The following is a 54,931-nucleotide window of genomic DNA, read 5'->3' as shown; positions in this document are numbered from 1 at the left end:
GCCCATCAAGCCCGCGGAGGCCGTCACGGCGGTCGCGGCCGTCGGCACCTCGGCGGAGGAGGTGAACTCGAGCCTGGCGGTATAGGTGATGGACAGGATGCCTGATCTCCGCAACTCACTGACGAGTACGTCGTCATCGAGGTCGACGCCGAACACCGTCTCGACCGACGATCGCAACTCGACCTGGCATTCGGACTCGACGGAGGCGTAACCGCACGTCTTGACCTGCCCGTCGAGAGTCGGGTAGGTGCCCTGGAATGATCCGATACCGAACCCGATCACCGCGATCACCGCGGCGACACCGGCCACGAGCATCGCGAGCGTGGTTGCGAACCGGCGAGCAGCCTGCCTGAACGGAGTCCTCGGATACTCCCGCTCGTGGAAGAACCCATCAGCCAAGGGCACGACCGCACCCGGCGCGGTTTCTTCCGTCGGCGGCTCGGTCGATGACCCGGTCATACTTCCCCCAACGCGGCGGTCCACCCCCGGACCGCCGCTCGCTCACCCTACCCGCACCGAATTCGAGGCGGCCGGTCAGCCCCGCGTCGACCGCTCGCGCTCGAACTCGTCCCGCCAGGAGTGCTCGGGCTCGAAACCGAGGCGCGCGCGGGCCTTGTCGATGGACATGAGCGTCTCGAACTCGCCGAGCCCCGCCCGCAGCGGGACGCCGGGGAAGTGCGTCAATGCGAGCTCAGCCGACGGCACGGTCGTCCCGTTGTCGGAGGCGCACACGTCGTAGACCTCGAAGCCGGGCTCCGCCCGCGCCAGCGCCAGCGCGACCGCCTGCGCACCGTCACGTACGTCGACGTAGCTGAACAGGAGGTCGCGCCGGTACCCGGGCTCCGACGCCCGCGCGAACGTGCCGTACTCCCCCGGCGCCACGACGTTCGTGAACCGCAACGCGGTGATCGACGTCCCGTCGGCCCACCGCACCAACTGTGCGGCCATCGCCTCCTCGGCGACCTTCCCGAGCGCGTAGGTGTTGTTCGCGCGACTGACGGTCTCGTCGATCGGCAGGAACTCGGGCGCCTCCTCGAACGGGAATCCCATGGCCGTGATGCTCGACGCCGTCACGATCGTCGGGATCCCAGCCCGCAGCGCCGCGTGCAGCACGTTGAACGACACGGTCAGGTTGTTGTGGAACGTCGCCGCATCCGGCACGAGCCCGTTCACCGGGATCGCGGCCAGGTGCACCACGGCGTCGAGACCTGCGAACCTCGCCGTCACCCCGAGCAGGCTGTCGATCGTCTGCCCGTAATCGGCCAGGTCCACGCGGGTGAACCCCGGCCCGGCCGTGCCCGCGACATCGAGCCCGTGCACGTCGTGGCCGTCCCGCCGCAGTCGTTCGACGGTGGCGGAACCGAGCTTGCCCGAACTCCCGGTGACGGCGATGCGCATACCGACGATCCTAGGCTCGGGCCGGGAAGTCGGCAGGCAGCGGGAGCGCGGTCACCACGTGCCCGGCGGCGTCGTCGTCGTTCGCATGCAGATGACCGACGCGCCCACCGGCCGGGAGTCCCGTCTCCGTGAAGAAGCCGCGGATCGTCTCGTACACTTCGACGATGTCGTGGGTGTCGCCGGCCTGCGTCAGCACGATGTCGCCCGACTGCACGTAGCGCTCACCACCGTCGACGAGCACCTTCCCCTTGCCCTCGGTGATGAACCAGATCTCGTGGTCGTCGTGGTGGTGCCGGTCGAACCGTCCACCGTCGACCGACACCGCGAAGCGCCCGATCGTGCCGATCTCGCTCCAGTCCGGCTTCGAACCCGGATGCACCCAGGAGCCCGGTTCGATCACCGGCATCAGCGGTCCTGCTTCCAGCTCGGGGCCGTTCCGGCGTCGAGGATGCGCGCGTCGGGCAGGCCGTCGAGCCCCGTCTCCGCGCCACCCGGCGTGTACACGACCGACAGCCGTAGCGGGCGCCACGTCGTGTTGTAGGTGGAGTGCACGGTGTCCTTCGGGATGTACACGGCGTCGCCCTCGCGGATCGGGAACGCCGGACCGTCGCCGACCGTCTGGACCCCCTCGCCGGAGATCACCGTGATGACCTCCTCCTCGCCCGGGTGCTGGTGGGGTGCGTGGCCCTGCCCGGGGTAGACGATGACCTCGCCGACCGTGAGCCCGGCGCCCTCGTCGAGATGCGGGGTGACGAGCCACTTGATGGTGCCCCAGTCGAAAACCCGGGTGGGGACCTCGTCGGGGCGACGGCCGGCGGTGGCAGGGGTGATGGCGTGTTCGGTCATGTGAGGCTCCTCATCGAGTGGTCGTGCGGTGGGCGGTGCGGGCGGTCAGCGGGTCTGGATCGCTTTGAAGTCCTCGATCTGGCGCTTGATGGCGCGCTCGGTCGGGAGACGCTCGACGGATGATGCGCCGAAGAACCCGGAGACACCCGTCGTGTTGGCGAGGATGTAGGCGGCGTCCTCGGGTTCGGCGATCGGACCGCCGTGGCACAGCACGATGACGTCGGGGTTGATCGCGACGGCCGCGTCCCGCATCTCCTGTACCCGGTGCGCCGACTCCTCCAGCGAGAGCGCCGTGGTCGCGCCGATCGTGCCGGCGGTCGTGAGGCCCATGTGCGGGACGAGGACGTCGGCACCCGCCTCGGTCATCGCGACCGTCGACTGGACGTCGAAGACGTACGGCGCCGTGAGGAGGTCGCGCTCGGCGGCGAGGCGGATCATGTCGACCTCGAGGTCGTAGCCCATGCCCGTCTCCTCGAGGTTCTGGCGGAAGACGCCGTCGAAGAGCCCGACGGTCGGGAAGTTCTGCACGCCGGTGAACCCCATCGTCTTGAGTTCGTCGAGGAAGCGCTCCATGATCCGGAACGGGTCCGTACCGTTGACGCCGGCGAGCACCGGGGTGTCGCGGACGATCGGCAGCACCTCCCGGCTCATCTCCACGACGACCTGGTTCGCGTCCCCGTAGGCGAGCAGGCCCGACAGCGAGCCGCGACCGGCCATCCGATACCGGCCGGAGTTGTAGATGATGATGAGGTCGACGCCGCCCGCCTCCGCGGACTTCGCCGAGATGCCGGTGCCCGCCCCGGCGCCGATGACGGCCTCACCACGCGCGACGGTGGCGCGGAGACGTTCGAGTGCGATGGTCCTGTCCATGGTCAGTCCTCTTCCGTTGTGCTGTGCTGGCCGGTGCTGTTCCGCTCGATCAGGGCGTGCAGGGTGTCGGCTGCGATCCTCGCGAACACCGGATCGTTGAGGTGTTCCGGACGGTCGACGACGGTGACCGCGCTGCCCGCCACGCCCGCGAGCACCGCATCGATGAGCGCCGCGTCCGCCGCCGCGTCGCGGAACGGCAAGCCCTCGGCATCGAGCGCCGAGACACCGCCGCGCGGGATCAGCAGGACGGTGGGGGCCCCGGCTCCTGCGAGCTTCACCCCGATCCGCTCGCCCAGCTCGCGGTTCTCGTCGACCGTGGTGCGCATGAGCGTCACCGTCGCGTTGTGGACGAAGAAGTGGCGATCGGCGAACCGCTCCGGCACGGTGTCGCGAGGGCCGAAGTTCACCATGTCGAGCGCACCGAGGCTGACGAGCTGCGGGACGCCTGCCACGCCGGCCGCGGTGAGTCGGTCGGGGCCCGCCGTCAGCACGCCACCGACGAGGTCGTCCGCGAGTTCGGTGGTGGTGAGGTCGAGGACCCCCGCGAGCATGCCGCTGCGGGCGAGTGACTCCAGCGCCTGCCCACCCGAGCCGGTGGCGTGGAAGACGAGGACCTCGTAGCCGAGTTCGTCGAGGCGCTCGCGAGCCACGTCGACCGCGGGCGTCGTGACCCCGAACATCGACGCCCCGATGAGGGGGCGGTCCGTCCGCTCGGCGGACGAAGCCAGACCGCGCGCCTGCGCAGCCGCCGCCATGCCGGCGATGGCCGCCACCGCGTTCCCGAGGACGGCTCGGGAGATCTGGTTGATCCCGGCGATGTCGACCACGCTGTACATGAGCGTCACATCGTTCGCGCCGACGTACGGCGCGACGTCCCCGGACGCCATCGTCGACACGAGGAGCTTCGGCGCCCCGATCGGCAGTTCGCGGAAGACCCGGGCGGCGATGGCCGACCCACCGCTGCCGCCGAGGGCGAGGACGGCGTCGACCCGCCCGGAGGCGTGCAGCCGGCCGATCACGGTCGCGGCACCCTCGGCCATCGCACTCACGGCGGCGCCACGGTCCTCCGCGGTGAGGAGCGTCTCGAGATCGGTCCCGGCAGTGGCCGCCACCTCGTGGTTCGGGTGGTCCACGGCAGCGTCGTACCCGTGGGGCTCACGCGTTCCGGCGTCGACGACCACGACGTCCGCGCCCAGTTCGCCGAGACGCTCGGCGACCCACCGGTACTCGGCACCCTTCGTATCGAGGGTGCCGACGAGGGCGACGGTCGGTCGGACTCCTGCTTCGGGTGCTGTCATCGTCGCTCTCCATCGTCGTCGTCGTGAGCGCAGGACGGCCGCGTATCGGCGCGCCCCACCTGGCGGATCCGCTTCGACCCCGCCAGCGCCTCCATCCTGGTCCAGGTTTTGAAACGTGTCAAGAAGTGTCGCACCATCCTCGCTTTCTCGTATACCAACGCTGTAGCATCGGGTTTTGAAACGTGTCAGAGTTGATCGCCGAGCGAGCTGCGACGCGCCCTGCCTGACGAAAGGACCAGCAGCCACGATGGTGACCACGAGCGCCCCCAGATTCGAGCACCTCCGCGAGGCCCGAGGGATCGGCGTCGCCACCCCGAGGCTGAGCTGGACGAATCTGGCGCCCGCCGGCTGGGAGCAGCACGCCGCCGAGATCGAGATCACCCGCGACGGACGGGTCACGACCACGGGCCGGGTCGCCACCGGTGAATCCGTCCTCGTCGCCTGGCCCGCCGCTCCCCTGCGGTCACGAGAGGTGGCATCGGTGCGCGTGCGGGTGTGGGGCACCGACGGCGGCCCTGGCCAGGCGGTCGAGGTGGCCGACTGGAGCCCGGTGGCGACGGTCGAGGCCGGCCTGCTCGCACCGGGCGACTGGGTCGCGGTGCCGGTCGCAGCCGACTGGGATGAGGAGCCGGAGAGCGACACGCGTCGGCCACCGCTGCTGCGGCGGGACTTCACCGTCGGTGCCGACCTCGTGTCGGCGCGGTTGTACCTCACGGCGCACGGCGTCTACGAGGCGGAGATCAACGGTCGTCGCGTCGGGGACGAGGCGCTCGCGCCGGGCTGGACCAGCTACGCGAGCCGGCTGCGCACGGCGACGCACGATGTCACCGAGCTCCTGCACCCCGGCGACAACGCCATCGGCTCCTGGATGGGCGACGGCTGGTACCGGGGCCGCTTGGGGTGGCGCGGTGGCTTCCGCAATCTGTTCGGCTCGGACCTCTCGCTCATCGCCCAGCTCGAACTCCGCTATGAGGACGGTCGCGTCGAGACCATCGCGACCGACGAGCACTGGCGCGCCTCGTTCGGCCCCATCATCAGCTCCGGCAACTACGACGGTGAGCACTACGACGCCCGCGAGGAGCTCCCCGGATGGTCGGAGCCCGGCTTCGACGACAGCGGGTGGGCCGGCGTACGGATCGGCACACGCGACCCCGCCACCTTCATCGCACCGCAGGGACCCCCGGTGCGCGCGACGCAGGAGGTCGCGCCGATCGCGGTCCTCACGAGCCCGAGCGGCAAGCGGATCCTCGACCTCGGCCAGAACCTCGTCGGTCGACTGCGGATCCGGGTGACCGGCCCGGCGGGCGAGACGGTCGTGATCCGGACCGCGGAGGTCATGCAGAAGGGCGAGATCTACACCCGTCCACTCCGCGAGGCGAAGGCGACCGACAGCTACACCCTCGCCGGCCGCCCGGCCCCAGCGGACGGCGGTGCCGCGGAGGAGTGGGAACCGCGGTTCACGATCCACGGCTTCCGGTACGCGGAGATCACCGGATGGCCGGGCGATCTCGACGAGGCGGTCGCGAACGGCGACGTCGTGGCGCGGGTCTACCACTCCGACCTCGAGCGGACGGGCTGGTTCGAGAGCTCCGACGAGCGGGTGGACCGCCTGCACGAGAACGTGCTGTGGAGCATGCGTGGGAACTTCGTCGATCTCCCCACCGACTGCCCGCAGCGGGACGAGCGCGTGGGCTGGACCGGCGACCTGCAGGTCTTCGCACGCACCGCCTCGTTCCTGTACGACGTGTCGGGCATGCTCGGCTCCTGGTTGCGCGACGTCGCGGTCGAGCAGCACGAGGACGGCACCGTGCCCTGGTACGTCCCGTTCATCCCCGACGACGGCCAGTGGACGCCGAACCGACCCGGCGCCGTGTGGGGCGACGTCGCCGTCCTCACCCCGTGGGTGCTCTACGAGCGCTTCGGGGACATCGGCGTCCTGGCGGCCCAGTACGACAGCGCGAAGCGGTGGGTCGACCTCGTCCACCGGCTCTCCGGTCCCGACCACCTGTGGAACGAGGGGTTCCAGCTGGGCGACTGGCTCGACCCGGCCGCACCACCGGATCGGCCGGCGGAGTCGCTCACCGACCGCCACCTCGTCGCCACCGCCTACTCGGCCTGGTCCACGGCGCACCTCGCCAAGACCGCCGCCGTGCTCGGTCGCGTCGACGACGCCGAGCACTACGCCGAGCTCGCTGAGGCGACCCGCCGGGCGTTCCTCGCGGAGTATGTCGGCGAGGACGGGCTGATGACGAGTGACGCGCAGACCGCCTACTCGCTCGCGATCGCGTTCGAGCTCCTGCCGGACCCGGCGGCCATCGACCGCGCCGGCGAGCGGCTGAGTGCCCTCGTCGTCGCCGCCGGCAACCGCATCGCGACGGGCTTCGTCGGGACGCCGATCGTGAGCGACGCACTGACGACGTCGGGCCATCTCGATCGCGCCTACGACCTCCTGCTCGAGGACGAGTGCCCGTCCTGGCTGTACGCGGTGGGACAGGGGGCGACCACGATCTGGGAGCGCTGGGACAGCATGCTGCCCGACGGGACCGTGAACCCGGGGCAGATGACCTCGTTCAACCACTACGCGCTCGGCGCGGTGGCGGACTGGCTGCACCGGGTCGTCGCCGGCATCGCTCCAGCCGCACCCGGCTACCGCTCGATCCTGTTCCGGCCCCGACCCGGCGGCGGGCTCACCCACGCCTCGGCCGTGCACCTGACACCCTACGGGCGGGCCTCGATCGCCTGGCGGATCGAGGCGGGCGTGCTGCACGTCGACATCGAGGTCCCCACCGGCACGACGGCGATGATCGACCTCCCCGGCCACCCACCGTTCCCCGTCCGCTCCGGCCTCCACACCGTTGCTCGCGAACTGTCACTTCCGGCTAGTGTGCAGGCCTCGCACTAGCCGCAGGCGACAGTTCGCGGGCGGAATAGGGGGGAACTGGGGCCGGTTGAATCAACCGTGAAGAAGATCGGGTTCCTGTCCTTCGGACACTGGCAAGACGTTCCGGGCTCCAGCGTGCGCACCGGGCGTGACGCACTGCTGCAGAGCATCGACCTCGCGGTCGCGGCGGAGGAGGTCGGTGTCGACGGCGCGTACGTGCGCGTGCACCACTTCGCTCGGCAGCTCGCGTCGCCGTTCCCGCTCCTGGCGGCGATGGCGGCGAAGACCTCGACGATCGAACTCGGCACCGGTGTCATCGACATGCGCTACGAGAACCCCCTCTACATGGCCGAGGAGGCGGCGGCCACCGACCTCATCAGCGACGGCCGACTGCAGCTCGGTGTGAGCCGGGGATCACCCGAGACGGCGCTCCGCGGGTCGGAGTCGTTCGGCTACGTGCCGGGCGACGATGAGACCGACGCGGACATCGCCCGCTCGCACACCGAGGTGTTCCGCGCGGCCATCGCCGGTGCGGGCGTGGCGCGTGCCAACCCGCAGATGACGGGGACCAACGGCCTGCTCGCGATCCAGCCGCAGTCGCCGGAGCTCGGCGAGCGCATCTGGTGGGGCGCCGGCTCACGGTCCACGGCGGTGTGGACGGCGGAGCAGGGCATGAACCTCATGTCGTCGACGCTCCTCACCGAGGACACCGGGGTGCCGTTCGACGAACTGCAGGCGGAGCAGATCCAGATGTTCCGCGACGCCTGGTCCGAGGCCGGTCACGAGTGGCAGCCGCGGGTCTCCGTGAGCCGCAGCATCCTGCCGCTCATCGACGACGAGACGCGCCGCTACTTCGGACTGCGCGCCCAGGCCGACTCGAAGGACCAGGTCGGACACCTCGACGGCGGACTCGCGCGCTTCGGCCGCAGCTTCATCGGCGAGCCCGACGTCATCGCCGCAGAGCTCGCGGCCGACGCCGCCGTGCAGGCCGCCGACACCGTCCTCGTCACCGTCCCGAACCAGCTCGGCGTCGAGTTCAACGCGCGCATCCTGGAGTCGATCGTCAAGGACATCAAGCCGGCGCTGGGGTAACCCCGGGGATCACAACTCCTGCTGATCGCCCGTCTGCAGGTTGACATGCGCACCAGGCGCTGCCCTCACGGTCGACGGCGAACCGTCCGCAGGAGTTGTGGTCGCCGGACTCAGCCCAGCAGCTCGGCGAGCGCCGCGGGCACCTGCCACGCGCCGGCCGCATCGCGCTCGAGCGGGAGCTCGGCGGTGATCGCCGGGCCGGCGGTCGGGAGCGGGGCGATGACGCGCGGCGTCGGAGCCCAGGTGACCTGGAGGCCCGCTGCATGGAGCTCCTCCACGTCGAGCACGATGAGCACGAGCGGCAGCTGGAGCGACCCATAGACCCGCTCGAGCACCTCGGGCAGTCGGTCGGCGGTCGTCGCGTGGACGAAGCCGGCGTCGACGAACGGCACGGCTCTCGTCGACACCTCGTACTCGCCGAACGGCCGACTGGCCTCCCAGTCGTCGACGATCGCGACATGCAGGATCTTCGTCATCTCCACCCTCTCCGTTTAATGAGACGTTACCGTATCATTAGAGCATGGAATCGAGACGTGGTCGCCCGACGGCAGCCGAACGTGACCGACGGCGCGACGCGATCCTCGACGCCGCCATCCGCCGGTTCACCGAGCACGGGTACGGCGGGACGACGATCGAGGCGGTCGCCACCGACGCGGGCGTGACGAAGCGGACGATCTACACCTGGTTCGGTGATCTCGCCAGCGTGCTGACAGCGGCGGTCGAACGGCAGCACGCGTACCTCCTCGCAGCCGACGAGGCAAGGTCCGAGGCGGAGCCCCTCGAGGACGCGGCGACACGACTCGTGATCGCGCTGCACTCGGACGTCTCGGTCGCCCTGCACCGACTCGTGATCGCGGAGTCTCCACGCTTTCCCGAGGTCGCCGCCGGCTTCTACGTGGCCGGCCCGGCCCGCTCGATCGCGTTCCTCGCCGGCCACGTCGGCGAGCGGGCGGAACAGCTCTACAGCCTGCTCCTCGGCGAACCGCATCGACGCAGGCTGCTCGGCTTGTCCGCTGCGCCGACGCCGGATGCAGCACGGGCGCACGCCCGCGCGTGCTTGGCGCTTGTCGTCGACGAGTAGTCAGGTGGCCAGCGCCACGCTCAGCGGTCGAGCGTGACCACGTCGCTCAGGCCCGCGGTCGCGTCGGCGGCCAGGACCCCGTCACGCGCGAAGTCGGCCCACATCTGCCGCAGGAAGCGGCCACGACGGTCGACCTCGGCCCACGTGGCCGAGCCGATGAGCGCCGTCCGGCTCCACGACCGTTCGGTGCCGAGGAGCAGGGGCAGGTCCGTCACGTGCGACGCCCCGTAGGGGCTGCCGGGCGGCGCCCAGCTGAGCTCGTACCGCGTGGCCCGACCGCCCGACGCCCGATGCCGCTCGACGAACTTCCGGGCGTCGCGCGTGTAGGTCACGTGCGTGGTCGCGCCGACGAGCGCCCGCCGGATGGGGTCACCGACGAGCGGCATCGAGGTCATACGGGCGAAGGCCGGGATGAGCGGCACGTACAGCCGGGTCTCCTCCGTCGTCGAGCCGATCAGGACATCGATGCGCGAGGCGGCCTCACGCCAGGCGGCGTCGCGGTCGGCCTCCGCCGGGAGCGGCGCGTGACCGTACTGGGTGCCGAACGCCATGCCACCACGCAGTCCGAACCGTCGCGCCGCCCGCTCCACCTGCTCTTCGAGCGCGAGCAACTCGACCACCGGGGTGTCCCGCGTCGGGCTGCCGGCCGCCCGCATCATCGCACTCGCCATCTTCGCCCGACCACTGCTGATGCCGAGCGGCGCGCTCTGGACGATGGCGCGCTGGAAGAGCCCCGCGGTACCGTCGCTGATCATGAGGTGCGCGATCGCATCGCCGCCCGCCGACTGCCCGAAGAGCGTGACCGACCCCGGGTCGCCGCCGAACGCAACGATGTGCTCGTGGACCCACCGGAGCGCGAGGACGAGGTCCAGCAGGCCGAGGTTCGCCGGCAGCGTCTCACCGTCACCGAGGAAGCCGAGGATCCCGAGCCGGTACGTGACCGACACCACGATGACCCGCTGCTCGACGACCAGGCTGATCGGATCGTAGACATCGAGGTCGCCGGCACCCGTGACGTAGGCCCCGCCGTGGATCCACACCATCACCGGCAGCGACTCGTCCGGGCGCATGTCGGCAGGGACCGTGATCGAGAGCGCCTGACAGTCCTCCGAGTCGACCATCCCTTCACCGGCACCCTCGAGGACGGCCTCGAGCACCCGGGAGGAACGCTGCGGTGAGGCCGGCGCCCGCTCGAAGGCCCGGAACGGCACCGGATCGCCGTCGGCGCCGACGGGAAGACCGGTCGGCACCGGCACCTCGAAGCGTCCCGCGCGGGCGTACGGGATGCCGCGAGCCCGGACCACCGCGCCGTCGACCCGACCGAGGATCGTGCCGAGGGAGGTCTCGAAGGCACGTGCGTCCGCCGGCGGTGGGGTCGCAGAGGACTCCGCACCTGGCGCGTCGGAGGTCGGGCTCGCGTGCAACTCGGTCATCTGTCCACGCTATCCCCGAGCGGCCTGCGCACAACTCCTGCCCGACGGGCTCACACCGAAGACACGGCAGCCCGAACCGGGCCGAGCTGCCGACCGAGGGCCGGTCGAGCAGGAGTTGTGGACGGGGAAACCGTCTACGGGATGCGGATGTAGACCGGGTCGCCCCAGATCGACAGCCGGTGCTGGACGTAGCGCCCCCAGTCGGGAGAGTCGTACATGCCGCCCGCGCCGTCGTAGATCGCGATGTGACCTTCCGGCCAGTAGAGCAGGTCACCGGCGACGGCCTCCGACGCCGAGATCTGCACGCCCGACGCGGCCTGCGCACCGGCGCCGCGAGGCAGGGACACACCGAACGCCGCGAAGACGTACTGCACGTAGCCGTCGCAGGCGAAGCTGTCGGACGGGTCGTTGCCGTTGCCGTAGGGGACGACGCCGACGAACTGCGCCGCGTAGGCGAGGATCGCCTCGCCGGATCGGGCGACGGCTGGAGCCGCGTAGGTTCGTCCCGCCGCAGCCGACGCGGACGACGAGGAGGCGGCGGATGCACTCGCGGCCGCCTCGGCAGCAGCAGCTGCAGCGGCGGCCGAGGCGGCGTCGACCTCCTCCTGGCTGGTTGCGCCGTAGCCGTCGCGCACGAAGGGCACATCGGCTGCGGTCGACGGCACGGAGTACGACACCGACTGCATCGTCGCTGCAGACGGGATCGCGCCACCGGTCGCCGCATCGACGTCGACGCCCGCAGCGGCCGCCGGCAGCGACACCGACACGAAGAGCCCGGTGGCGAGCGTCATCACGCCGAACGTGGCGAACGGCTTGGCGCGCTTCGCGAACGAGCTCTTGGCGCGTGGGGCCGAGGGCCGCTTGGTGGGCACGAGGTCGACGTGACGTCGCTCCTCCTCGGCGGAGGCGGTCCAGCTGGCGTCCTCGAGTCGAGCCGCGCGACGGGCGGCTCGTGGGCTGAGGGCCACGTGGCGGCCGCCGGTCCGGGCGGGGGTCACGGGGGTTACGGCGGGAGTGTTCGGGTCGCGGCGCTCGAGGGCGCGCGCAGGGGTGGTGCTGGTCATGTACGGGGTACCGTCCTGGGTCTCGGTCGCGTCGGGGGCGCGCTCGGTTCATGCTCGGTGGGTGCAGCATCGCCTCGGCAGAGCCGCCCCTCGATGACCGCGGTCGACCGGTTGCCCGATCCGAGGGAGGCGAAACGGCCACCCTACGTGGACGTCCCTGAGAGGATCCTCCGCTTGGCGCGGCCTGTGGAGGAACGATGAAGCACGAATCACCAATTTGCTAGCATCGTGCTAGCACTCCATTCCCACGAGAGGTGACGACATGCCCACGGTGACCGTCCGGAATCTCGACGAGGACACGAAACGCGGTCTGCAACAGCTCGGCGCCTTGCACGGACGATCGATGGAGGCGGAGATCCGGGCGATCCTCGCCGCGGCCGTCAGGACGACGACGGCTGAGGATCTCCGCGCCACCTCGGCCGCCGACAGCAACCGACCAGGCCTGGCGGAGCGTATCCATCAGCGCTTCGTCGACCTCCACCTCGACGGTGAACTCGTCATCGAACTGCCCGACCGCACCACGACCACCCGACCGAATCCGTTCGACGATGCCGCGAGCGCCGACGCGGACGACCCGGCCCCGAGGTGATCATCCTCGACACGAACGTCGTCTCCGAACTGTTCAGGCCACGGCCCGACCCCACGGTTGCCCGGTGGCTCGACCGGCAGGACGAGGCCGACCTCCACCTCACCGCGATGACCGCTGCCGAGCTCCTCGAAGGAACCCTGCGCCTCCCTGCAGGCGCTCGCCGATCGGCGCTCGTCGGGGCCGTGGCGACCGTGCTCGATGCCGACTTCGCAGGACGCGTCCTCCCCTTCTCTGCGGAAGCCGCGCTCGACTACGCGGAGCTCATGACGACGCGACGCCGCTCCGGCAACCCCATCGGACCTCAGGATGCGATCATCGCGGCCATCGCGAGATCCTCCGACGCCGCTCTCGCGACGCGGAACACGCGCGACTTCGCCGGTGTCGGCCTCCACCTCATCGACCCGTGGGTCCCCGACCACCTGGCATGACGCAGGGCGGCACCCGCCTCAGGACGGGTCGACGCCGACCGTCGACTGCCGGACGACGAGTTCCGGCTGGAAGACGATCTGCTCGGGCACGCGTCGAGCGCCCGCGTCCGCCTCACGGAGCAGGAGCTCGACGGCGGTGTGGCCGATGAGTGCGCTCGGCTGACGGATCGACGACAGCGGGACGACCGCCGCCGACGCGAAGTCGATGTCGTCGTATCCGATCAGGGCGATGTCGTCCGGCACGCGCACCGAACCGAGCATGCTGAACGCCTGCAGAACCCCCATCGCGAGGAGGTCGTTGGCCGCGAACACCGCGTCGGGCCAGTCGTCACGAGGACGGTTCCGAATGGTCTCGCCCGCGGAACGGCCCTGCAGCACCGTCAACGCGGTGGTCTCCACGACCTCGAGGGTGACCTCGGCACCACCGGCCGCGGCTGCATCGACCGCCTGACGCGCACCGGCGAGCCGGTCGACGACCTGCCGGAGCGAGGACGGACCACCCACGACCGCGATACGACGCCGACCGAGTCCGATGAGGTGCTCGACCGCGAGCCGCCCGCCCGCGACGTCGTCGACGGCGACCGATGAGAAGCTCGTGTCATCGGTCTGCCGATCGACGAGGACCGTCGGCGTCCCGCGGTCGCGCAGCCGGCTGAGCCGGGTGAGGTCGTCGCCGAGCGGAGTGATGAGGACGCCGGCGACCCGCTGCTCCTCGAAGAGGTCGAGGTAGGCGCGCTCGCGGTCGATGCTCTCGTCGCTGTTTCCGAGCAGGACCGACCACCCCTCCGCATCGGCCCGGTCCTCGGCACCGCGGGCGACGTCGGTGAAGAACGGGTTGCCGACGTCGAGCACGACGAGGCCGACACTGCGGCTGCGGCCGGCCCGGAGCTGACGGGCCGCGTCGTTCCGCACGAAGCCGAGCTCGTCGATCGCCGCGTGGACGCGGTCGACGGTGACGGGCGAGACCTTCTCGGGGCGGTTCAGCACGTTGGAGACGGTCCCGACCGAGACGCCGGCTCTCGCCGCGACGTCCTTCACGCTCGCGCTCACGGCTCCCCTTCGCCTGTCGGACCCGCCAGGCGACGCCGGACGGGCTGGCTCATTGTTGCACGCAGCGCCTTCGCGCGCCCGTGCAGCCCGCTGTCACCCGCCCGCCGCCGTCCCCAACTCAGGAGTTCCCGGGCGCGGCGCCCCCGCCCGACCCCGACACACCGGGCGACTCCTGAGAACGGGCCATCCACCCGCCGCCGTCCCCAACTCAGGAGTTCCCCGGCGCGGCGCCCCGCCCGCCCCCGACACACCGGGCGACTCCTGAGAACGGGGCGACGATCAGGCGGGATCGACCGGCAGAGCCGACGCGGCGGGCAGGGTGACGACGACCTCGAGACCGTGGCCGGGTCGGTTGTGCAGCACGATCGCCCCACCCGCGTTCCGAGCGATGGCGGCGACGATCGCGAGCCCGAGCCCGGAACCGTGCCCGGAGGACCGCGTCGCGTCCGACCGGCTGAACCGCTCGAGCGCCCGCGGTTCGAAGGCCGGGTCGAGTCCTCCCGCGTTGTCCGACACCCGGAGCGTGAGCTGACCGCCGTCGTCGTCGAGCATGACCGACACCCGGCGCGGAGCGCCCCCGCGCTCGGTGAAGGCCTGCAGCGCGTTCCCCGCGAGGTTGTCGACGACCCGACCGACATCGTCGGCGCGCACGGCGTACACCGCCGCACCCTCCCCCGGCCCGCTCTCAGCGATCGCGCTCACGTACTCGACCTCGATCCCGGCCAGCGCGTCGTCCGAGGCGACCCGGAACCGCGCGCGCTCGACCGCCTCAAGCACGTCGGCCTCCAACCTGGCCGCGCTCGTCCGCTCCTCCGGCGTCGCCGCCTCGATGCGGGACAGCTCGAGCAGCGAGGTGACGAGCGCCGACAGCCGCGTCGCACTGCGCTCCGCCCCCTCGATGTCGGCGAGCAGTTGCTCACGCGACGAGTCCTCGAGGCGCGCGAGTTCGAGCTGGGTGCGGAGGATCGCGAGCGGCGTGCGGAGCTCGTGACTCGCGTCGGACACGAGTTGCCGTTCGCGGTCCGCCGAGGCCCGCAGCCGCTCGATCAGGTCGTTGAGGGTGATCGCGAGCTGCGCGATCTCGTCGTCCGCGCGGCCGACCGGCAGCACCTCGTCCGTCGACCGTTCGCTGAGGCTCTGCGCGCTCACCCGGAGCCGCGTGACGGGCCGGAGCGACACCGTCGTCAGGATCCACCCGCCGGCCGCGACACCGAGGACGAGGAGCGCGAAGGACCCGACGAGCAGGAGGCGCATCTGGACGAGGACGGTCGTCTCCTCGGCCTCGTCGCGTCCGGCGATGACGTACCAGGTGTCGCCACCGACGGTCACGGGCTGTGACAACAGGATGTAGGTGGCTGAACCGGCGTCGACGGTGGTGACCTCCCGCGTCGCGGCGAGCGCCGGAAGTTGCGCGGCGAGCGTCGTCGGCAGGCTGAAGACCGGGATGGAGCCGTCGGGGGCGATGACCGCGATGCGGGTGCCGAGGCCGGGTCCCTGGAGCGGTTCGTCGGGTCTCGCCTGCAGCGCGAACACGTATTGCGCGCCGTCACTGCGGAGCGCCTGGACGGTGCCGTCGCGGACGATGCGCTCCAGCTGGGCGTTGATCGCGAGCCCGGCGAAGAGCGACACGACGACGGCGATGAGCAGACTGCCCCCGGCGATCCGCGTGCGGATGCCGTGGTGCCGCGTCGACCGGCGACGGTCCGACGACACGCCCTCAGCTCCCTGCAGCGACGAGTGAGAACCCCACGCCGCGGCTCGTCACGATGCGGACGCCCGCCTCCGCCAGGTCGAGTTTGCGACGGAGGCGGCTGATGTACTGGTCGACGACGTTCGGGTCGATGTTGTCGAAGGTCTCCCAGACCTCCCGCAGCATGGCCGCCCGCGAGACGACGACGCCCGGATCGGTCGCGAGCACCCGGAGGACGTCGAACTCGGTCCCGCTCAGCGGCACGTCGTGGTCACCGACGCGCGCGCGGTGCCGGTGCAGGTCGAGCGTCAACCCACCGACGTCCAAGCGGGGCTGCACGGTGAGCGCGTCCCGCCGCCGGACCGCGCGGATCCGGGCGGCGAGCTCGGCGAAGGCGAACGGCTTGATCATGTAATCGTCGGCTCCGGCGTCGAGCCCACGGACCCGGTCGTCCACGGCGTCGCGCGCCGTGAGCAGGATCACCGCGAGCGTCGGGTCGAGGCCTTTGAGCTCGCGGCAGACGGCGAATCCGGAGAGCCCGGGGAGCATGACGTCGACCACCGCGACCTGGAAGCCCGCGTCGCCACCGGACACCGGCGCGATCGCCTGCCGCGCGAGGTCCAGCGCAGTCGGGCCGTCGAACGCCGTCGTCACGTCGTGGCCGTCCGACCCGAGACCGCGGGACAGGAGGCCAGCCATCTCGCGTTCGTCATCGACGACGAGGATCCGCACGGTCGTCCTCCTTCGCCATCGAGCATCCACAGCCTAGGCGAGCCGACCGGGGCGCCGTTTCTGAAGGTCCTGTCAGGAACGACCGCTTCGCCTTGCCGCCCGCGATCCGACGGCCATACAGTGCAGGTGCTCCCGACCCTGAATCGATTCACATCCCGCCGGGAGCGAGCCCCTCACCGTGGAGGAACGGACCCTCAATGACGATCGACCATCCAGCGCAACCGGCGCGCACCGAACCTGCCGGGCGCAGCGCCCAGCCGGCGCTCTCCCTCATCGGAGCCGCCAAGACCTTCGGCCCCGTCGTCGCCCTGGCCGACGGCACCATCCAGATCGAGGCCGGCGAGATCCACGCGCTCGTCGGCGAGAACGGCGCCGGGAAGTCCACGCTCGTGAAGATCCTCGCCGGGCTCTACACCCCAGATGCCGGCGACTTCACCCTCGCCGGGAAGCCCGTCGCCTTCCGCGGCGTCGCCGACAGCAAGGCCGCGGGCATCTCCGTGATCTACCAGGAGCCGACCCTGTTCCCCGACCTCACCGTCGCCGAGAACATCTTCATCGGCCGCCAGCCGAAGAACGGCCTCGGACTCATCAGCACTGGCGCCATGCGGAAGGCCGCCCGCGCCCTGTTCGACCGCCTCGGCGTCCAGATCGACCCCGACCGCGTCGCCGAGGGCCTGTCGATCGCCGACCAGCAGATCATCGAGATCGCGAAGGCCATCTCGCTCGACGCCAAGGTCCTCATCATGGACGAACCGACCGCCGCGCTCTCCGGCGTCGAGGTCGACCGCCTCTTCCAGGTCGCCCGCTCCCTGCGCGACGCGGGCGCCGGCATCATGTTCATCTCCCACCGCTTCGAGGAGGTCTTCGCGCTGTGCGACCGCATCACGGTCATGCGCGACGGCCGCTACATCGCCACGCACGTCACGAACGAGACCTCCGTCGACGCGATCGTCCGGCAGATGGTCGGTCGCGACATCGCCGCCCTCTTCCCCAAGCAGGACGCGGAGATCGGCGACGCGGTCCTCACCGTCGACGGGCTGTCGCGCGCCGGCGTCTTCTCCGACATCTCGTTCACGGTGCGCTCGGGTGAGATCGTCGCCCTCGCGGGACTCGTCGGCGCCGGGCGCACCGAGGTCGCCCGTGCCGTCTTCGGCATCGACCCCTACGACACCGGACGCGTCACGCTCGACGGCAAGCCGGTGAAGGCCGGCGACCCGCAGGCCGCGATCGACGCCGGCATGGGTTTCGTCCCGGAGGACCGTCGCAAGCAGGGGCTCGTGATGGACCTGTCGGTCGCCCGCAACGCGACCCTCACCCTCCGCCACCGGCTCGCGCGGTTCGGGATCATCTCCGGCCGCCGCGAACGCGAGGCGGCCGAGGAGTGGTCGGCCCGCCTCCAGGTGAAGACCGGCTCGCAGGAGTACGCGGTCTCCACCCTCTCCGGCGGCAACCAGCAGAAGGTCGTCCTCGCGAAGTGGCTCGCCACCGAGCCGACCTTCCTCATCGTCGACGAGCCCACCCGCGGCATCGACGTCGGCACGAAGAGCGAGGTGCACCGCCTCATCTCCGAACTCGCCGGCCGCGGCATCGCGATCCTCATGATCTCCTCCGAACTGCCCGAGGTCCTCGGCATGGCCGACCGCGTCCTCGTCATGCACGAGGGCCGGATCACCGCCGAGCTCACCCGCGAAGAAGCGACCCCGGAGACCGTGATGCACGCGGCCACCGGTTCCCTGGAAGGCGCACGATGACCGACACCACCACCAAGCCGGGAGGCGGCCGCCCCGTCACCGTCGCGACCGAGCGCACGACGAACCCGATCGCGTCGATCGTGCGACTCCGGGAGCTCCCGGTCACCGTCGCCCTCGTCGTGCTCGTGCTCGTGACCTACCTCGCGAACCCGCTGTTCCTGTCGGCACAGGGGGTGAAGGACCTCCTCCTCAACGCGACGATCATGATCATCCTCGCCGTCGGTCAGGCGCTCGTCATCATCACCCGCAACGTCGACCTGTCCGTCGGCTCGATCCTGGGGCTCGTGGCCTTCGCGACCGGCACGATGTTCGCGACGATGCCCCAACTGCCGATCATCGCGGTGTTCGCCATCGCCATGCTGCTCGGAGCGGTGCTCGGCGCGATCAACGGTGCGCTCGTCACGATCGCGAAGGTCCCCGCCCTCGTCATCACCCTGGGCACGCTCTACATCTACCGAGGCCTGAACAACGCGTGGGCCGGTGGCACGCAGTACTTCGCGGACGACCGACCCGACGCGTTCGGGAACCTGTCCGTCGACACCGTCCTCGGCTTCCCGGTCATCACCCTCATAGCGATCCTCGTCGTGGTCGTCGTCGCCGTCTACATGGCCGGCGCCCGATCCGGCCGCGACCTCTACGCGATCGGGTCGGACCCCGACGCCGCGAAGCTGTTCGGCATCCCGGTCGGCCGCCGCGTCTTCCTCGCCTTCCTGGCGAACGGCCTGCTCGCCGGACTCGCCGGCGTGCTCTACGCCTCGCGCTTCAACTCGGTCGGCGCGACCACCGGGTCCGGTATGGAGCTCGACGTCGTCGCGGCGGCCGTGGTCGGCGGTGTCGCGATCTTCGGCGGCAGCGGCTCGGTCGCCGGGGCCGCGATCGGCGCGATCCTCCTCACCACCATCACGAGCGCCCTCACCGCCCTGCGCGTCGACAAGTTCTGGCAACAGGCGATCGTGGGCATCCTCATCCTGGCCGCGATCATCATCGACCGCGTCGCCAGCCTCCGTACGGCCAAGAAACTGCGAATGAGCGAGGCACGCGATGTCTGATCTGAAGACCCCGGCAGCCCCGAAGGCTCCGTTCACCAAGGGCTCCGGCCCGCTCGGCACCGACACCACCGGCGTGCTCGTGGCCGAACCGAAGGGCCGCACCGGTGCCTCGCGCATCCTCCTCGGTCGCGACGCGATCATGATCTACGCGCTGCTCGTCGTCGTCATCGGCGCCTGCCTGCTCATCCCGCGGTTCGCCTCCCCCGTCACCGTGGGCTTCCTCCTCCTCGACGTCATCCCGATCCTCCTCATCGCGATGCCGATGACGCTCGTCATCATCACGGGCGAGATCGACCTGTCCGTCGCAAGCACCGCGGGCCTCACGAGCGCCGTCATCGGTGTGCTGTGGGCCGGCGGCGGGATGGACATCGGGGTCGTCCTCCTCATCGGGCTGCTCGTCGGAGTCGTCGCCGGCGCGTTCAACGGCTTCCTCATCGCGGTGGTCGGACTCCCGTCGCTCGCGGTGACGATCGGCACGCTCGCGCTGTTCCGCGGCCTCGCGCTCGTCGTCATCGGCGACAACGCGGTCGCCAACTTCCCGCCCGAGCTCACCGCGTTCTTCACGTCGAAGATCGGCTCGACCGGCATCCCCGTGGTCATGGTCGGGGTCCTCGTCGTCGTGCTCGCCTTCGGGGTCGTCCTGCACCTGACCCCCTTCGGCCGCGGGCTGTACGCGCTCGGGTACAGCACGGAGGCCGCGAGCTTCGTCGGCATCAAGGTCGCCCGCTCGAAGTTCTGGCTCTACGTCGCGACCGGCGGTGTCTCCGCCCTCGCGGGGGTGTTCTGGACGCTCCGCTACTCGAGCGCCCGCAGCGACAACGCCTCCGGGCTCGAACTCGCCGTCATCGCGGCCGTGCTCCTCGGCGGCGTCTCGATCTTCGGCGGCAAGGGGTCCATCCCGGGTGTCGTCGCGGGTGTGCTGCTCATCGGCACCATCAACTACGCGCTCCGACTCGGCCGCGTCTCCGACGTCGTCCTCATCATCGTGACCGGGACCCTGCTGATCGCCTCGGTGGTCGGCCCCAGTATCTTCGAATCCGTCAAGCAGTGGAACCACCACCGACGGATCCGACGCAGCCTGCCCCAGCACTGATCTCCCGATCGGCGCAGCCCTCGGGGCACCCCACGCCACAGCACCAGGCGTATCCAGAAAGGAACAGACAATGCAGTCGATTCGAAACCGCGCAGCAGGCCGTTCGGCCCGTCGCGCAGCGGCCCTCATCGCCGCAGCAGCCTCCCTCGCCCTCATCGCGACGGGGTGCGCCACCGGCGACTCCGCCGGATCAGGTGGTGGCGGCGGTGCCGCGGAGAGCATCACCTTCATCCCCAAGCAGCTCAACAACCCGTACACGGACGTCGTGCTCGGCGGCGGCAAGGACGGCGCGAAGGCGGCCGGCTTCAGCGCCACCGAGGTCGTCGGCCCGCTCGAGGCGAGCGCGTCCAGCCAGGTGTCGTTCATCAACGCCGAGACCCAGGCCGGCACGAACGTCATCGTCATCGCGGCGAACGACCCCGACGCCGTCTGCCCCGCCCTCAAGGAGGCCCGTGACGGCGGCGCGAAGATCGTCGCGTTCGACTCCGACACCAGCAAGGACTGCCGCGACGTCTTCATCTCCCAGGTCGTCGCCAAGGACGTCGCCCTGATCCAGACGAAGCTCATCTCGGAGCAGATCGGCGGCTCGGGCGAGATCGCGATCCTCTCGGCCACGGCCAACGCGACGAACCAGAACGAGTGGATCAAGTACATGGAGGAGGAGCTCGCCTCCAACCCGGACTACAAGGACATCAAGCTCGTCGCCAAGGTCTACGGTGACGACGACGACACGAAGTCGTTCCAGGAGGCCCAGGGTCTGCTCCAGGCGCACCCGAACCTCAAGGGCATCATCTCGCCCACGACGGTCGGCATCGCCGCGACCGCCCGCTACCTCTCCACCTCGGAGTACAAGGGCAAGGTCGCACTGACCGGCCTCGGCCTCCCGAACGAGATGCGTCCGTTCGTGAAGGACGGCACCGTCACCGCGTTCGCGCTGTGGGACCCGGCTCAGCTCGGCTACGTCGCAGCGTTCGCCGGCAAGGCACTGGCGGAGGGCACGATCACCGGCAAGGAGGGCGACACCTTCGAGGCCGGCGACCTCGGTGAGCGCGAGGTCGGCGCCGACGGCACCGTCATCGTCGGCCCGCCGACCACCTTCGACGCGTCGAACATCGACAAGTACGACTTCTAGGAGTCACCCAGTCACACCCGACTGCCCTGTCTCAGGAACTCCTCGGCGTGCCGCGACCATACCCGGTCGACGCGCCGACGGACTCCTGAGTCAGGGCAGTTTGTCGTCGGCGTCGGGATCGTTGCGCTTCATCTCCAGCTCGAGCTTGCGGATACGCTCGGCGTCCTCGGCGGCCTGGATCTCGCGCTCGAGGGCGGCGAGCTGCTCCTCCGTGCTGCTGACGGCGCGGTCGGGCTGCGACGGCGAGGGCGTCGCGGTCGACGAGGACCCTCGACCCGAACCCCACGAGCCGGACGTCCGCGACTGCTTCCGGCCCCGGCGTTCGGGGAGCTTGATCCGGCTCGTCGACCAGTCCTTGCCGAGCAGGAACCACAGGGCGACGCCGATGAGCGGGATGAAGACGATGAGCAGCACCCACACGATCTTGGGCAGGTTACGCACGACGGGCTCGGGCTGCCCCACCACGTCGATGAGCGCGATGATCGTGAGGACGATGAGCAGCAACGACAACACGAACATGTCGTCAATCCTAGGCAGACCACCGGTGGGTTCGGCCAGGATGGTCGGATGAAGACCATCCCCCTGCCCCAGACCGACCTGACCGCGTCCAGCATCGTCCTCGGCCTCATGCGGATCGAGGCCCTCGACGACGAGGCCATCCGCACCCTGTTCCACACCGCACGAGACGCCGGCGTCACCGTGTTCGACCACGCCGACATCTACGGCTCGGAGCGTCACGGGTGCGAGCGTCGCTTCGGCGACGCCGTCACTCTCACCGCCGCCGAGCGCGAGCAGGTGCTCATCCAGTCGAAGGTCGGCATCCGCAAGGGCTTCTTCGACTTCTCGGAAGAGCACATCCTCCGCACCGTCGACGAGTCCCTCGCCGCCCTGAAGACGGACTACCTCGACCTCCTGCTCCTGCACCGCCCCGACAGCCTCGTCGAGCCGGAGGAGGTCGCGTCGGCGTTCGACACCCTGCAGGCCGCAGGCAAGGTCCGGAACTTCGGCGTCTCGAACCACACGCCGGCGCAGGTCGAGCTGCTGAAGGGCTCCGTCGAGCAGCCGCTCATCGTCAACCAGGTGCAGCTGAGCATCACCCACGCCCCGATCATCGCGTCGGGCGTCGCCGCGAACATGGCCGGCCTCGACCAGTCGATCGACCGCGACAACGGGATGCTCGACTACAGCCGCCTGACCGGCATGACCCTGCAGGCGTGGTCGCCGTTCCAGGCCGGCTTCTTCACGGGCGTCTTCATCGGTGACCGCGAGCACTACGCGGAGCTGAACGACGTGCTCGACGAGCTCGCTGCCGCACACGGCGTGACGCCGGCCGGGATCGCGACCGCGTGGATCACCCGGCACCCCGCGAACATCCAGGTCGTGCTCGGCACCACCAAGCCGTCGCGCGTCCAGGAAGCGGCCGCAGGTTCCGACGTGACGCTGTCGCGCGAGGAGTGGTACCGCCTCTTCACCGCCGCGGGCCACACCCTCCCGTAGCGGTCGCCTCCGGACCGTTCTCAGGACTTCCGCGGCGTGTCGGGTGGAGATCGCCCCACCACACCGAAGGAGTCCTGAGAACGGGACGAAGGTCGCGCCGGTACGCTCGGATAGGAAGCGGAGGGCAGCATGGCGAAGCACGACATCGGGTTCGCCGCCGTCGCCAGACTCGCCGGCGTCTCGAACGCGACCGTCTCCAACACGCTCAACCGCCCCGAGATCGTCGCCCCCGCCACGCGCGAGCGCGTGCTCGCCGCGATCGAGGAACTTGACTTCGTCCCCAACCGTGCCGCCGCCACCCTGCGACAGGGCACGAACCGGCTCATCGGCCTCGTCATCCCCGACATCGCGAACCCGTTCTACTCGGCGATCGCCCGCGGGGTCACCGAGGCCGCGGCCGAGCACGGCTACACGGTCGCGCTCTGCGTGAGCCACGACGACCCGGACCTCGAACTCCGGCACTTCGAGATGCTCGCCGAGCACCGGGCTGCCGGCGCACTCGTCGCTCCGTTGACGGCCGACGCCTCCCGACTGGCCCAGCTGCGACGGGTCGGCAGCCGCCTCGTGCTGATGGACCGCACCGCCCCCGAGGGCACCGGCTGCTCCGTCGCGATCGACGACGTGCACGGCGGGGAGCTGGCGGTCGCCCACCTGCTCGCCAGTCCCGACCCGGCGTCCGATAGGTCGATCGTGCTCGTGAACGGCGACCTGGCGATCCCGCAGTGCGCCGATCGACGCGAGGGTGCCCGGAACGCGTTCATCGCGGCCGGTCGCGACCCCGACGACCTCCGCGAGGTCACCGTGGACGAGATGACCGTCGACGCGGGGCGCATCGCAGGTCGTCGGATCGCGGCGGCGACACCGCGTCCGACCGGCGTGTTCTGCACGAACGACCAACTCGCGCTCGGCGTCATCAGGGGGTTGGACGACGGCGGCCTCACGGTGCCCGACGAGGTGTCGGTGGTCGGCTACGGCGATCTCGCGCTCGCGGCCGACGGGCGGGTGCCGCTCACCACGGTCGAGCAGCCGAAGGACGAACTCGGGCGCGTGGCCGTCGAGATCCTCCTGGCCGAGCTGGGCGCCGACCGCGCGGCACACGAGCACGTCACGCGGACGCTCGAGCCGCATCTCGTCGTCCGCGAGTCCGCTCCCCTGCCTGCCTGAGCAGCGCCGAGGCTGGACGCGGCGGTGACGCCCGGGTACAGTCGTCACCAGTATTTAATCGATTAAATACTCCCGGACCCGCACCCACCCAAGGATCGACGATGACCCACACCGCAGCAGCCGTCCACCCGCTCCTCACCCCGAAGGCACGGCGGAAGCCCCGCATCGGCCTCATCGCCGGCGGCCTCGGCACCTACTGGCCGCAGTTCCCGGAGCTACTCCCCCAGCTCCAGGAATCGGCCCGGTACGTCTCGGAACGCTTCCAGCAGATGGACGCCGAGGTCGTCGACGTCGGCTTCATCTCGGACGCGCAGGAGGGCGACGCCGCGGCGGAACAACTCCGACAGGGCGACTGCGACCTCATCGTCCTGTTCCTCACCACCTACCTCACCTCCTCGATGGTCCTGCCGATCGCCCAGCGCGCGAACACCCCGGTCCTCGTCATCGACCTGCAGCCCACCGAGCGGATGGACCACGCGAGCTTCGACACCGGCGCGTGGCTCGCCTACTGCGGGCAGTGCCCGGTACCCGAGGTCGGCAACGTCTTCCGTCGCGCGGGCATCCCGTTCCGCTCGGTGTCGGGGTGGCTGCGTCAGGAGTCGGCGTGGGACCGCATCTCGCAGTGGATCCGGGCGGCGCACGTCCGCGCAGCCCTCCGCCACGCCCGCCACGGCCTCATGGGCCACGTCTACCCCGGCATGCTCGACGTCTCCACCGACCTCACCCTCCTGCCGACCACCTTCGGTTCACACGTCGAGGTCGTGGAGTTCGACGACCTCCGCGTCCTCGTCGACGAGGTGACCGACGCCGAGGTCGCCGACCGCATGGCCCTCGCCCGGGAGATCTTCACCCTCGACGACACGGTGGTCGAGGACGACTTCGCGTGGGGAGCGAAGGTGTCGGTCGGGCTCGACCGGCTCGTCGACGAGTTCGCGCTCGACAGCCTCGCCTACTACCACCGCGGTCGCGACGGCGAACAGCACGAGCGGCTCGGTGCCGGGATGATCCTCGGCGCGTCCCTCCTCACTGCTCGCGGCATCCCCACGACCGGCGAGTACGAGCTACGGACGACGGTCGCTCAGCTCGCGACCCAGGTCGTCGGCGCCGGTGGGTCGTTCTGCGAGATCCAGGCGCTGGACTTCGAGGACGAGGTCGTCGAGATGGGACACGACGGACCGGCCCACCTCGCCGTCAGCTCTCGCGACCCGCTGCTGCGCGGCCTCGGGGTCTACCACGGCAAGCGCGGCTGGGGTGTGAGCGTCGAGTTCGACGTGCGGCACGGGCCGGTCACGCTGCTGGGGTTGGGGCAGGACCGCGACGGCTCGCTCGCCTTCGTCGCCTCGGAGGGCGAGGTCGTCCCCGGCCCGTTGCTCGCGATCGGCAACACGACGAGCCGCGTCGACTTCGGGCGCGACCCGGGTGTCTGGGTGGACGAGTGGAGCGCGACCGGTATCGGGCACCACTGGTCGCTGTCGCTCGGACACCGGGCGGCGGACTACCGGGCTGCGGCGAGCCTCCTGGGGATCGACTTCCGCCAGGTGTGAGGCGCCGTCGGTCCCTGAGCCGACCCGGTCCCTGAGCCCGTCCCGGTCCCCGAGCCGAATCCGGTCCCCGAGCCGAATCCGGTCCCTGAGCCTGTCGAAGGGCAGCCCCGCCGCGGGCGCCCTCAGAACAAGAAACCCCTCGGGGGCACTTCGACAAGCTCAGTGACCGGACGAACCTGGCGCCCGGAACACACCGGCCCCTGAGCCGGTCCCGGTCCCTGAGCCTGTCGAAGGGCACTCGCGACAGGACGGGTCAGAGCACGGCGCGAAGACGCTCCACCGCGGGCTCGACCACGGCGATCGGCGCCGGCCGCTGCAACCCGTCCAGGGCGACCGCGAGCCGACGGGTGGCGCGATCGACGTCCCCACCGCCCGCACCCAGCTCACGGATCGGGGCAAGCAGTGCCGCCCGCCGCAACCAGGGCTCGTCCTGCATCCAGCGGTCGAGGACGGTCTCGGCCTTGGTCCGGGCCGTCCCGTCGAGGCGTTCCAGGAGCGGTCCGATGACGTCGGTGGCCAGCGGGTCGGCGAGCTCGGGCACCCGACCGGCGCGGACGAAGCCCTCGATCCGTGTCAGATCGGTGTGCCTGAGCACCGGGACGCTCGACTGCAGGAGGACGATCGCGGCGAGCCGACGCTCGAAGACCGGCACGGCCCACAGCTCCGAGGCGAGGGCTGCCAGCTCGTCGTGCTCGAGTCCGCGGAACTTCCGGAGGGCGTCGCGCACCGTGCCGCGCACGGCACCGACCGAGGAGCCGTAGGACCGGAGTCCGTCGCCGAGCCGCTCGGCGACGTCCGCTGCGCGGTAGCCGTCGCCCTCGTATTGGAGCGCCGCGTCGATGAACTCCCCCGCAGCACTCATCCCACCATTCTCACCCCTGGCGCCGGGTACGGTGGAGCGATGACCGTCGTGATCGTGGGACTCGGACAGCTCGGCTCGGACGTCGCCGGGAGGCTCCTGGCCCGTGGTGAGGACGTCGTCGGCGTGAAGCGCACGGCGCCCGAGACGAACCCGGCCCCCGAGCCGAACCCGGCGCCCGAGTCGGTCGAGGGGCGCTTCACCCTCCAGCTCCGCGACCTCACGACCTCCGCCCCCGATCTCCCTGCGGACACGACGGCGATCGTGGTGGCCCTTGCGCCGCGGGCACGCTCGGTCGAAGCCTATGACGCCCTCTACCGCGACGGTGTCGGGCACCTCCTCGCTGCCGTAGCCGCACTCCCCGGCACCCCACCCCGCATCCTGTTCGTCTCGTCGACCGCGGTGTGGGGCGAGGATGGCGGGGAGACGATCGACGACACCACGCCGGCCGTCCCGACCACCGGCACCGCGCGCGCCCTGCTCGCGGCTGAGGAGGCCGTCCTCGGCGCGGTGCCCGAGGCGAGCGCCATCCGCTTCGGCGGCCTCTACGGTCCGACGGCCACGATGTTCGTCGACCAGGTCCGCGACGGCCGTGTCACCCGGCCCTCCGGCTGGACCAATCGCATCCACCGTGACGACGCCGCTGCCGTGATCGTGCACCTGCTCGACCTGCCGGCGGCATCGCTCCCGCCGGTCGTGGCGGGCATCGACGAGGAGCCGGTCCTGCTGTCGACGGTCGCCGACTTCCTCGCCGACCGACTCGGCGTCGCTCCCCCGACGCTCGACGACGCCGGTCGCACCCCGGAAGAACCGCACCGCGGCAAGCGCATCACGGCGGCCGCCCTCCGCGACACCGGGTTCACCTACCGCTATCCCACCTACCGCGAGGGCTACTCGGCGCAGCTCCCCTGATCGGACGATCGCAGCGGGTCACGGCTGCTTCGTCACCTCGGCCATCGCCCGTCGACCGGACGGCACGAGCACGGCGACGGCGAGCACCACGAAGGTGAGCACGCCGGCGACGACGAGGAGCAGTTCGACGGAGACGACGTCGGCGAGCGGTCCGAACACGATCATCCCGAGCGGCATCGACACCGCCATGACGATGCCGACGAACCCGAACACGCGACCCTGCCGCTCCGGTTGGACGCGCTCCTGCAGCAGGGTCATCGACGTCGTCGAGAAGAACGGCACCGCGATCCCGAGCAGGAACATGAAGCCGAAGAAGACCCAGAGGTTGGTCGAGAGCCCGAGCCCGATGGACAGCGCCCCGAAGACCACCGAGGATCCGACGATGAGGAGCACGCGGTTCTTGGTGCCGCCCCAGATCGCGATGATCGCTCCGCCGCCGACCATGCCGACGCTGAAGGCGAGTTCGTTCACGGTGAGCATCCATACCTCGTCGCCGAAGGTGCGGGCGATCATGAGCGGCGTGAGGTAGGACGGTGCAACGACCAGCAGGAACACGATCGCGAAGAGGATGAGCAGCCAGCGCACGAAGCCGTGGTGCCAGACGTATCGCACGCCCTCGGTGAGGTCGGCGAAGTAGCCGGGGCGCTCGCCCGATCGCACGAGCGTCCGCACCGGTACGAGCAGCAGCAGCCCGATCCCGATCGCGGCCGTGACGACGTCGACGAAGAAGATCGCGACGAGCGACGCACTCGCGTACAGCGCGCCGGCCGCAGCCGGGGCGACGAGCATCATGGCCGACTGGATGGATCCGTTGATGCCGTTGACCCGCATGAGCTTGTCGGTCGGCGTGATCTGCGGGATGAGCGCGGAGACCGCCGGCATCTGGATGCCCGCGCCGACCGAGCGGATCGCGAGCGTGAGGAAGATGAGCCAGAGGTCGGCGGCGCCGTTGATGAGGAAGATCGCGAGCGCGAGGGTCGTGATGGCGATCGAGCCGTCGGCCGCGATGATGAGCAGTTTGCGGTTCATGCGGTCGGCCCACACACCGCCGAAGATCGACACGATCGCCTGCGGCAGGAACCCCGCGACGGCGGCGAACGCGAGCACGACACCGGACTTCGTCTCGAGCGTGAGGTGCCACATGATCGCGTACTGCACGAGCATCGAGCCGAACAGCGAGACCGTCTGGCCGGACAGGAACACCGCGACGTCGCGACGCCAGCGCGGGCTCTCCGAGGCGACGGTCGTCTCCTCCGAGCCGTCGGAACCGTCGATCGTGGGTGCATCGGGTGGCGCGTCATCGGCAGCCATGCGATCCACGCTAGGGACTTCGCTCCGAGGTGTCCAGGGGTGATCGGCGCGAACGACGGGCGCGCCCTGACCGTCGAACGGTCGATGCACCCTGTCCAGACCTTCAGACATCCGGGCAGTCGGTCCGTTGACCCGCGGCCGATCGCCCGGATACGCTGCTTGCGATCCTCTGAATCGATTCAGAGGATCCGTGAACCGAACCGAAAGGTGCGCCTCGATGACGAGTGCCCGACCCCTGCACCGCGTGTGCTTCCAGCTCCAGGTCAAACCCGAGCGCCTCGCGGAGTACCGCGAACGCCATGCCGCCGTCTGGCCGGACATGCTGCAGGCCCTCGCCGACACCGGCTGGCACAACTACTCGCTCTTCGTCCGCGACGACGGCCTCCTCATCGGGTACTTCGAGACGGCGTCTCTCGAGGCCGCCCAGGCCGGCATGGCCGAGACCGGGGTCAACGCGCGCTGGCAGGCGGAGATGGGCGAGTTCTTCGTCGACCTCGACCTCCCGCCGGACCAGGGCTTCCTCCAGCTCACCGAGGTGTTCCACCTCGAGGACCAGCTCGCCGCCCTGCACGAGTAGCGTCATTGAAACGATTCACGTATGCTGCAACCAGCGCCGTGAACGCGCCCCAGACCACCGGAACACGCACAGAGAAGTGACCATGACCAGTTTCGACACCATCACCCCGCTGCTCGAGAAGCAGGCCATCGAACTCCCCTCCTGGGCGTTCGGCAACTCCGGCACCCGCTTCAAGGTGTTCACGACGCCCGGCACCCCGCGCACGCCGGAGGAGAAGATCGCCGACGCCGCCAAGGTGCACGAGTTCACTGCCCTCGCGCCGAAGGTCGCACTCCACATCCCGTGGGACCTCGTGGACGACTTCAGCGCGCTCCGTCGCTACGCCGAGGACCACGGCGTCGCGCTCGGCACCATCAACTCGAACACCTTCCAGGACGAGGACTACAAGTTCGGCAGCCTGACCCACAGCAACCCGGCGATCCGTCAGAAGGCGATCGACCACCACTTCGCCTGCATCGACGTCATGCACGCGACCGGCTCGCAGGACCTCAAGATCTGGCTCGCCGACGGCAGCAACTACCCGGGCCAGCAGGACATCCGCGGCCGGCAGGACCGCCTGGCCGACTCGCTCCAGCAGATCTACGCCCGCCTCGGCGAGGAGCAGCGACTCGTGCTCGAGTACAAGTTCTTCGAGCCGGCTTTCTACCACACCGACGTCCCCGACTGGGGAACGTCCTACGCCCAGGTGGCCCAGCTCGGCGACCAGGCCCTCGTCTGCCTCGACACCGGCCACCACGCGCCGGGCACCAACATCGAGTTCATCGTCGCCCAGCTCCTGCGCCTCGGGAAGCTCGGCTCGTTCGACTTCAACTCGCGCTTCTACGCCGACGACGACCTCATCGTGGGTGCAGCCGACCCGTTCCAGCTGTTCCGGATCCTCTACGAGGTCGTCCGCGGCGGCGGGCTCGACGACGACTCGCCGGTCGCGTTCATGCTCGACCAGTGCCACAACGTGGAGGACAAGATCCCCGGGCAGATCCGCTCGGTGCTGAACGTGCAGGAGATGACCGCGCGCGCACTGCTCGTCGACCGCGACGCACTGACCGCGGCACAGGAGGCCGGCGATGTCCTCGGCGCGAACGGCATCCTCATGGACGCGTTCTACACCGACGTCCGCGGGCCACTCGCCGCTTGGCGCGAGAGCCGCGGCCTGCCCGCCGACCCGTTCGGCGCCTACCTGGCCTCGGGCTACCAGCAGCAGATCGCCGAGGAGCGCGTCGGCGGGACCCAGGCGAGCTGGGGCGCGTAGGCGGGAAGGCCGAGCCCTTCGACAGGCTCAGGGACCGGGTATCAGTCACTGAGCCAGCCCCGGTCACTGAGCTTGTCGAAGTGCACACGAGCAAACCCGCCCTTCGACAGGCTCAGGGACCGGATATCGGTCACTGAGCCCGTCGAAGTGCCGACTACTTCGCGAGGAAGGCGAGCAGCTGCTCGTTGACCTCGCGGTAGTGGGTCCAGAGCATGCCGTGCGGCGCGCCCTCGATTTCGACGTACTCGGCGGAGGGCAGCGCCTTCGCGAACACGCGACCGGTGGAGTCGATCGGCAGGACGCGGTCGCCGGTGCCGTGCACGATGAGCGACGGGACGTCGATCTTCGCGACGTCGGCCCGGAAGTCGGTCAGCCAGGTCGGCTGCGCAGCGACCGAGGCGTACGGCGACGCGTTGTAGGCGAGCTGCGTGTTGGCCCGCAGCGCCTCCTCGCTCAGGCGCGAGCCGAGGTTCTCGTCCGTGTTGAAGAAGTTCTCGAAGAAGCTCGTGAAGAACGCGTAGCGGTCGTCGGTGACGGCGGCGAGGAGCCCATCGAACACGTCCTGCGGGACACCCGTCGGGTTGTCGTCGGTCTGCAGCAGGTAAGGCTCGAGCGAGCCGAGGAAGACGGCCTTCGCGACGCGCTCCGAGCCGTAGGTGCCGAGGTAGCGGCCGACCTCGCCGGTGCCCATCGAGAAGCCGACGAGGACCGCGTCGTGGAGGTCGAGCCCGTCGACGACGGCCTTGAGGTCGGCGGCGAAGGTGTCGTAGTCGTAGCCCTCGGTGGGCTTGGAGGACTTGCCGAAGCCGCGGCGGTCGTAGGTGATGACGCGGTAGCCGGCGTCGAGGAGCGCCGCGGTCTGCTTCTCCCACGACGAGCCGTCGAGGGGGTAGCCGTGGATGAGGACGACGGGCTGGCCGCTGCCGTGATCCTCGACGTAGAGCTCCACGGAGGTGCTGTTCTCGGTTCCGACGGTGATGAACGACATGGTTCGATTCCTTTCGTCTTCGGCGTCCGGACTCGTCGCCCGGTTCCACGCCCCGATTTGAGAACGATCGTTCTCTTCGGTGTCCATCAGCATAGGGAACGATCGTTCTCAATGCAAGTACACTGAGGGAATGACCAGCGAACAGACGATGACGATCGCGTCGCCGAGCCCGGCGGCCGCACCCGCGACACCGGCCTCCGTGCGCGACATCATCGTCGACTCCGCCGACCGCCTGTACTACGCGAAGGGCATCCAGTCCGTCGGCATGGACGAACTGCGCTCGGCGGCCGGCGTGTCGCTGAAGCGCCTGTACTCGGAGTTCCCGAGCAAGGAGGACATCGTCCTCGCGGTCATGGAGCGTCGACACGAGCTCTGGACCACCGGCGTCAGCGCGCTCGTGGACGACGCCGAGACGCCCCGCGACCGACTCCTCGCGATCTACGACTACCTGGCCGGCTGGTTCAGTGACGACTCGTTCCGCGGCTGCGGCTTCATCAACGCCTTCGGGGAACTCGGGGGCGTCTCGCCGGCGGTCGCCACTATCACCCGCGAACACAAGGCGTCCTTCCAGGACTACGTCGCCGACCTCGTCGCCGACGCCGGCGCTCCGGCATCGCTCGCCCCCCAGCTCGCGATCCTCGCCGAGGGCGCCCAGACCACCGCCGCCATCACGGGCTCTCCCGAAGCGGCGCTGCACGCTCGTCGCGCCGCCGAGACGCTCATCGACGCCGCCTCCTAGGGATTCGTTCGCCCACAAATGGGCGAGCGGGACCTCTCTCGCCCGGAAATGGGCGAGCGGACGTGGTCAGGCCACACTCTGATATATTTTCTGCTCAGAACTCCCCTGGGTTCCACGCGTCGTCGACGCGTCCCACCTCAATGGAGAGAGAGCATGTCCTCACCAATCGGAACACCTGCAGCGAGCATCGGATCCCCCGGCACCCGACCACCGAAGGCCTTCCTCGGCCTCTCCGGTCCACTGCTCTGGGGATACGTCGCGATCGCCTTCTTCATGACCGGCGACGGGCTCGAGCAGGCGTTCCTCTCGGACTTCCTCGTGACGAGCGAGGGCTTCAGCACCGACCAGGTGGGCTCGCTCTTCACCGTCTACGGCCTGATCGTCGCGATCGGGGCGTTCGCCTCCGGTGTGCTGGCCGAGTACTTCGGACCGCGGCGCATCATGATCGCCGCCGCCGCCGGGTGGATCGTCTTCCACGCCGGCTTCGTGTACTTCGGCATCATGCAGCACGACTTCGCGATGATGATGGTGATGTACGCCATCCGTGCCGTCGCCTACCCGCTGTTCGTCTTCGGGTTCGTCGTGTGGATCTCCTACGCCGCCCCGCAGGACAAGCTCTCGTCCGCGATGGGCTGGTTCTGGTGCTCGTACTCGGTCGGCGTCGGCGTGTTCGGGTCGTATCTGCCGAGCTTCACCATCCCGGCGTTCGGAGCCGTCGAGACGATGTGGGGCGCGATCGCCTTCATCGCGGTGGGCGGCGTGCTCGCGGGCGTCCTCGTGCGCGGCAAGGGACCGGAGACCTCCGAGCCCCGCACCCTCCGGGGCCTCGGCGAGACCCTCGCGACCACGATCGCCCTGCCGTTCCGGAACGTCCAGCTCGCCTACGGCATGCTCCAGCGCGTCATCAACCAGATCTCGCTCTACGGGTTCATCGTCATGCTGCCGATCGTCTTCGTCCGCGACATCGGCTTCGAGCAGGGCACCTGGCTGCAGCTGTGGGGCCTCGTGTACATCGTGACGGTGTTCACGAACCTCCTCTGGGGCATCGTCGGCGACCGCATCGGCTGGATCCGGACCGTGCGCTGGTTCGGGAGCCTCGGCATGTTCGCGTCCACGCTCCTGCTCTACTTCATCCCGCTCGTCGTCGGGCCCAACCCCTGGCTCACGGGGATCGCCGTCGTCATGTTCGGGTTCGCGGTCGCGGCCTATGTCCCACTGTCGGCGCTCATGCCTGCGCTCGAGCCGAACCACCGCGGCGGCGCGGTCGCGCTCCTCAACCTCTCCGCCGGACTCTCCCAGTTCGTCGGGTCGCTGCTCGTCACCCTGCTCTGGACGTCCTTCGGCACGACGACGACCGTCATCGCGCTCGCCTGCACCTACCTCGTCGGGTTCGCGGTGACGTTCCTGATGCGGGTCGACCAGGACGCCCTGGCGAAGGCGGAGACGACTCGGAGTATCCCGACGGTGCCCCAGCACTGAGCCAGGACGGCCCAGCATGACAGCGGCCCGGCGCGCATCCACCGATGCGCTCCGGGCCGTCGTCGTCATCGCCCGTCAGATGAGCGTGTACCCGCCGTCGATCCGGAAGCTCTGCCCGACGACGTAGGAGGAGCGCTCACCGGCGAGGTAGACGACGAGGTCGCCGAGCTCGTCCGGCTCACCCATCCGGCCGGCCGGGATCCGCGACACCCAGTCCTCGGCCATGTCCGGATTGGCGGCGACGAAGTCACGCGTCATGTCGCTCGCGAAGTAGCCCGGCGCGATGGCGTTGACTCGGATCCCCAGCGGCAGCCACTCGATCGCGAGACTGCTCGTGAGCATGGAGACGGCGGCCTTCGAGGCGTTGTATGCGGCCTGCGTCTGCGGCACGTTCACCGCGAATGCGGACATCGAGGACACGTTCACGATGCTCGCGAGGTGGCCGGCGTCGCGACGATCGGCGACGAAACGTCTCGCGAACTGCCGGGAGACGAGGAAGGTCCCGGTGACGTTCACCCGGAAGAGTCGCTCCCAATCGGCCACCTCGGTGTCGATCGCGCGGGCGCCGTGCGTCATCCCGGCGCTGTTGACGAGGATGTCGGGCGTCCCGAGGGCATCCGCGACGTGGTCGAGCGCGGCGTTCACCGACCCCTCGTCGGTGACGTCGACCGGGAGCCCGATCACCGCGGGCGAGACCTGTGCATCGAGGACCGACGCGGCGTCGGCCACCGTCTCCAAGCGGTCGAGGAGGGCGACCTGGGCGCCGGCTTCGGCGAGCACCGTGGCCATCGCAAGCCCGAGCCCGCGGGCGCCTCCGGTGATGATCGCCGTGCGACCGGCGAGGACTGGTTCATGTGTGGTTTCCATGGCGTCATTCTAGAAGTTCCAGATGCTCATATATCTCTGCTCATCCGTAACTCAGGACGCTCGCGGCGCGCCGGGCACGCCACGCCGTGTCATGTCGGCGACGCGCCGGGGTGCTCCTGAATTGGGAACCGTTTAGCACCCTCCCCGCTGTGACATCCTGTTGAGACGGACACGAACGGACACGTCCGACACCGATGGACAGGGGCGACATGGCCACGACCGGCACGCTCGGCGCAGAGGAACGACGGACCCGACTGACCGCGATCCTCGAACGCGACGGCACCATCCGCCTCGACGACGCGGCTACAGAGCTCGACGTGTCCTCGATGACCGTGCGACGCGACCTCGCCGACCTGGAGCAGCTCGGCCTGGTGCGGCGTGTCCGGGGCGGCGCCATCCCCACCCTGCGTCCGAAGACCTTCACCGAACGGTCTGCGACGGGCGTCCGCGAGAAGGGTGCCATCGTCGAGAAGCTCCGGTCACTCATCCCGACGGACGGCGCGATCGCGATCGACGCCTCCAGCACGGCCGGTGGCATCAGTCGACTGCTCGGCGAGTCGACGCTCACGGTCGCGACCAACTCCTACCCGAACTTCCTCCTCGCCGGCGCGAACCGTGAGGTCACCGCGATCCTCGTCGGCGGCCAGGCCGAGTCGCGCACCGACAGCTTCATCGGCCCCATCGCCTGCCAGGCGGCGTCGTCGGTGCTCTACCGGCGCTTCTTCCTGTCGGCCGCCGCCATCGACCCGACCGTCGGCAGCTCGGAGGTCACCCTCGAAGAAGCGCAGGTCAAGCAGGCGTTCGCCCGCGCCTCGGACGAGACGATCCTCGTCGCCGCGTCCTCGAAGCTGGGGCAGCGCGCGATGGCGGTCGGCTTCGCCCTGGCAGACATCGACCTCCTCGTCACGGAACTCGACCCCGCCGACCCCGCGCTCGACGCCTACCGGGACACCGTCGAACTCCTCTGAGCACCCGGCCCCGCACGTCCCGTTCTCAGGAATCACCGCGCGCGTCGCTCCGCGACGACCGCAACGCGCCGAGGTTCTCCTGAGATCGGGACATCGCCATTGCGAGATCTGTGACTTCTTGTCATACTTAACACGATTGAACACCGGGCACGGACGTGCCCCGACGAAGGAGTGCGAATGTCCGTGAACCCAACCGCTGCAGAGCTCATCGCCCGCAGCAACCGCCTCGGAAGCGACCCGAAGAACACCAACTACGCCGGCGGTAACACCTCGGCCAAGGGCACCGAGATCGACCCCGTCACGGGCGAGCCGGTCGAGCTCCTCTGGGTCAAGGGCTCCGGCGGCGACCTCGGCACGCTGAAGCCCGAGGGTCTCGCGGTCCTCCGCCTCGACCGCATGCGCGCCCTCCAGGACGTCTACCCCGGCCTCGACCGCGAGGACGAGATGGTCGCCGCCTTCGACTACACCCTGCACGGCAAGGGTGGCGCGGCCCCGTCGATCGACACCGCCATGCACGGCCTCGTCGACGCGGCCCACGTCGACCACCTGCACCCCGACTCCGGCATCGCCATCGCGACCGCCGCCGACGGCCCCGAACTCACCGCGAAGATCTTCGGCGACAAGGTCGTGTGGGTCCCGTGGCGTCGCCCCGGCTTCCAGCTCGGCCTCGACATCGCTGCCATCAAGGCCGACAACCCGCAGGCCATCGGCACCATCCTCGGCGGGCACGGCATCACCGCCTGGGGCGACACCTCCGACGAGGCCGAGGCGAACTCGCTGTGGATCATCGACACCGCGGCCGCCTACATCGAGACGAACTCCCGCCCCGAGCCCTTCGGTCCGCCGCTCGACGGCTACGCAGCCCTGCCCGAGGCCGAGCGTCGTGCGAAGGCGGCGGCCCTCGCGCCCACCATCCGCGGGCTCGCCTCCGCCGACCGCCCCGTCGTCGGCCACTTCACCGACAGCCCCGAGGTCCTCGACTTCCTGGCCTCGGCGGAGCACCCGCGTCTCACCGCACTGGGCACGAGCTGCCCCGACCACTTCCTCCGCACCAAGGTGAAGCCACTCACGGTCGACCTGCCCGCCACGGCGAGCGTCGAGGAGGTCATCGAGCGCCTCGGCACCCTGCACGAGGCCTACCGCGAGGACTACCAGGCCTACTACGACCGCCACGCCACGGCCGACAGCCCGGCGATCCGCGGCGCCGACCCCCTCATCGTCCTCGTCCCCGGCGTCGGCATGTTCAGCTTCGGCAAGGACAAGCAGACCGCCCGCGTCGCCGGCGAGTTCTACGTCAACGCCATCAACGTCATGCGCGGGGCCGAGGGACTCTCCACGTACGCGCCGATCGACGAGGCCGAGAAGTTCGCGATCGAGTACTGGGCACTCGAGGAGGCGAAGCTGCAACGTCAGCCTGCGCCGAAGCCACTCGCGACCCGCATCGCGCTCGTCACCGGTGCCGCATCCGGCATCGGCAAGGCCATCGCCACACGTCTCGTCGCGGAGGGCGCGGTCGTCGCGATCGCCGACCTCTCGCTGGAGAAGGCGCAGGCGGCGGCTGCCGAGCTCGGCACCACGGACGTCGCGATCGGCATCGCCGCCGACGTCTCGAACGAGGCCGCCGTCCAGGCCGCGATCGACGAGACGGTCCTCGCCTTCGGCGGGCTCGACCTCGTCGTCAACAATGCGGGCCTCTCGCTGTCGAAGTCGCTCCTCGAGACCACCGAGGCCGACTGGGACCTCCAGCACAACGTCATGGCGAAGGGCTCGTTCCTCGTCTCGAAGGCCGCCGCACGCGTGCTCATCGATCAGAAGCTCGGCGGCGACATCGTCTACATCTCGTCGAAGAACTCCGTGTTCGCCGGCCCGAACAACATCGCCTACTCCGCGACGAAGGCCGACCAGGCCCACCAGGTCCGCCTCCTCGCCGCGGAGCTCGGCGAGTACGGTGTGAAGGTGAACGGCATCAACCCCGACGGCGTCGTCCGCGGCTCCGGCATCTTCGCCTCGGGCTGGGGTGCGAACCGCGCGAAGACGTACGGCATCGACGAGCAGGACCTCGGCAAGTTCTACGCGCAGCGCACCATCCTCAAACGCGAGGTCGTGCCCGAGAACGTCGCGAACGCGGTCTTCGCGATCTGCACGAGCGACTTCAGCCACACGACCGGACTGCACATCCCCGTCGACGCGGGCGTGGCCGCAGCCTTCCTGCGATGAGTGCGGCAGGCCGGAGCGGCACCGTCGCGGCGGTCGACCTCGGGGCCACGAGCGGGCGGGTCATGCTCGGCCACGTCGGTCCCGGCGAGCTGCGCCTCGTGCCGGTCGCACGGTTCCCGAACACGCCCGTCCGCACGCCGGACGGCCTGCACTGGAACATCCTCGAGCTGTACCGCTCGATCGTCGCGGGGCTGTCGGGCGCAGCGAAGCAGGAGCCGCACCTCGCGAGCATCGGCATCGACTCGTGGGCGGTCGACTACGGCCTCCTCCGGCAGGGGCGCCTCCTCGGCGCACCGTTCCACTATCGCGACGAACGGACGGCGGCAGGTGTCGAGGCGGTCCACGGGACGGTCCCCTTCGCCGATCTCTACCGCGTGAACGGCCTGCAGTTCCTGCCGTTCAACACCGTCTACCAGCTCGCGACCGAGCGCGACGCCGGCATGCTCGACGTCGCCGACACCGCGCTCCTGGTGCCCGACCTCATCGCGCACTGGCTGACCGGTGCTCGCGTCGCCGAGGCCACCAACGCGTCGACCACCGGCCTCGTCCGCGCCGGCGAACCGACCAGGTGGGACGCCGGACTCCTCACCCGACTCGGCATCCCGGCGGCCGTCCTCCCGCCCATCGTCCAGCCGGGCGATCGCATCGGGACGCTCCTCGAAGCGGTCGCCGCCGAGGTCGGTCTGCCCTCGTCCACGCCCGTCACCGCCATCGGCTCACACGACACGGCCTCAGCGGTCGTCGCCGTCCCGATGACGACCCCGGATGCCGCCTACATCTCGTGCGGCACGTGGGGGCTCGTCGGGGTCGAGCTCGAACGACCTGTCCTCACCGAGGCGAGTCGAGCGGCGAACTTCACGAACGAGGGCGGCGTCGACGGACGCACCCGCTTCCTGCACAACGTGATGGGACTCTGGCTCCTGAGCGAGTCGGTGCGCACCTGGGAGCGCGGTGGCGAAACGATCGACCTGCCCGGGCTCATCGCCCAGGCCGCCGCGGTCGACGCACCGGTCTCGGTGTTCGATGCGAACGACCCCCGGTTCCTCGCCCCCGGCGACCTGCCGGCGCGCATCGCCGAGTTCCTCGTCGAGCACGGGCGTGCGGTGCCGCAGTCCCGTGCCGAGTTCGTCCGGTGCATCATCGAGAGCCTGGCCCAGGCGTTCGCGGATGCGGTCCACACGGCTTCCGAGCTGTCCGGGGTCCAGGTGCGCACGATCCACGTCGTCGGCGGTGGATCCCAGAACACGCTCCTGTGCCAACTGACGGCCGACCGCGCGGGGATCCCCGTCATCGCCGGCCCGGTCGAGGCGACGGCGCTGGGGAACGTCCTGGTGCAGGCCAGGGCGGTGGGGATCATCGACGGCGACCTCGAGTCCCTGCGCGCCCTCGTCGCCCGTTCCTTCGAGCCGACCCGCTACGAGCCGCGCAAGCCTGCCGGCTCCACGTCCGTCAGCCGGTAGCGTCGCAGCATGACCGCTTCTCCACTCATCGTCAGCCTGCCCGCCGACCTGCGCGAGGAGGTGCTGTCGCAGGGCCCCCTCCCCGAGGGCGTCGAGTTCGTCGAATGGGATCTGCGCGCCGAACCGCCGGTCGAGCACATCGACCTCGTCGTGCCCGTGTACCTCGGCTCGAACAAGCCGCTCGCGAACGTCGCCGCGGTGACGCCGAAGCTCGTCCAGGTGCAGTCGATCGGCTACGACGGCCTCGCGGACCTCCTCCCCGCGGGCATCACGCTCGCCAACGCGGCGACCGTCCACGAGGCGTCGACGGCGGAGCTCACGGTCGGCCTCATCCTCGCCTCGCAGCGGGGCATCCCGGACTTCGTGCGCGCCGAGCGGACGGGCGAGTGGCTGCAGAGCCAGCGCCCGAGCCTCGCCGACCGCCGCGTGCTCCTCATCGGGTACGGCGGGGTCGGCGCGGCCATCGAGGAGCGGCTGCTCCCGTTCGAGGTGGAGGTCACCCGGGTGGCGTCGAGCGCACGGGAGGACGAGCGAGGGCCGATCCACGGCATCGACGAACTGCCCGGACTCCTGCCACACGCCGAGATCGTCATCGTCGTCGTACCACTCACCGACGGCACCCGCGGCTTGATCGGACACGACTTCCTGGCGGCACTGCCCGACGACGCCCTCGTCGTGAACGTCGCCCGCGGCCCCGTCGCCGACACCGACGCACTCGTGGAGCACGCGACGAGCGGTCGCATCCGGCTGGCGCTCGACGTGACGGACCCCGAACCGCTGCCCGCCGACCACCCGCTCTGGTCCCTGCCGAACGTGCTCGTCTCCCCGCACATCGGAGGCGCGACGAGCGCCATGCTGCCGCGGATGGCGCGTCTCCTGCGTCGACAGATCGAACATCTGTTGGCCGACGAGGAGCCGGAGAACATCGTCCTCCGCACCTGAGTTCCTGGCGCCCGGGCACGTGCCCGCGCTCGCGGCACGCCCTGCGACACGGGCCACGGGCGCGGGCACGTGCCGCGACGGAGAAAAGTTCACAATGGGCTCGCGTTGAATCGGTTCAAGAGGTAGGCTTTGTGGTCTGACCACACCGCAGTGTCGAAGGAGGATCGATGAACGCACCAGTGACGGCAGCGGCCCCCGCGACGCCGCCCGCCACCGCAGCAGCGGAGCCCCGGGCCTGGGAGGTCGTGCTCGCCCGCATCGAGTCGGACCTCCTCAGCGGTGTCCTCACCCCCGGCGACCGCCTGCCCGGCGAACGACAGCTCGCGATCGACCTCGGCGTCGGTCGGTCCAGTGTCCGCGAGGCGATCCGCGTCCTCGAGGTCCTGGGGCTCATCCGCACCCACACGGGATCCGGCCCCACCGCCGGCGCGATCATCGTCGCCACGCCGTCGGGTGGCATGGCCACTCTCATGCGGCTCCAGGTCGCCGCGCAGGGCTTCGCCGTCCAGGACGTGGTCGACACCAGGCTCGTGATCGAGACTGCGGTCGTCCACAGTCTGGCGTCGCGTGCCGAAGCAGCCGTCCCCGATCTCACGCACCCCGAGTCCCTGCTCGACGCGATGGACCAGCCCACCCTCACGGAGGCCGAGTTCCTCGCCCTCGACGCGCAGTTCCACCTGTCGCTCGCCGAGGCGGAGGGCAACCAGGTCCTCGTCGCCACGATGTCGGGTCTCCGTGACTCCATCGAACGCTACGTCCTGGCCGGTGTCCCACAACTGGCGTCGTGGTCAGCCACCGCCGACCGCCTGCGCGCCGAGCACCGGGGCATCGTGGAGGCGATCCGCCACGCCGACGCCGAGCTGGCCCGCCAGTCCGTCCGCTCCCACATCACCAACTACTACCAGGCTCGCGAACTGTCAGAAGACGACAGTCCGCACCCCTCGACACCCACCTCAAGCGACAGTTCGCGGAAAGAAGAGACAGACCATGGTTGAACGCCGCATCCCCAAGCCCCACGACCTCCTGCCGCTCATGCAGTTCAAGAAGCCGGAGTTCAACGCCCGCCGGCGACGCCTCGCGGCCGCCACCACCATCAGCGATCTGCGCACGATCGCGAAGAAGGTCACGCCGACGGCACCCTTCGACTACACCGACGGCGCCGCCGAGGGCGAGATCTCGCTGGCCCGGGCACGGCAGGCGTTCCAGGACATCGAGTTCCACCCGGCCGTCCTGAAGAACGTCGCGAACGTCGACACCGGCTGGGACGTCCTCGGCGAGCGCGTCGCGTTCCCCTTCGGCATCGCTCCCACCGGCTTCACCCGCATGATGCAGACCGAGGGCGAACGGGCGGGAGCCTCCGCCGCAGCGGCCGCGGGCATCCCCTTCACCCTGTCGACCATGGGCACGACCTCGATCGAGGACGTCAAGGCGGCGGCACCAGGTGGCCGCAACTGGTTCCAGCTCTACATGTGGAGTGAGCGCGAACGGTCGATGGCGCTCGTCGACCGCGCGGCAGCGGCCGGCTACGACACCCTCGTCGTGACGGTCGACACCCCCGTCGGCGGCGCCCGCCTGCGCGACGTCCGCAACGGCATGACGATCCCGCCGTCGCTCACCCCGAAGACCATCGTCGACGCGCTCCCCCGCCCGGCGTGGTGGATCAACTTCCTCACCACGGAGCCGTTGGCCTTCGCGAGCCTCGACCGCTGGTCGGGAACCGTCGCGGCGCTCATCGACACGATGTTCGACCCGACCGTCGGTCCTGACGAGGTCAAGTACATCCGCGAGCAGTGGAAGGGCAAGCTCATCGTCAAGGGCGTCCAGTCGGTCGCCGATGCGAAGCTCGCCGTCGACCTCGGTGCGGACGCCGTCCAGCTCTCCAACCACGGCGGCCGCCAGCTCGACCGCGCGCCGATCCCGTTCCACCTCCTGCCGAGCGTCGTGCGCGAGGTGGGCAAGGACGCCGAGGTGCACCTCGACACCGGCATCATGAACGGCGCCGACATCGTGGCGTCCGTCGCGCTCGGTGCGCGCTTCACCTTCATCGGCCGCGCGTACCTGTACGGACTCATGGCAGGTGGGCGCGAGGGCGTCGACCGCGCGATCCAGATCCTCTCGGGCGAGATCGTGCGCACGATGAAGCTCCTGGGCGTCGCATCGCTCGAGGAGCTGCAGCCGCACCACGTGACCCAGCTGTCACGGTTCACGACGCTGCAGCCGATGCCGGAGCAGTCGTCGCTCAGCGCCGGTCGGCCGGCAGGCGCGAAGCCCGCGGCACCGGCAGCTCGGAAGGCTCCGGCCCGGAAGCCGGCGGCCGCGAAGGCCTGACCGCCCGACCGAACGCGGTCACCGCCGCACTCCACGGGTTGTCCCCGATGTCCTCCGTCGCTCCGTCGGGAACGATGGAACCGTCCCGACGGTCGCAGCACCTGCGCCGTCGGGCCGGTGTTCGACGATCTGGAGGCGACGGTGGCACAGCTCCTCGTGATCGGTGGGAGCGGCCGCACCGGGCGACTCATCATCGGCGAGGCTCTTCGCCGCGGCCACTCGGTCACCGCCCTCGTGCGCGACCCCACAGCCGTCGTCCCCGGCGACCGGCTGACGGTGGTCCAGGGGTCTCCCCTGCGGAGCGAGGACGTCGAGGAGGCCATGCGTGGCGCGCAGGCCGTCATCATCGCCCTCAGCAACATCGGCTCGTCGGACTGGCCGTGGGCGCGCCAGGTGAGTCCTCCCGATCTCATCTCGAACGCCGTGCGCATCGTGACGGACGCGATGCGGTCGCGTGGCCTCCGCAGAATCGTCCTCCTCTCCGCACTCGGTGCCGGCGAGTCGGTCCGGAGCGTCCCCGCCGGCCTGCGGTGGGCGACGCACTTCCTCCGACTCGGCACCGTCTACGCCGATCACGAGCAGGCGGACGCGTTCCTCCGCCGCTCGGAGCTCGACTGGACCATCGTGCACCCGACTGTGCTCTCGGCCAGCGACGCCCGACGCCCGGTCGTGTCGTCACCACCGGGGAGCTGGCCGAGCTCGCTCCGCATCCCACGCTGCGACGTCGCCGCGTTCCTCGTCGACGCGGTCGACGACGAGGATCTCATCGGCTCGGCTCCGGTCATCTCCTCGGGGCCGCGCCGCAGCTGACGGCCCACCCGCCGACGGGCGCCGCCGCGACTCAGGAGCCGGCGGCCGCCCGTGACGCTGCCGGACGACGCCCGATGATGCGGTCCGTCAGTTCGCAGACGCCCCACCAGGTGACGCGGAGCATCGCCTCGACGACGATGCCGCTCGTCATCTTGGAGGCCCCGAGCGTCCGCTCGGTGAAGGTGATCGGCACTTCGACGATCCGCAGACCGGCGCGGTTCGCGTGCCAGAGCATGTCGACCTGGAAGCCGTAGCCGTGGCTGTGGACCTCGTCGAGCTGCAGCCGACGCAGTGCGTCAGCGCTGAACACGCGGTAGCCGCCGGTCACGTCGCGGGCGGGGAGCCGGAGCGCGAACCGGGCGTAGGCACTGCCGACCCGCGAGATGGCCTCGCGATGCTTGGGCCAGTTGACGACGGTGCCGCCCGGGACCCAGCGCGACCCGAGGACGACGTCCGCGTCCGCGGTGGCCGCGAGGAGTGCCGGCAACTGCTCGGGGGCATGGGATCCGTCGGCGTCCATCTCGACCACATTGCCGAATCCGCGCCCGAGTGCCCAGGCGAAGCCGGCCTTGTACGCGGCGCCGAGCCCTTCCTTGCCGGTGCGGTGCAGCACGTGCACCGCGTCGTCCTCGGCCGCGAGCCGGTCGGCGATCGCTCCGGTGCCGTCGGGTGAGTTGTCGTCGACCACGAGCACCTCGACGGAGGGAGCAGCGACACGGACGCGCGCGACGATCCTCTCCAGGTTCTCGCGTTCGTTGTAGGTGGGAATGATGACCACCGTGGAATCCATGTGCCGTCCTCGTGTCTGCTCAGCCAGCGTAGCGCGCTGAACAGGACCGTATCGGCGGCCTCCGGCCGGACGGCCGGACGCTCAGGAAACGGTCGGCGAACGTCCGGCTGGGGGTCAGTTGTTGCTGGCGAAATGCGCCGGGATGAAGATGGCGAGCGCGATCATGAGGATGCCACCCATGAACCAGACGGCCTGCAGGACGTCCGTGCGGAACGCCTCGCCGAACGCCCACATGCCGCCGGCGAACAGGGCGAAGGCGATCACGACCCAGAACCCCGTCGCATCGCTCAGGGTGCCGGAGCGCCCTGCGTTGGCGCGTTCGTGGTCACGTCGTTCTCCGGCGTCCATGGGTGCCCTTCCTCAGGTTCAAGCGGTCAGTGCAGGTATACGCCGCCCCACTGGCACCCGCAACCCTCTCGGCCAGACCGATGATCGTGCAAGCCGGTGCGGCTGAGGTCGCCGAGCGACTTGCGGGGTCGTTTCGGACAATCGGCGGACCCCATGCGGCCCGCCTGGGGTCGTACCCCATTGTCGTGGCGGAGCGGCGGTTCATAGCGTCGGAGCACCACGTCCGCTCCCGACGACAGGAGAACCATGACCGCACTCACCCCCACCCAGCAGGAGACCATCAAGCAGGAGGTCTGCGAGATCCTCGAAGTGGACCCCGCCGCCGTCAGCACGGACTCGCTCTTCAAAGAGGAGCACGACGCCGACTCGATGCGAGCCATCGAGATCCTCGCTTCACTCGAGCGACTCTTCGACATCGAGATCCCCCAGGCGTCGATGGCCCGGATGGTCAACCTGCGAGGCATCCACACCGTCGTCGCCGAGGCTCTCGACGCCTCCACCGCCTCCACCCCGGCATGAGCGACCGCAGCCGACGGGTCGCGATCACGGGCGTCGGGCCGGTCACGTCGATCGGGATCGGCGCAACCGCGTTCCGCGAGGCACTGCGCGAAGGACGGTGCGGTGCTGCGCCGATCACCTCCTTCGACACGACCGGTTTCGCCTTCGCGCACGGCTGCGAGGTTGCGAATCCACCCGCAGACGACCCCCGCTTCGGGCGTGCCGCGTCGTTCGCCCGCCAGGCGGCGACGCTCGCCCTCGCTGACGCCGGTCTCGACGTCGAGCAGCTCGCCGACGCCCGGGTGACCATCGCGGTCGGCACGACGGACGGCGAGTCGCAGGACCTCGACGAGCTGTCCGACCGCCTCCGCGACCCGGATGCTCGGATCGACCCGGTCCTCGCCGGGCGCGTGCACCCGGTCCACCTCGCGGCCGGCATCGCGGAGCTCGTCGACTCGACGCTCGTCGACCTGGTCACCATCGCGACGGCATGCAGCGCCGGCAACTACGCGATCGGGTACGGATACGACGCCATCGTCGCCGGGGAGGCCGACCTGGCTCTCGTCGGCGGCGCGGACGCCCTGTGCCGGAAGACATTCACGGGCTTCTACCGGCTCGGCACCATCGCCCCGGACCTGTGCCGTCCGTTCGATGCGGACCGGTCCGGCATCCTCACCGGCGAGGGCGCGGGGATCCTCGTCCTCGAGCCGCTTGAGGTGGCCGAGGCCAGAGGCGCGACCGTCCTGGCGGAGGTCATCGGCTACGGGCTCACCTGCGACGCGTCCCACCCGGTGGCGCCCGACATCGCCGGAGTGGCGGCCTGCGTGTCGAAGGCGCTCGAGCGCTCCGGCATCCGTCCCGATGAGGTCGACCTCGTCTCGGCGCACGGGACCGGCACGAAGGCGAACGACGTCGCCGAGTGCACGGCGCTCGTCCGGGTGTTCGGGGAGCAGCCGCCGCGCACGATCTCGATCAAGTCGATGATCGGCCACTCGATGGGCGCGGCGAGCGCCATCGGCGCGATCGCCTCCGCGCAGGCACTCGAGAGCGGCTTCATCCCACCGACCATCAACCACCGCACGACGGACGACGCCTGCCCGATCGACTGCGTGCCGAACGAGTCCATCGATGCCCCGTTGCGGGTGGTCCAGAACAACGGACTCGCCTTCGGTGGGAACAATGCCGTCCTGTTGCTGCGAGCGGCGTCGTGAACGCGAGTGCCGGTGACCCCGTCCGCATCATCGGGCGGGGAGCCGTCACCTCGGTCGGCGCCAACGCGGCCGAGTGCTTCGACCGCATCCTCTCCGGGCACAGCGGTGTCGCCCTCTTGGCGGACCCGTTGCAGGGCCGGTACGCGGCGCGCCACGCCTATGAACTCGGAGACGGTCTCGCCGCTGCGACACCGGGTCGGGCCGGGGCGCTGCTCGTCGAGGCGATCGCGCAGGCGCTGGCCCAGGCGGGACTCGACGAGGGGGCCGACCTCCCGGTGATCGTCGGGACGGGCCTCGGCGAGACGAGGAGCGCCGAACTTGCCTGGATCGCCCGCGAGCCGCTTCCGACGGCTTCGTCGACGCTGGGCGAGGCGGTCCGGGCCCGGTTCGGGAGCAGTCGGGTCGAGACCATCTCGAACGCGTGCGCGGCCTCGCTCTACGCCCTCGCGATGGCCTCCGACCTCATCGACGACGGTGAGGCCGAGACGGTGGTGGTCGGCGGGGTCGACGTCATCTCCTCGAGCATGTTCGGCCTGCTCGACCGGGTGCAGCCCGAGCCGCCCGAGGCCGTCACCCCATTCGACGCCGAGCGGAAGGGAGTCCTCATGGGCGAGGGGGCTGCGGCCGTCGTGTTGTCCCGTGCCAGACGTGGTCCGGTCCTGCGGGGTGTCGCGCTCGGCTGCGACGCGGTGCACGTGACCGCTCCGGACCCCGACGGCATGGCCGCCTGCATCCGGGCAGCGCACGCGCTCGCCGGCGTCGGCGCGTCCGACGTCGACGTGGTCTTCGCCCACGGGACCGGGACGATCCTCAACGACGATGCGGAGGCGACCGCCATCCGTTTGGTCTGGACGGGTCGGGCGACTCCTCCGGTCGTCGCGGTGAAGGGTGCCACCGGTCACACCTCGGGTGGCTCTGGCCTGTTCAGCCTCGTGATGGCCGCGGAGACGCTGCACCGCGGTGTAGTCCCGCCGATCCTCGGCCTCACCTCACCGACGGCTGCGGCGGCGGGACTCGACCTCGTCACCGCTCCCAGGTCGCTGCCGAAGCACCATGTCGCCCAAGTGAACGCCTTCGGCTTCGGTGGGTTGAACGCCGTCGCCGTCCTCGACCGGGACGAATCGCGATGAGCGCGCACGCGACCCAATCCCCGTCGACCGGCGGCGGCCTGCTCGCCGCGGGCGTCATGCTCCCCGAGCTCGGCATCCTGCGGCCGGAACATCTGCGGCAGGCATCGACCCGGGTCGACCCGGACCTGCAGGCACGGCTCGGGCGCCGAGGCCTGCGGTACAACACGAGGGCTTCCCTGCTGGCGGCGGCGGCCGCGCTCGAGGCGGTCGCCGAACATCCGGTCGAGCGCGGCGATGGGACGGCGATCGTCGCGGCGACGCTGTCCGGTTCGCTCGAGACGACCGCCGCCGCCGCCGAACGCATCGCCGGAGCGGGCAGCGGATCACTCAGTCCGATGGACTTGCCGAACGCGAGCAAGAACGTCCTGGCCGCGCAGCTGGCGATCCGACTGGGGGTGACCGGTGTCTGTCTCACGGTAGACGACGGCTTCGATGGCGCTGCGGTGTTGCGCTGGGCGTCGAGGCTGCTCCGACACGGTCGGGCGTCCCGCGTGCTCGTCGTCTGTGCCGAGGCCCCCTCGGAGGTGTCCCGGACGCTGTACCCGAGCGTCGCTCTCGTCGAGGGGTCGATCGCGCTGCTGCTCGGGCCGGATTGGGCGCGCAGCCGGCCGGCGGTCGATGAGCGCGGCGTGTTTCCGGAGTGGGCGTCGTCGGTCGAACTCGCCACGCTCGCCGCGCCGCTCCGCGCGCTCCTCGGCCCGGATGTGCGCTGATGACCGCGCCCGTCCGCCTGCTGAGCGGCCTCGCCGGCACCCCGTCGGTCTGGCGTCCACTGACGCAGGCCATCGGTCGCGAGGTCGAGGTCGAGATCCCTGCCCCGCCGTGGGCCTCGCCCGACGGCGACGAACTGCCCCGACTGGCACTCGTGGAGGACTTCCTCGCCGCCGCGTGCTCCGGCGCCGAGCTCGTCGTCGCGCACTCCTACGCCGCGACGCTCCTACTCGGGTACCTGTGCGTGGCTCGTCGGCGCGGGCTCCCCACGCCGGGGCGGACCGTGCTCGTCTCGACCTTCTACCAGGGGGCGCGGGCAGAGGTCCGCTGGACTGACCTCGCTTCGTTCGTCGAACGCTTCGACGAGGTGCTCGCGGAAGGCATCCGGGCGTCGGGGATCCGTGCCGACGCGCCGTCCGACCGCGTGCTCGACATGGCCCGCCACGTACGCGAACGGATCGGAGCGTACGGCTGGCTGGCGTTCTACACCGCCTACCTCCACTCGGCCGATCTCCCGGTGCACGACCTGCCGGGCGGGATCCGTCTCGCCCACGGAGCGCTCGACACGGCGGCCCCGCCCTCGGGGTCGCGGAGGCTCCGGGCCCGCACCCGCGAGGCCGGACTCGACCTGCCGCTGCTCGAACTCGATCGATCGGCACACTTCCCGATGGTCGACGACCCCATGTCGCTGCACCACTGGTGCATCGCACCGCCCGACGTCGGAGCACCGCACCGCGGTCCCGACTCCACCCCGCGTCCATCCCCACATCCCCACCACGCATGGAAGGCATCACTGTGACCATCACCACCCCGCAGCCGTCCCCCCGCTCGGTCGACGGCCTCGACTCCGGCCGGCTCGCGATCGGCTCGACCCATCGCTCCACCCTTCGGCCCCGCTTCGAGGGGACGAACATCTGTACGTGGATCGGTTTCAAACACGTGAACTACCTCGTCGAGGAAGCGGTCCTGGCGCACTTCCGGGCCGCGGACCTCGGCCCCGGGCAGCTCTTCGAGGAGTACGCCCTCGGACTGGATCTCGTCGACGTCACCACGAGGATCCTTCACGCGCTCCACATCGACGACGAGGTCCGTGGCGAGACCAGCCGCCTGGACGATGTCGACGATGCGGCCGCCTTCCGGGTGGTCCTGTTCGTCGAACGCGCCGGTGCCACGCTCAAAGCCGTCACCTCCACGGTGCACGTCTCCCTCCGCCGTGACGACCGCCACACCGGTGTCGCCGCAGCGGCGCCGGACGTCCTGTCCGGCGCCGTCGTCGACCGGATCGCGCGTCGGGTCAGCCGCGCCGAGCCGCCGGTCGACCGACTCCCGGTCCCGGCCGGCCTGCCGACATCCGACGGAGCGACCAGCCCGACGGTGCCGGTCGAGCTCCTGGCCCGGGGCGGATCGGCGCTGGTCTGGCGGTCTCACATCCCTTACCCCTACTGCCACCACACCGTGCGCCTGCAGATGAGCGGGCACCTTCGGAACCTCGAGGAGGTCGTCGACCGCTATCTCGCGGCCCATGGCGTGAGCATCCGGACCCTACTCGATGAGCAGGACTGGATCCCCGTCGTCCCGGTGTCGCGCATCTCCATGGTCGCCGAGGCGCTTATGGAGGAAGAACTCATCACCGTCTTCGAGGTGGTCCAGGTGTTCAAACGTGCCACCTACACCGCGCGCATGGACAGCTACGTGATCCGCGACAGCGACCTTGTCCTGGTGGCCACCGGCACCATCACCCACGGGTACGCCGTCATCGAGAGCCGGTCCGACTGGTCCATGATCGAGTTCGACGACCGCCTGCTCGGCGCGCTGTGATGACGACGACGCCGGTGCTGCACGTGCTCGGCCTCGGAGCGGTCAGCGCGGCGGGCGTCGGGGTCGGGGCGTTGTGGCGGGCCATGAAGGGCGATCGCCCCGCGCCCCGGCGCACCGACGACGAGGCGTTGTCCGCGCCCGTGCGCTCGATGTTCCGCGTCGGTGACGACGAGGTGCTGGGCCACCGTGCCGCCGGATTCGGGATCACCGCTGCGCGGGAGGCGCTCGACGAGGCGGCCGGACGAGGCTTCGACGGGGCAAGCCTCCGTCTGGCCGTCGTCGTCGGCACCGGTATGGGCGAGACCACAGGGCAGGAGGCGGCGCGTTCCTCGGACGGTCGAGCGAGCGAGCAGAGCGCGTTCGAGACGGCGACGCTGATCGCCGACGCCGTCGGCGCGACGGGTCCGGTCGTCTGCGTGAGCAACGCCTGCGCCGCGTCGGCCTATGCGCTGGGCCACGCTGTCGACCTCCTGTCGGTCGGCGAGGCGGACGCGGCGCTCGTCGTCGGCGCAGAGGCCTACTCGCGGAGCGCACTCGCCGCATTCAACCGGCTCGGCGCACTCGACGCCGAAGGATGCCGACCGTTCGCCGTCGACCGGCGGGGCACCGTCTTCGGCGAGGGAGCGGGCGCATTGCTGCTCGTCCCGGAGACGCACCCCGCCGAGCCTGTCGCCCGCGTGGTGGGATCCGCCTTCAGCTGCGATGCGACGCACCCGACCGCCCCGGACGAATCCGGCGAACAACTCGAACGAGCCTTTCTCAGTTCCTGGAGCGCCGACCAGGAGGGGCCCGACGCGGTGATCCCGCACGGGACGGGCACGCAGCGCAACGACGCCGTGGAGGCGACCATGCTGGAAGCCCGTCGGCCCGATGCGCCCTGGTTCAGCCTGAAGGCGCTGCTCGGGCACACCGGTGGCGCCTCAGCGAGCCTCGCGTTCGTTGCCGCCTGTCTCATCTCCGCGAACCGGCTGCTGCCCGCGAACGTCGACGTGGGTGAACCGATCCCGTCCGCGGCACCCCGGCTGCCTGCCGCGGCGGTCACCTGGGACGTCCCGCCCCGTATCGCCGTCAACGCGTCCGCGTTCGGCGGGAGCAACTCGACCGTGCTCTTCGAAGGGATCCCGACGTGACGATCATCCTCGGAACGCACCGGGTCCTACCTCCTGATGACGCCGTCGCGTCCGGCTGCGGGGCGGACTGGTTCAGGCCGTCGGACCACCTCCCCGGACGCGGCGTCCGGCTCCTCCCGCGTGGCGTGCAATTGGCGGCTGCGGCGGTCTCCGGATTGCCGGAGGAGATGCTGTGGGCCTGTCCGGCGGACCGTCGTGGTGCCTGGATCGTGACGTCGACCTTCGCGGAACGGATGCAACAGGAGATCGATGCGGAGGTGCTCGCGTCAGGGTCGGACGGCCTCAGCCCGCTCTCGGCACCGTACTTCTCCGTGAACCTCCTGGGCGACCGCCTCGTCCGGGATCACCGCGTCAAGGGCATGGCCGTCGCCATCACCAGCCCGCGCACCGGGCTGACCGACGCGCTCGCAGGCGCGGCTCACGCTCTCGCGCTCGGCCGGGTGGACCGAGCCGTCATCGTGTGCGCCGAAGTCGACGCCGACGGTTCGGGCCGGGTCCGCGAGGGTGCCGTGGCCCTCGTCCTCGCCGCGGAGGATGATGCGCCGGACACCGACGCCGTCGTCGCCCGCGTCACGGTCGATCGAGGATTCCTCCACGGCGAGGACTCGCCTCTCCGCCTCGGTCAGGAGGCGAGCGGCGCTCCGTCCGCTGGCCGAAGCGGCCACCGGCACCTCGTCTTCTCGGACCGCGCGCAGGACAACGCGGCCCTGCACCGTGTCATCGACCTCGACGGTGAATGCGTTGACGCCGAACGGTCACCCCTCCGTCGTGGCTCGATCGATCAGGCGGTCGCCCTCGCGGACCTCGCCGAGGGCCCGGGCGGCACGCTCACGACCGTCGCGGTGGCCGGTGAGTGGTCGCGGATCGAGATCTCCACCTTGCCCGGCCGCCCCGACGCCGACGGAGGGCGCCGATGAGCCTCCGGACCGCCGCGCGCCGTTGGGCACCCGTCGCCGCGATCTCGGGCGTACTCGGAACCTTCCACCCCGCCCCCTCGGACGTCCCCGACCTCCCCCTCTGGCCGGAACCGGTGGCGGAGCGGATCACGGTGCGGTCGGGCAGGGACGGCGTCCGGGTCGCCTGCTGGTTCCTCGACTCGACGGGACCGCACTGCGTAGTGGTGATGCACGGGCTCGGACAGACCGCCGGCGACGTCGCCAGGCAGTGCGAGGCGATCAGAGCCGCCGGGCATCACGTCGTCGTCTTCGAACTGCGCAACCACGGCCGGAGCGACCGTCGGCGTCGCTTCATGCGGATGTCCGACAGGCAGGTGGCGGACCTTGCTGCGGTCGTCGACCGCGTCCGCTCCGACCCGCGCGTCACCGGGCGGATCGGGCTGTTCGCCTGTTCCTTCTCCACGTGGGCCGCGACACGGCTCGCCGCGACCGGCCGCGCGGGGACCATCGACGCACTGGTCTGCGACTCGGGCCCGGAACGGTCCACCGGGCGGGCGATCGGGAGCATCGTCGCCCGTCGAGCGGAGTTCGCGGGGCGTACCCCGGCGCAGGCGCAGCGCGCTGGGCGGTTCGCCGAATGGTTCGCCAGGACGATCATCGCCGAACCGGATTGGCCGCCGCCCCGGCTGACGACGCCCTCCCTGTTCCTCGTCGGCCGTCGTGATCGCGTGATCAGCGCCGCAGAGGTGCGCGCGTTCGCCGCCCGCTATCCGACGGCACGATGCACGGTCGATCCACGCGCCGCGCACCTCACCTGGGCGTCACGTGACCCGGAGCGCTACGACGGACTCCTCCGCGATCACTTCGACGCGCACCTCGGCGAGCCGGCGCGACGGACGGAGTGCGGACGATGAGCGGCCGCTGGTGCCTGATCGCGATCCGGCGTGCCGCCATCGCCCATGACGGCCTCCGCCGCGACGCGGAGGCACTCGCCGCAGAGGGGTGTCTCGTCGAACTCGTCTTCGCGGGCGACGCGCTGAGCGAGTTCCTCGCGAGCTGCGCGGACGAGCCCATCGCCACGACCGCGTCTCCCTATGAACGGTTGGTCGACCGGCACTCGCTTCGACGTCGCGGATCGCCTGAGCTGCCGCGGGACGTCATCGTCGTCGACGAGTACCATGTGGCCGACCGGCTGCTCGACCCGGCCTGGCGGGTGGTGTGGCGATGACCCCGACGGCACCCGCATCCTCGCGGCCGGCGCAGGCGCCCGCCGACCTGTTCGTCATCCTCGCCGCCGCACCGTTCGGTGATGAGTCGGTCAGCACCGCGGTCCGCTGCATCCGTGCGGTCCTCGACCGCGGTGGGAGGGTGATCGTCTGGACCTGCGGGTTCGCGAACTGGCTCACCCAGGAAGGCCATCCGTCGGTCAAGCCGACGAACGCGTTGGCGCGCGATCAGGACTACCCGTCGACCCAGTCGATCGTCCTCCGGATGATTGATGAGAAAGAGGACCGCCTGGAGTGGTACGCCTGTCGGTTCTGCAGCGACGAACGCAACCTGCTTCGCCACGCGCCGGCGGCGCACGTGAGGCTCGCCATGCGGCTCGTGGCCACGAGCCGGCGGGCTCGGACCGTCATCTCGGTGGGTCTGACGTGAACGGGCCCTGGCACGTGGTGCTCGACCAGCCCTTCCGCGGTGACGTCGAACGGGCCTACCTCGACTCCCTCAACCAGGTTCGCGTGTGCTCCGCGCAGTGTCGGGGCGACCTCGAGGTCTCGCTCCGCGGCGAGGCCGTGCTGCTCGCGAGCCGCCGATCCACCGACGCTCCCCTCGCGGACTGGGGCTCGATCCCCCTCGACGGACTCGATGCGGTCATCGACGACGGAACGGAGGTGCTGGTCGAACTGGAATCCTGTCGCACCCTCCTCGGTGCCGCGCCCCTCCGAGCCGGCGTGCGCCTGGTCACCGCCGCGGACCTCGCGCGGCGATGGCTCGACTCGTCCGCCGTCCTGTTCTTCTGACCCCGACGCCCTCCGCCCAGGACCCACCGCGTCCCACCCCATCCACCTCGAAAGGCCCCAGTGTCCTCCGTCCCACCACCCAGCGCACTGCGCGCGGACCACTCGTCCACGACCTCGACTCCGAGGCGACCACTCCACATCGCCGCGATCGCCGCACGTTCCCGATTCGGGTACGGCTTCGAAACGGTGCTCGACGCCCTCACCACCGGCGCCGAGGCGCCGTCCACCGTAGTCGAGGACGCGCTGGCCCGCCCCATCGAGGGGTTCGATCTCCGGACGGAAGCCGGCCCGGGGAGCGTGCGGACGCTCGACCGAGCCACCGGCATCGCGCTGTCGGCGCTCGCCTCGCTCTGCTCCGAAGGGACGACGGTCGGTCCGGAAACCGCGCTGATCCTCGGCACGAGCATGGGCAGTGTGGCTAGCACGATCCGCTTCACGCAGGACGGCCTATCGGGCAGCAGACCGTACCTCGTGGACCCGTCGCGGTTCCCGAACACGGTCATGAACTTCGCCGCTGGGCAGAGCGCGATCAGGCACGGCCTGACTGGTCCCAACGCCACGGTGATCGCGGGTGCGGTCACCGGGATCACCGCGCTCCGTTACGCGCGCCGGATGATCGGCGGCGGGCAGGCCGAGCGCGTCGTGGTCGGGGCGACGGAGGAGCTCAGCGCGGAGCGGATCCGCCTCGCTCGGGCCATCGGGTCGGCCACGTCGATTCCGCTCGGTGAGGGTGCCGCGATGCTGCTCCTCACCCCCGTCACCGAGGCCACCGACGGACCGGCCGTCCTCGTGACCGAAGCCCTGACCGCGTTCGCCTCCGCCTCCCGGCCCGGCGCCGGAGATCGATCGGCAGGCGCCCTCGTCGCGAGGGCCTCGGCAGCCGGCACGGGCACTCCGCAGGCCGTCATCGCCGTGGGCGCCGACGACGACCTCGCGCCGCTGCTGCGACAGGTGCGCGCGACCCCGAGCCCGACCATCGAGCTCGCTCCG

At 70.4% G+C, this 54,931-nt stretch carries 56 protein-coding genes (1 of these 56 cut by a window edge); 37 read left to right on the top strand and 19 right to left on the bottom strand.

Annotated elements, in window-relative coordinates:
- The 6 genes from IFT89_RS08815 to IFT89_RS08790 all read right to left on the bottom strand — a co-directional run.
- A protein-coding gene (locus IFT89_RS08815) for a hypothetical protein (RefSeq protein WP_213014223.1) crosses the window boundary here: on the bottom strand, positions 1-399 show its 5' portion. Its footprint begins 117 nt before the window's first position; the window shows 399 of its 516 coding nt (coding positions 1-399); its start codon is at positions 397-399; the stop codon falls past the left edge of the window.
- Between the two features lie 135 nt (positions 400-534).
- Positions 535-1,398: an NAD-dependent epimerase/dehydratase family protein gene (locus IFT89_RS08810; RefSeq protein WP_202938762.1), complete on the bottom strand. Its 864-nt coding sequence runs from the start codon at positions 1,396-1,398 to the stop codon at positions 535-537.
- Between the two features lie 10 nt (positions 1,399-1,408).
- Complete coding sequence (locus IFT89_RS08805; protein WP_137244167.1) at positions 1,409-1,804, bottom strand: AraC family ligand binding domain-containing protein; 396 nt, start codon at positions 1,802-1,804, stop codon at positions 1,409-1,411.
- A complete protein-coding gene (locus IFT89_RS08800) occupies positions 1,804-2,244 on the bottom strand; it encodes a cupin domain-containing protein (protein ID WP_138945501.1) in 441 nt (146 codons plus the stop codon). The genes IFT89_RS08805 and IFT89_RS08800 overlap by 1 nt, the downstream gene beginning before the upstream one ends.
- A gap of 45 nt (positions 2,245-2,289) precedes the next feature.
- On the bottom strand, positions 2,290-3,114 hold the full coding sequence (locus tag IFT89_RS08795) for a phosphoenolpyruvate hydrolase family protein (protein ID WP_202938761.1): 825 nt from the start codon (positions 3,112-3,114) through the stop codon (positions 2,290-2,292).
- Positions 3,115-3,116: 2 nt separating this feature from the next.
- A complete protein-coding gene (locus IFT89_RS08790) occupies positions 3,117-4,412 on the bottom strand; it encodes a Tm-1-like ATP-binding domain-containing protein (protein ID WP_202938760.1) in 1,296 nt (431 codons plus the stop codon).
- A gap of 247 nt (positions 4,413-4,659) precedes the next feature.
- Here IFT89_RS08790 and IFT89_RS08785 point away from each other — a divergent pair, with 247 nt between their 5' ends.
- Together IFT89_RS08785 and IFT89_RS08780 are read left to right on the top strand one after the other, a co-directional pair.
- Entirely contained in the window at positions 4,660-7,314 is a 2,655-nt protein-coding gene (locus IFT89_RS08785) for an alpha-L-rhamnosidase (RefSeq protein WP_202938759.1), read from the top strand.
- 57 nt (positions 7,315-7,371) lie between these two features.
- Complete coding sequence (locus tag IFT89_RS08780) at positions 7,372-8,385, top strand: LLM class flavin-dependent oxidoreductase (protein WP_137244175.1); 1,014 nt, start codon at positions 7,372-7,374, stop codon at positions 8,383-8,385.
- A 110-nt stretch (positions 8,386-8,495) separates the two neighbouring features.
- Here IFT89_RS08780 and IFT89_RS08775 read toward each other — a convergent pair whose 3' ends face one another.
- Positions 8,496-8,861, bottom strand: coding sequence for a DUF952 domain-containing protein (locus tag IFT89_RS08775; RefSeq protein ID WP_124767605.1), 366 nt, complete (start codon positions 8,859-8,861; stop codon positions 8,496-8,498).
- Positions 8,862-8,905: 44 nt separating this feature from the next.
- On the opposite strand from IFT89_RS08775, the gene IFT89_RS08770 reads away from it, so the two are divergent.
- On the top strand, positions 8,906-9,466 hold the full coding sequence (locus tag IFT89_RS08770; RefSeq protein WP_202938758.1) for a TetR/AcrR family transcriptional regulator: 561 nt from the start codon (positions 8,906-8,908) through the stop codon (positions 9,464-9,466).
- 20 nt (positions 9,467-9,486) lie between these two features.
- On the opposite strand, the gene IFT89_RS08765 is transcribed toward IFT89_RS08770, so the two are convergent.
- Both IFT89_RS08765 and IFT89_RS08760 read right to left on the bottom strand, forming a co-directional pair.
- Positions 9,487-10,899 (bottom strand): carboxylesterase family protein, encoded by a 1,413-nt coding sequence (locus tag IFT89_RS08765; protein WP_202938757.1) that lies wholly within the window; start codon positions 10,897-10,899, stop codon positions 9,487-9,489.
- A 134-nt stretch (positions 10,900-11,033) separates the two neighbouring features.
- Positions 11,034-11,963, bottom strand: a complete 930-nt coding sequence (locus IFT89_RS08760) for a C40 family peptidase (RefSeq protein ID WP_202938756.1) — start codon at positions 11,961-11,963, stop codon at positions 11,034-11,036.
- 262 nt (positions 11,964-12,225) lie between these two features.
- Between IFT89_RS08760 and IFT89_RS08755 the strand changes: the two genes are divergently transcribed.
- Together IFT89_RS08755 and IFT89_RS08750 are read left to right on the top strand one after the other, a co-directional pair.
- Positions 12,226-12,552 carry a FitA-like ribbon-helix-helix domain-containing protein gene (locus tag IFT89_RS08755; protein ID WP_202938755.1) on the top strand — a complete coding sequence of 109 codons (327 nt, stop codon included), beginning with the start codon at positions 12,226-12,228 and terminating at the stop codon, positions 12,550-12,552.
- Positions 12,549-12,980 (top strand): type II toxin-antitoxin system VapC family toxin, encoded by a 432-nt coding sequence (locus IFT89_RS08750; protein ID WP_202938754.1) that lies wholly within the window; start codon positions 12,549-12,551, stop codon positions 12,978-12,980. The genes IFT89_RS08755 and IFT89_RS08750 overlap by 4 nt, the downstream gene beginning before the upstream one ends.
- A gap of 18 nt (positions 12,981-12,998) precedes the next feature.
- Here IFT89_RS08750 and IFT89_RS08745 read toward each other — a convergent pair whose 3' ends face one another.
- The 3 genes from IFT89_RS08745 to IFT89_RS20760 all read right to left on the bottom strand — a co-directional run bounded on the left by IFT89_RS08745 (position 12,999) and on the right by IFT89_RS20760 (position 16,452).
- Positions 12,999-14,030: a LacI family DNA-binding transcriptional regulator gene (locus IFT89_RS08745; protein WP_191942004.1), complete on the bottom strand. Its 1,032-nt coding sequence runs from the start codon at positions 14,028-14,030 to the stop codon at positions 12,999-13,001.
- Positions 14,031-14,309: 279 nt separating this feature from the next.
- Complete coding sequence (locus tag IFT89_RS08740) at positions 14,310-15,743, bottom strand: sensor histidine kinase (RefSeq protein ID WP_202938753.1); 1,434 nt, start codon at positions 15,741-15,743, stop codon at positions 14,310-14,312.
- 4 nt (positions 15,744-15,747) lie between these two features.
- Positions 15,748-16,452, bottom strand: a complete 705-nt coding sequence (locus tag IFT89_RS20760; protein WP_079706411.1) for a response regulator transcription factor — start codon at positions 16,450-16,452, stop codon at positions 15,748-15,750.
- Positions 16,453-16,649: 197 nt separating this feature from the next.
- Here IFT89_RS20760 and IFT89_RS08730 point away from each other — a divergent pair, with 197 nt between their 5' ends.
- From IFT89_RS08730 to rhaS, 4 genes are all read left to right on the top strand, one after another.
- Positions 16,650-18,203 carry a sugar ABC transporter ATP-binding protein gene (locus IFT89_RS08730; protein WP_079706410.1) on the top strand — a complete coding sequence of 518 codons (1,554 nt, stop codon included), beginning with the start codon at positions 16,650-16,652 and terminating at the stop codon, positions 18,201-18,203.
- A complete protein-coding gene (locus IFT89_RS08725; RefSeq protein ID WP_191942005.1) occupies positions 18,200-19,252 on the top strand; it encodes an ABC transporter permease in 1,053 nt (350 codons plus the stop codon). The genes IFT89_RS08730 and IFT89_RS08725 overlap by 4 nt, the downstream gene beginning before the upstream one ends.
- Positions 19,245-20,345 carry an ABC transporter permease gene (locus IFT89_RS08720; RefSeq protein WP_079706408.1) on the top strand — a complete coding sequence of 367 codons (1,101 nt, stop codon included), beginning with the start codon at positions 19,245-19,247 and terminating at the stop codon, positions 20,343-20,345. Before IFT89_RS08725 ends, IFT89_RS08720 begins: the two co-directional genes overlap by 8 nt.
- A 70-nt stretch (positions 20,346-20,415) precedes the next feature.
- A complete protein-coding gene (gene rhaS, locus IFT89_RS08715) occupies positions 20,416-21,477 on the top strand; it encodes a rhamnose ABC transporter substrate-binding protein (RefSeq protein WP_085514253.1) in 1,062 nt (353 codons plus the stop codon).
- Positions 21,478-21,567: 90 nt separating this feature from the next.
- Here the strand turns inward: rhaS and IFT89_RS08710 are convergent, their stop codons facing one another.
- Positions 21,568-21,996, bottom strand: a complete 429-nt coding sequence (locus IFT89_RS08710) for a PLD nuclease N-terminal domain-containing protein (RefSeq protein WP_202938752.1) — start codon at positions 21,994-21,996, stop codon at positions 21,568-21,570.
- A 48-nt stretch (positions 21,997-22,044) separates the two neighbouring features.
- Between IFT89_RS08710 and IFT89_RS08705 the strand changes: the two genes are divergently transcribed.
- From IFT89_RS08705 to IFT89_RS08695, 3 genes are all read left to right on the top strand, one after another.
- Positions 22,045-22,974, top strand: coding sequence for an aldo/keto reductase (locus IFT89_RS08705; protein ID WP_202938751.1), 930 nt, complete (start codon positions 22,045-22,047; stop codon positions 22,972-22,974).
- Positions 22,975-23,103: 129 nt separating this feature from the next.
- Positions 23,104-24,138 carry a LacI family DNA-binding transcriptional regulator gene (locus IFT89_RS08700; RefSeq protein WP_192006331.1) on the top strand — a complete coding sequence of 345 codons (1,035 nt, stop codon included), beginning with the start codon at positions 23,104-23,106 and terminating at the stop codon, positions 24,136-24,138.
- A gap of 101 nt (positions 24,139-24,239) precedes the next feature.
- Positions 24,240-25,682, top strand: coding sequence for an L-fucose/L-arabinose isomerase family protein (locus IFT89_RS08695; RefSeq protein WP_202938750.1), 1,443 nt, complete (start codon positions 24,240-24,242; stop codon positions 25,680-25,682).
- 253 nt (positions 25,683-25,935) lie between these two features.
- Here IFT89_RS08695 and IFT89_RS08690 read toward each other — a convergent pair whose 3' ends face one another.
- Complete coding sequence (locus IFT89_RS08690; RefSeq protein WP_202938749.1) at positions 25,936-26,544, bottom strand: DNA alkylation repair protein; 609 nt, start codon at positions 26,542-26,544, stop codon at positions 25,936-25,938.
- 39 nt (positions 26,545-26,583) lie between these two features.
- Here IFT89_RS08690 and IFT89_RS08685 point away from each other — a divergent pair, with 39 nt between their 5' ends.
- On the top strand, positions 26,584-27,453 hold the full coding sequence (locus IFT89_RS08685) for an NAD-dependent epimerase/dehydratase family protein (RefSeq protein WP_191942011.1): 870 nt from the start codon (positions 26,584-26,586) through the stop codon (positions 27,451-27,453).
- 18 nt (positions 27,454-27,471) lie between these two features.
- Here IFT89_RS08685 and IFT89_RS08680 read toward each other — a convergent pair whose 3' ends face one another.
- Complete coding sequence (locus IFT89_RS08680; RefSeq protein ID WP_124767620.1) at positions 27,472-28,764, bottom strand: MFS transporter; 1,293 nt, start codon at positions 28,762-28,764, stop codon at positions 27,472-27,474.
- Between the two features lie 217 nt (positions 28,765-28,981).
- Between IFT89_RS08680 and IFT89_RS08675 the strand changes: the two genes are divergently transcribed.
- Positions 28,982-29,341, top strand: coding sequence for an L-rhamnose mutarotase (locus IFT89_RS08675; protein ID WP_202938748.1), 360 nt, complete (start codon positions 28,982-28,984; stop codon positions 29,339-29,341).
- An 82-nt stretch (positions 29,342-29,423) separates the two neighbouring features.
- Positions 29,424-30,590 carry an L-rhamnose isomerase gene (rhaI, locus tag IFT89_RS08670; RefSeq protein ID WP_202938747.1) on the top strand — a complete coding sequence of 389 codons (1,167 nt, stop codon included), beginning with the start codon at positions 29,424-29,426 and terminating at the stop codon, positions 30,588-30,590.
- Between the two features lie 154 nt (positions 30,591-30,744).
- Here rhaI and IFT89_RS08665 read toward each other — a convergent pair whose 3' ends face one another.
- Positions 30,745-31,578: an alpha/beta fold hydrolase gene (locus tag IFT89_RS08665; protein WP_064294873.1), complete on the bottom strand. Its 834-nt coding sequence runs from the start codon at positions 31,576-31,578 to the stop codon at positions 30,745-30,747.
- Between the two features lie 148 nt (positions 31,579-31,726).
- Between IFT89_RS08665 and IFT89_RS08660 the strand changes: the two genes are divergently transcribed.
- Together IFT89_RS08660 and IFT89_RS08655 are read left to right on the top strand one after the other, a co-directional pair.
- Positions 31,727-32,317 carry a TetR/AcrR family transcriptional regulator gene (locus tag IFT89_RS08660; protein ID WP_194645683.1) on the top strand — a complete coding sequence of 197 codons (591 nt, stop codon included), beginning with the start codon at positions 31,727-31,729 and terminating at the stop codon, positions 32,315-32,317.
- A 153-nt stretch (positions 32,318-32,470) separates the two neighbouring features.
- Positions 32,471-33,796, top strand: coding sequence for an MFS transporter (locus tag IFT89_RS08655; protein WP_202938746.1), 1,326 nt, complete (start codon positions 32,471-32,473; stop codon positions 33,794-33,796).
- 75 nt (positions 33,797-33,871) lie between these two features.
- On the opposite strand, the gene IFT89_RS08650 is transcribed toward IFT89_RS08655, so the two are convergent.
- Positions 33,872-34,663, bottom strand: a complete 792-nt coding sequence (locus IFT89_RS08650) for an SDR family NAD(P)-dependent oxidoreductase (RefSeq protein WP_202938745.1) — start codon at positions 34,661-34,663, stop codon at positions 33,872-33,874.
- A 209-nt stretch (positions 34,664-34,872) separates the two neighbouring features.
- Between IFT89_RS08650 and IFT89_RS08645 the strand changes: the two genes are divergently transcribed.
- The 7 genes from IFT89_RS08645 (at position 34,873) to IFT89_RS08615 (ending at position 43,388) form a co-directional block, all read left to right on the top strand.
- Positions 34,873-35,631, top strand: coding sequence for a DeoR/GlpR family DNA-binding transcription regulator (locus IFT89_RS08645; RefSeq protein WP_202938744.1), 759 nt, complete (start codon positions 34,873-34,875; stop codon positions 35,629-35,631).
- 177 nt (positions 35,632-35,808) lie between these two features.
- The gene (locus IFT89_RS08640) at positions 35,809-37,848 is read left to right on the top strand and encodes a bifunctional aldolase/short-chain dehydrogenase (RefSeq protein WP_202938743.1); all 2,040 of its coding nucleotides are present in this window, start codon (positions 35,809-35,811) and stop codon (positions 37,846-37,848) included.
- The gene (locus IFT89_RS08635; protein ID WP_202938742.1) at positions 37,845-39,308 is read left to right on the top strand and encodes a rhamnulokinase; all 1,464 of its coding nucleotides are present in this window, start codon (positions 37,845-37,847) and stop codon (positions 39,306-39,308) included. The genes IFT89_RS08640 and IFT89_RS08635 overlap by 4 nt, the downstream gene beginning before the upstream one ends.
- A gap of 9 nt (positions 39,309-39,317) precedes the next feature.
- Positions 39,318-40,250 (top strand): 2-hydroxyacid dehydrogenase, encoded by a 933-nt coding sequence (locus IFT89_RS08630; protein WP_202938741.1) that lies wholly within the window; start codon positions 39,318-39,320, stop codon positions 40,248-40,250.
- Positions 40,251-40,417: 167 nt separating this feature from the next.
- The gene (locus tag IFT89_RS08625; RefSeq protein WP_191942021.1) at positions 40,418-41,245 is read left to right on the top strand and encodes a FadR/GntR family transcriptional regulator; all 828 of its coding nucleotides are present in this window, start codon (positions 40,418-40,420) and stop codon (positions 41,243-41,245) included.
- Complete coding sequence (locus IFT89_RS08620) at positions 41,238-42,578, top strand: alpha-hydroxy acid oxidase (protein ID WP_191942022.1); 1,341 nt, start codon at positions 41,238-41,240, stop codon at positions 42,576-42,578. Before IFT89_RS08625 ends, IFT89_RS08620 begins: the two co-directional genes overlap by 8 nt.
- 141 nt (positions 42,579-42,719) lie before the next feature.
- Positions 42,720-43,388 (top strand): NAD(P)-dependent oxidoreductase, encoded by a 669-nt coding sequence (locus tag IFT89_RS08615; protein WP_161578679.1) that lies wholly within the window; start codon positions 42,720-42,722, stop codon positions 43,386-43,388.
- 31 nt (positions 43,389-43,419) lie between these two features.
- On the opposite strand, the gene IFT89_RS08610 is transcribed toward IFT89_RS08615, so the two are convergent.
- Both IFT89_RS08610 and IFT89_RS08605 read right to left on the bottom strand, forming a co-directional pair.
- Positions 43,420-44,178 (bottom strand): polyprenol monophosphomannose synthase, encoded by a 759-nt coding sequence (locus tag IFT89_RS08610; protein ID WP_137244201.1) that lies wholly within the window; start codon positions 44,176-44,178, stop codon positions 43,420-43,422.
- Between the two features lie 114 nt (positions 44,179-44,292).
- Entirely contained in the window at positions 44,293-44,526 is a 234-nt protein-coding gene (locus IFT89_RS08605; RefSeq protein ID WP_079706387.1) for a hypothetical protein, read from the bottom strand.
- Between the two features lie 246 nt (positions 44,527-44,772).
- Here IFT89_RS08605 and IFT89_RS08600 point away from each other — a divergent pair, with 246 nt between their 5' ends.
- The 13 genes from IFT89_RS08600 to IFT89_RS20220 all read left to right on the top strand — a co-directional run.
- Complete coding sequence (locus IFT89_RS08600; protein ID WP_137244202.1) at positions 44,773-45,045, top strand: acyl carrier protein; 273 nt, start codon at positions 44,773-44,775, stop codon at positions 45,043-45,045.
- Positions 45,042-46,235 carry a beta-ketoacyl-[acyl-carrier-protein] synthase family protein gene (locus IFT89_RS08595; RefSeq protein ID WP_202938740.1) on the top strand — a complete coding sequence of 398 codons (1,194 nt, stop codon included), beginning with the start codon at positions 45,042-45,044 and terminating at the stop codon, positions 46,233-46,235. Before IFT89_RS08600 ends, IFT89_RS08595 begins: the two co-directional genes overlap by 4 nt.
- On the top strand, positions 46,232-47,365 hold the full coding sequence (locus tag IFT89_RS08590; RefSeq protein WP_202938739.1) for a beta-ketoacyl synthase N-terminal-like domain-containing protein: 1,134 nt from the start codon (positions 46,232-46,234) through the stop codon (positions 47,363-47,365). The genes IFT89_RS08595 and IFT89_RS08590 overlap by 4 nt, the downstream gene beginning before the upstream one ends.
- Positions 47,362-48,078 (top strand): hypothetical protein, encoded by a 717-nt coding sequence (locus IFT89_RS08585; protein WP_137244204.1) that lies wholly within the window; start codon positions 47,362-47,364, stop codon positions 48,076-48,078. Before IFT89_RS08590 ends, IFT89_RS08585 begins: the two co-directional genes overlap by 4 nt.
- Positions 48,078-48,875 (top strand): hypothetical protein, encoded by a 798-nt coding sequence (locus IFT89_RS08580; RefSeq protein ID WP_137244205.1) that lies wholly within the window; start codon positions 48,078-48,080, stop codon positions 48,873-48,875. Before IFT89_RS08585 ends, IFT89_RS08580 begins: the two co-directional genes overlap by 1 nt.
- A complete protein-coding gene (locus IFT89_RS08575) occupies positions 48,872-49,894 on the top strand; it encodes a hypothetical protein (RefSeq protein ID WP_194719014.1) in 1,023 nt (340 codons plus the stop codon). Before IFT89_RS08580 ends, IFT89_RS08575 begins: the two co-directional genes overlap by 4 nt.
- Positions 49,894-51,024 (top strand): beta-ketoacyl synthase N-terminal-like domain-containing protein, encoded by a 1,131-nt coding sequence (locus IFT89_RS08570; protein ID WP_137244206.1) that lies wholly within the window; start codon positions 49,894-49,896, stop codon positions 51,022-51,024. Before IFT89_RS08575 ends, IFT89_RS08570 begins: the two co-directional genes overlap by 1 nt.
- The gene (locus tag IFT89_RS08565) at positions 51,021-51,941 is read left to right on the top strand and encodes a hypothetical protein (protein ID WP_137244207.1); all 921 of its coding nucleotides are present in this window, start codon (positions 51,021-51,023) and stop codon (positions 51,939-51,941) included. Before IFT89_RS08570 ends, IFT89_RS08565 begins: the two co-directional genes overlap by 4 nt.
- Positions 51,938-52,834: an alpha/beta hydrolase gene (locus tag IFT89_RS08560; RefSeq protein WP_137244208.1), complete on the top strand. Its 897-nt coding sequence runs from the start codon at positions 51,938-51,940 to the stop codon at positions 52,832-52,834. Before IFT89_RS08565 ends, IFT89_RS08560 begins: the two co-directional genes overlap by 4 nt.
- Positions 52,831-53,148, top strand: a complete 318-nt coding sequence (locus IFT89_RS08555; protein ID WP_137244209.1) for a hypothetical protein — start codon at positions 52,831-52,833, stop codon at positions 53,146-53,148. Before IFT89_RS08560 ends, IFT89_RS08555 begins: the two co-directional genes overlap by 4 nt.
- The gene (locus IFT89_RS08550) at positions 53,145-53,576 is read left to right on the top strand and encodes a hypothetical protein (RefSeq protein WP_137244210.1); all 432 of its coding nucleotides are present in this window, start codon (positions 53,145-53,147) and stop codon (positions 53,574-53,576) included. The genes IFT89_RS08555 and IFT89_RS08550 overlap by 4 nt, the downstream gene beginning before the upstream one ends.
- Positions 53,573-53,941 carry a hypothetical protein gene (locus tag IFT89_RS08545; protein ID WP_137244211.1) on the top strand — a complete coding sequence of 123 codons (369 nt, stop codon included), beginning with the start codon at positions 53,573-53,575 and terminating at the stop codon, positions 53,939-53,941. Before IFT89_RS08550 ends, IFT89_RS08545 begins: the two co-directional genes overlap by 4 nt.
- A 60-nt stretch (positions 53,942-54,001) precedes the next feature.
- Positions 54,002-54,931, top strand: a 930-nt coding sequence (locus IFT89_RS20220; protein WP_202938738.1) for a beta-ketoacyl synthase N-terminal-like domain-containing protein, incomplete at its 3' end; no start/stop codon positions are given.

The sequence above is a fragment of the Plantibacter sp. CFBP 13570 genome, from assembly GCF_014841395.1.
Lineage (GTDB): Bacteria > Actinomycetota > Actinomycetes > Actinomycetales > Microbacteriaceae > Plantibacter > Plantibacter auratus.
This window is presented reverse-complemented; position numbering and strand designations above follow the sequence as displayed.

What these genes read in the sequence shown, in the direction of transcription:
- IFT89_RS08580 (WP_137244205.1), top strand. Translation starts at nt 48,078, where the DNA reads ATGACCGCGCCCGTCCGCCTGCTGAGCGGCCTCGCCGGCACCCCGTCG.
- IFT89_RS08585 (WP_137244204.1), top strand. Translation starts at nt 47,362, where the DNA reads ATGAGCGCGCACGCGACCCAATCCCCGTCGACCGGCGGCGGCCTGCTC.
- IFT89_RS08645 (WP_202938744.1), top strand. Translation starts at nt 34,873, where the DNA reads ATGGCCACGACCGGCACGCTCGGCGCAGAGGAACGACGGACCCGACTG.
- IFT89_RS08790 (WP_202938760.1), bottom strand. Translation starts at nt 4,412, where the DNA reads ATGACAGCACCCGAAGCAGGAGTCCGACCGACCGTCGCCCTCGTCGGC.
- IFT89_RS08635 (WP_202938742.1), top strand. Translation starts at nt 37,845, where the DNA reads ATGAGTGCGGCAGGCCGGAGCGGCACCGTCGCGGCGGTCGACCTCGGG.
- IFT89_RS08680 (WP_124767620.1), bottom strand. Translation starts at nt 28,764, where the DNA reads ATGGCTGCCGATGACGCGCCACCCGATGCACCCACGATCGACGGTTCC.
- IFT89_RS08765 (WP_202938757.1), bottom strand. Translation starts at nt 10,899, where the DNA reads ATGACCGAGTTGCACGCGAGCCCGACCTCCGACGCGCCAGGTGCGGAG.
- IFT89_RS08700 (WP_192006331.1), top strand. Translation starts at nt 23,104, where the DNA reads ATGGCGAAGCACGACATCGGGTTCGCCGCCGTCGCCAGACTCGCCGGC.
- IFT89_RS08770 (WP_202938758.1), top strand. Translation starts at nt 8,906, where the DNA reads ATGGAATCGAGACGTGGTCGCCCGACGGCAGCCGAACGTGACCGACGG.
- IFT89_RS08785 (WP_202938759.1), top strand. Translation starts at nt 4,660, where the DNA reads ATGGTGACCACGAGCGCCCCCAGATTCGAGCACCTCCGCGAGGCCCGA.
- IFT89_RS08695 (WP_202938750.1), top strand. Translation starts at nt 24,240, where the DNA reads ATGACCCACACCGCAGCAGCCGTCCACCCGCTCCTCACCCCGAAGGCA.
- IFT89_RS08605 (WP_079706387.1), bottom strand. Translation starts at nt 44,526, where the DNA reads ATGGACGCCGGAGAACGACGTGACCACGAACGCGCCAACGCAGGGCGC.
- IFT89_RS08690 (WP_202938749.1), bottom strand. Translation starts at nt 26,544, where the DNA reads ATGAGTGCTGCGGGGGAGTTCATCGACGCGGCGCTCCAATACGAGGGC.
- IFT89_RS08570 (WP_137244206.1), top strand. Translation starts at nt 49,894, where the DNA reads ATGACGACGACGCCGGTGCTGCACGTGCTCGGCCTCGGAGCGGTCAGC.
- IFT89_RS08675 (WP_202938748.1), top strand. Translation starts at nt 28,982, where the DNA reads ATGACGAGTGCCCGACCCCTGCACCGCGTGTGCTTCCAGCTCCAGGTC.
- IFT89_RS08595 (WP_202938740.1), top strand. Translation starts at nt 45,042, where the DNA reads ATGAGCGACCGCAGCCGACGGGTCGCGATCACGGGCGTCGGGCCGGTC.
- IFT89_RS08550 (WP_137244210.1), top strand. Translation starts at nt 53,145, where the DNA reads ATGACCCCGACGGCACCCGCATCCTCGCGGCCGGCGCAGGCGCCCGCC.
- IFT89_RS08620 (WP_191942022.1), top strand. Translation starts at nt 41,238, where the DNA reads ATGGTTGAACGCCGCATCCCCAAGCCCCACGACCTCCTGCCGCTCATG.
- IFT89_RS08775 (WP_124767605.1), bottom strand. Translation starts at nt 8,861, where the DNA reads ATGACGAAGATCCTGCATGTCGCGATCGTCGACGACTGGGAGGCCAGT.
- IFT89_RS08610 (WP_137244201.1), bottom strand. Translation starts at nt 44,178, where the DNA reads ATGGATTCCACGGTGGTCATCATTCCCACCTACAACGAACGCGAGAAC.
- IFT89_RS08730 (WP_079706410.1), top strand. Translation starts at nt 16,650, where the DNA reads ATGACGATCGACCATCCAGCGCAACCGGCGCGCACCGAACCTGCCGGG.
- rhaS (WP_085514253.1), top strand. Translation starts at nt 20,416, where the DNA reads ATGCAGTCGATTCGAAACCGCGCAGCAGGCCGTTCGGCCCGTCGCGCA.
- IFT89_RS08630 (WP_202938741.1), top strand. Translation starts at nt 39,318, where the DNA reads ATGACCGCTTCTCCACTCATCGTCAGCCTGCCCGCCGACCTGCGCGAG.
- IFT89_RS08760 (WP_202938756.1), bottom strand. Translation starts at nt 11,963, where the DNA reads ATGACCAGCACCACCCCTGCGCGCGCCCTCGAGCGCCGCGACCCGAAC.
- IFT89_RS08560 (WP_137244208.1), top strand. Translation starts at nt 51,938, where the DNA reads ATGAGCCTCCGGACCGCCGCGCGCCGTTGGGCACCCGTCGCCGCGATC.
- IFT89_RS08665 (WP_064294873.1), bottom strand. Translation starts at nt 31,578, where the DNA reads ATGTCGTTCATCACCGTCGGAACCGAGAACAGCACCTCCGTGGAGCTC.
- IFT89_RS08600 (WP_137244202.1), top strand. Translation starts at nt 44,773, where the DNA reads ATGACCGCACTCACCCCCACCCAGCAGGAGACCATCAAGCAGGAGGTC.
- IFT89_RS08655 (WP_202938746.1), top strand. Translation starts at nt 32,471, where the DNA reads ATGTCCTCACCAATCGGAACACCTGCAGCGAGCATCGGATCCCCCGGC.
- IFT89_RS08710 (WP_202938752.1), bottom strand. Translation starts at nt 21,996, where the DNA reads ATGTTCGTGTTGTCGTTGCTGCTCATCGTCCTCACGATCATCGCGCTC.
- IFT89_RS08810 (WP_202938762.1), bottom strand. Translation starts at nt 1,398, where the DNA reads ATGCGCATCGCCGTCACCGGGAGTTCGGGCAAGCTCGGTTCCGCCACC.
- IFT89_RS08640 (WP_202938743.1), top strand. Translation starts at nt 35,809, where the DNA reads ATGTCCGTGAACCCAACCGCTGCAGAGCTCATCGCCCGCAGCAACCGC.
- IFT89_RS08660 (WP_194645683.1), top strand. Translation starts at nt 31,727, where the DNA reads ATGACGATCGCGTCGCCGAGCCCGGCGGCCGCACCCGCGACACCGGCC.
- IFT89_RS08805 (WP_137244167.1), bottom strand. Translation starts at nt 1,804, where the DNA reads ATGCCGGTGATCGAACCGGGCTCCTGGGTGCATCCGGGTTCGAAGCCG.
- IFT89_RS08555 (WP_137244209.1), top strand. Translation starts at nt 52,831, where the DNA reads ATGAGCGGCCGCTGGTGCCTGATCGCGATCCGGCGTGCCGCCATCGCC.
- IFT89_RS08685 (WP_191942011.1), top strand. Translation starts at nt 26,584, where the DNA reads ATGACCGTCGTGATCGTGGGACTCGGACAGCTCGGCTCGGACGTCGCC.
- IFT89_RS08625 (WP_191942021.1), top strand. Translation starts at nt 40,418, where the DNA reads ATGAACGCACCAGTGACGGCAGCGGCCCCCGCGACGCCGCCCGCCACC.
- IFT89_RS08795 (WP_202938761.1), bottom strand. Translation starts at nt 3,114, where the DNA reads ATGGACAGGACCATCGCACTCGAACGTCTCCGCGCCACCGTCGCGCGT.
- IFT89_RS08725 (WP_191942005.1), top strand. Translation starts at nt 18,200, where the DNA reads ATGACCGACACCACCACCAAGCCGGGAGGCGGCCGCCCCGTCACCGTC.
- IFT89_RS08705 (WP_202938751.1), top strand. Translation starts at nt 22,045, where the DNA reads ATGAAGACCATCCCCCTGCCCCAGACCGACCTGACCGCGTCCAGCATC.
- IFT89_RS08755 (WP_202938755.1), top strand. Translation starts at nt 12,226, where the DNA reads ATGCCCACGGTGACCGTCCGGAATCTCGACGAGGACACGAAACGCGGT.
- IFT89_RS08720 (WP_079706408.1), top strand. Translation starts at nt 19,245, where the DNA reads ATGTCTGATCTGAAGACCCCGGCAGCCCCGAAGGCTCCGTTCACCAAG.
- IFT89_RS08650 (WP_202938745.1), bottom strand. Translation starts at nt 34,663, where the DNA reads ATGGAAACCACACATGAACCAGTCCTCGCCGGTCGCACGGCGATCATC.
- IFT89_RS08800 (WP_138945501.1), bottom strand. Translation starts at nt 2,244, where the DNA reads ATGACCGAACACGCCATCACCCCTGCCACCGCCGGCCGTCGCCCCGAC.
- rhaI (WP_202938747.1), top strand. Translation starts at nt 29,424, where the DNA reads ATGACCAGTTTCGACACCATCACCCCGCTGCTCGAGAAGCAGGCCATC.